This window comes from Bythopirellula polymerisocia (assembly GCF_007860015.1).
Lineage (GTDB): Bacteria > Planctomycetota > Planctomycetia > Pirellulales > Lacipirellulaceae > Bythopirellula > Bythopirellula polymerisocia.
This window is the reverse complement of the sequence record NZ_SJPS01000007.1, coordinates 115,344-173,014: the sequence shown is the minus strand read 5'-3', so window position 1 is coordinate 173,014 and position 57,671 is coordinate 115,344. Positions and strand designations below refer to the sequence as shown.

Annotated in this window: 44 protein-coding genes (2 of these 44 cut by a window edge); 15 read left to right on the top strand and 29 right to left on the bottom strand. The window is 54.5% G+C overall.

Annotation, left to right across the window (positions count from 1 at the left end):
* The 4 genes from Pla144_RS19835 to Pla144_RS19820 all read right to left on the bottom strand — a co-directional run.
* A protein-coding gene (locus tag Pla144_RS19835; RefSeq protein ID WP_146452453.1) for a DUF4340 domain-containing protein crosses the window boundary here: on the bottom strand, positions 1-1,709 show its 5' portion. Its footprint begins 73 nt before the window's first position; 1,709 of the gene's 1,782 nt are visible here — the first part of the coding sequence; the start codon lies at positions 1,707-1,709; its stop codon lies off the left edge, out of view.
* A gap of 225 nt (positions 1,710-1,934) precedes the next feature.
* On the bottom strand, positions 1,935-4,718 hold the full coding sequence (locus tag Pla144_RS19830; protein WP_146452452.1) for a Gldg family protein: 2,784 nt from the start codon (positions 4,716-4,718) through the stop codon (positions 1,935-1,937).
* Positions 4,719-4,776: 58 nt separating this feature from the next.
* The gene (locus Pla144_RS19825) at positions 4,777-5,487 is read right to left on the bottom strand and encodes an ABC transporter ATP-binding protein (RefSeq protein WP_146452594.1); all 711 of its coding nucleotides are present in this window, start codon (positions 5,485-5,487) and stop codon (positions 4,777-4,779) included.
* Positions 5,488-5,857: 370 nt separating this feature from the next.
* Positions 5,858-7,105 (bottom strand): glycosyltransferase, encoded by a 1,248-nt coding sequence (locus Pla144_RS19820; protein WP_146452451.1) that lies wholly within the window; start codon positions 7,103-7,105, stop codon positions 5,858-5,860.
* A 169-nt stretch (positions 7,106-7,274) separates the two neighbouring features.
* Here Pla144_RS19820 and Pla144_RS19815 point away from each other — a divergent pair, with 169 nt between their 5' ends.
* Positions 7,275-8,021, top strand: coding sequence for a hypothetical protein (locus Pla144_RS19815; protein ID WP_146452450.1), 747 nt, complete (start codon positions 7,275-7,277; stop codon positions 8,019-8,021).
* On the opposite strand, the gene Pla144_RS19810 is transcribed toward Pla144_RS19815, so the two are convergent.
* The 6 genes from Pla144_RS19810 to Pla144_RS19785 form a co-directional block, all read right to left on the bottom strand.
* On the bottom strand, positions 7,971-9,773 hold the full coding sequence (locus Pla144_RS19810; protein WP_197530843.1) for a DUF885 domain-containing protein: 1,803 nt from the start codon (positions 9,771-9,773) through the stop codon (positions 7,971-7,973). The genes Pla144_RS19815 and Pla144_RS19810 overlap by 51 nt on opposite strands.
* A 104-nt stretch (positions 9,774-9,877) precedes the next feature.
* Positions 9,878-10,309, bottom strand: coding sequence for a TadE/TadG family type IV pilus assembly protein (locus Pla144_RS19805; protein WP_146452448.1), 432 nt, complete (start codon positions 10,307-10,309; stop codon positions 9,878-9,880).
* Positions 10,310-10,345: 36 nt separating this feature from the next.
* Complete coding sequence (locus Pla144_RS19800) at positions 10,346-11,500, bottom strand: vWA domain-containing protein (RefSeq protein WP_146452447.1); 1,155 nt, start codon at positions 11,498-11,500, stop codon at positions 10,346-10,348.
* A gap of 38 nt (positions 11,501-11,538) precedes the next feature.
* Positions 11,539-11,961 carry a TadE/TadG family type IV pilus assembly protein gene (locus Pla144_RS19795; protein ID WP_146452446.1) on the bottom strand — a complete coding sequence of 141 codons (423 nt, stop codon included), beginning with the start codon at positions 11,959-11,961 and terminating at the stop codon, positions 11,539-11,541.
* 605 nt (positions 11,962-12,566) lie between these two features.
* Complete coding sequence (locus tag Pla144_RS19790) at positions 12,567-12,893, bottom strand: hypothetical protein (protein WP_146452445.1); 327 nt, start codon at positions 12,891-12,893, stop codon at positions 12,567-12,569.
* Entirely contained in the window at positions 12,881-13,081 is a 201-nt protein-coding gene (locus Pla144_RS19785; protein WP_146452444.1) for a hypothetical protein, read from the bottom strand. Before Pla144_RS19785 ends, Pla144_RS19790 begins: the two co-directional genes overlap by 13 nt.
* 1,090 nt (positions 13,082-14,171) lie before the next feature.
* On the opposite strand from Pla144_RS19785, the gene Pla144_RS19780 reads away from it, so the two are divergent.
* The 5 genes from Pla144_RS19780 to Pla144_RS19760 all read left to right on the top strand — a co-directional run bounded on the left by Pla144_RS19780 (position 14,172) and on the right by Pla144_RS19760 (position 19,086).
* Entirely contained in the window at positions 14,172-15,404 is a 1,233-nt protein-coding gene (locus Pla144_RS19780; RefSeq protein WP_146452443.1) for a CARDB domain-containing protein, read from the top strand.
* 240 nt (positions 15,405-15,644) lie between these two features.
* Positions 15,645-15,824 (top strand): hypothetical protein, encoded by a 180-nt coding sequence (locus Pla144_RS19775; protein WP_146452442.1) that lies wholly within the window; start codon positions 15,645-15,647, stop codon positions 15,822-15,824.
* A 209-nt stretch (positions 15,825-16,033) separates the two neighbouring features.
* A complete protein-coding gene (locus Pla144_RS19770; RefSeq protein WP_146452441.1) occupies positions 16,034-17,308 on the top strand; it encodes a hypothetical protein in 1,275 nt (424 codons plus the stop codon).
* Between the two features lie 585 nt (positions 17,309-17,893).
* Entirely contained in the window at positions 17,894-18,301 is a 408-nt protein-coding gene (locus tag Pla144_RS25615; protein ID WP_146452593.1) for a putative signal transducing protein, read from the top strand.
* 443 nt (positions 18,302-18,744) lie between these two features.
* Positions 18,745-19,086, top strand: coding sequence for a PilZ domain-containing protein (locus tag Pla144_RS19760; protein WP_146452440.1), 342 nt, complete (start codon positions 18,745-18,747; stop codon positions 19,084-19,086).
* 85 nt (positions 19,087-19,171) lie between these two features.
* On the opposite strand, the gene Pla144_RS19755 is transcribed toward Pla144_RS19760, so the two are convergent.
* From Pla144_RS19755 to metF, 3 genes are all read right to left on the bottom strand, one after another.
* A complete protein-coding gene (locus Pla144_RS19755) occupies positions 19,172-20,512 on the bottom strand; it encodes an MFS transporter (protein WP_146452439.1) in 1,341 nt (446 codons plus the stop codon).
* 158 nt (positions 20,513-20,670) lie between these two features.
* Positions 20,671-22,173 carry a serine/threonine-protein kinase gene (locus tag Pla144_RS19750; protein WP_146452438.1) on the bottom strand — a complete coding sequence of 501 codons (1,503 nt, stop codon included), beginning with the start codon at positions 22,171-22,173 and terminating at the stop codon, positions 20,671-20,673.
* Between the two features lie 4 nt (positions 22,174-22,177).
* On the bottom strand, positions 22,178-23,053 hold the full coding sequence (metF, locus tag Pla144_RS19745; RefSeq protein ID WP_231936455.1) for a methylenetetrahydrofolate reductase [NAD(P)H]: 876 nt from the start codon (positions 23,051-23,053) through the stop codon (positions 22,178-22,180).
* A 271-nt stretch (positions 23,054-23,324) separates the two neighbouring features.
* On the opposite strand from metF, the gene glgP reads away from it, so the two are divergent.
* Entirely contained in the window at positions 23,325-25,529 is a 2,205-nt protein-coding gene (gene glgP, locus Pla144_RS19740) for an alpha-glucan family phosphorylase (RefSeq protein ID WP_146452437.1), read from the top strand.
* On the opposite strand, the gene Pla144_RS19735 is transcribed toward glgP, so the two are convergent.
* Both Pla144_RS19735 and Pla144_RS19730 read right to left on the bottom strand, forming a co-directional pair.
* Positions 25,526-26,077, bottom strand: a complete 552-nt coding sequence (locus Pla144_RS19735) for a hydrolase (RefSeq protein WP_146452436.1) — start codon at positions 26,075-26,077, stop codon at positions 25,526-25,528. The genes glgP and Pla144_RS19735 overlap by 4 nt on opposite strands.
* A 20-nt stretch (positions 26,078-26,097) precedes the next feature.
* Positions 26,098-27,111 carry a prealbumin-like fold domain-containing protein gene (locus Pla144_RS19730; RefSeq protein ID WP_146452435.1) on the bottom strand — a complete coding sequence of 338 codons (1,014 nt, stop codon included), beginning with the start codon at positions 27,109-27,111 and terminating at the stop codon, positions 26,098-26,100.
* Between the two features lie 306 nt (positions 27,112-27,417).
* Here Pla144_RS19730 and Pla144_RS19725 point away from each other — a divergent pair, with 306 nt between their 5' ends.
* The 3 genes from Pla144_RS19725 (at position 27,418) to Pla144_RS19715 (ending at position 29,665) form a co-directional block, all read left to right on the top strand.
* Positions 27,418-28,509: an acyl-CoA dehydrogenase family protein gene (locus tag Pla144_RS19725; protein ID WP_146452434.1), complete on the top strand. Its 1,092-nt coding sequence runs from the start codon at positions 27,418-27,420 to the stop codon at positions 28,507-28,509.
* 24 nt (positions 28,510-28,533) lie between these two features.
* Positions 28,534-29,193: an adenylyl-sulfate kinase gene (gene cysC / locus Pla144_RS19720; protein WP_146452433.1), complete on the top strand. Its 660-nt coding sequence runs from the start codon at positions 28,534-28,536 to the stop codon at positions 29,191-29,193.
* 124 nt (positions 29,194-29,317) lie between these two features.
* The gene (locus tag Pla144_RS19715; protein ID WP_146452432.1) at positions 29,318-29,665 is read left to right on the top strand and encodes a hypothetical protein; all 348 of its coding nucleotides are present in this window, start codon (positions 29,318-29,320) and stop codon (positions 29,663-29,665) included.
* Between the two features lie 61 nt (positions 29,666-29,726).
* On the opposite strand, the gene Pla144_RS19710 is transcribed toward Pla144_RS19715, so the two are convergent.
* From Pla144_RS19710 to xdh, 7 genes are all read right to left on the bottom strand, one after another.
* Positions 29,727-31,241: a mercuric reductase gene (locus Pla144_RS19710; protein ID WP_146452431.1), complete on the bottom strand. Its 1,515-nt coding sequence runs from the start codon at positions 31,239-31,241 to the stop codon at positions 29,727-29,729.
* An 18-nt stretch (positions 31,242-31,259) separates the two neighbouring features.
* Positions 31,260-32,006 (bottom strand): TVP38/TMEM64 family protein, encoded by a 747-nt coding sequence (locus tag Pla144_RS19705; RefSeq protein ID WP_146452430.1) that lies wholly within the window; start codon positions 32,004-32,006, stop codon positions 31,260-31,262.
* 23 nt (positions 32,007-32,029) lie between these two features.
* Entirely contained in the window at positions 32,030-32,860 is an 831-nt protein-coding gene (locus tag Pla144_RS19700) for a DUF547 domain-containing protein (protein ID WP_146452429.1), read from the bottom strand.
* A 115-nt stretch (positions 32,861-32,975) separates the two neighbouring features.
* Positions 32,976-33,809, bottom strand: a complete 834-nt coding sequence (locus Pla144_RS19695; RefSeq protein WP_146452428.1) for a sterol desaturase family protein — start codon at positions 33,807-33,809, stop codon at positions 32,976-32,978.
* Between the two features lie 256 nt (positions 33,810-34,065).
* Positions 34,066-35,556, bottom strand: coding sequence for a hypothetical protein (locus Pla144_RS19690; RefSeq protein WP_146452427.1), 1,491 nt, complete (start codon positions 35,554-35,556; stop codon positions 34,066-34,068).
* Between the two features lie 418 nt (positions 35,557-35,974).
* The gene (locus tag Pla144_RS19685) at positions 35,975-36,574 is read right to left on the bottom strand and encodes a nucleotidyltransferase family protein (protein ID WP_146452426.1); all 600 of its coding nucleotides are present in this window, start codon (positions 36,572-36,574) and stop codon (positions 35,975-35,977) included.
* The gene (gene xdh, locus Pla144_RS19680) at positions 36,558-39,263 is read right to left on the bottom strand and encodes a selenium-dependent xanthine dehydrogenase (RefSeq protein WP_197530842.1); all 2,706 of its coding nucleotides are present in this window, start codon (positions 39,261-39,263) and stop codon (positions 36,558-36,560) included. The genes Pla144_RS19685 and xdh overlap by 17 nt, the downstream gene beginning before the upstream one ends.
* 232 nt (positions 39,264-39,495) lie before the next feature.
* Here xdh and Pla144_RS19675 point away from each other — a divergent pair, with 232 nt between their 5' ends.
* The 3 genes from Pla144_RS19675 to Pla144_RS19665 are packed head-to-tail and all read left to right on the top strand — an operon-like array spanning position 39,496 to position 42,814.
* The gene (locus Pla144_RS19675; RefSeq protein ID WP_146452425.1) at positions 39,496-40,761 is read left to right on the top strand and encodes a YgeY family selenium metabolism-linked hydrolase; all 1,266 of its coding nucleotides are present in this window, start codon (positions 39,496-39,498) and stop codon (positions 40,759-40,761) included.
* A 20-nt stretch (positions 40,762-40,781) separates the two neighbouring features.
* Positions 40,782-41,816, top strand: a complete 1,035-nt coding sequence (locus Pla144_RS19670) for an ornithine carbamoyltransferase (protein WP_146452424.1) — start codon at positions 40,782-40,784, stop codon at positions 41,814-41,816.
* 35 nt (positions 41,817-41,851) lie between these two features.
* Positions 41,852-42,814 carry a carbamate kinase gene (locus tag Pla144_RS19665; protein ID WP_146452423.1) on the top strand — a complete coding sequence of 321 codons (963 nt, stop codon included), beginning with the start codon at positions 41,852-41,854 and terminating at the stop codon, positions 42,812-42,814.
* Here Pla144_RS19665 and Pla144_RS19660 read toward each other — a convergent pair.
* The 3 genes from Pla144_RS19660 to thrC all read right to left on the bottom strand — a co-directional run bounded on the left by Pla144_RS19660 (position 42,811) and on the right by thrC (position 46,986).
* On the bottom strand, positions 42,811-44,121 hold the full coding sequence (locus Pla144_RS19660; protein WP_146452422.1) for an amidohydrolase family protein: 1,311 nt from the start codon (positions 44,119-44,121) through the stop codon (positions 42,811-42,813). The two genes, Pla144_RS19665 and Pla144_RS19660, sit on opposite strands and share 4 nt — an antisense overlap.
* The gene (locus tag Pla144_RS19655) at positions 44,121-45,572 is read right to left on the bottom strand and encodes a pyridoxal-phosphate dependent enzyme (protein WP_146452421.1); all 1,452 of its coding nucleotides are present in this window, start codon (positions 45,570-45,572) and stop codon (positions 44,121-44,123) included. The genes Pla144_RS19660 and Pla144_RS19655 overlap by 1 nt, the downstream gene beginning before the upstream one ends.
* A gap of 163 nt (positions 45,573-45,735) precedes the next feature.
* Entirely contained in the window at positions 45,736-46,986 is a 1,251-nt protein-coding gene (gene thrC / locus Pla144_RS19650) for a threonine synthase (RefSeq protein ID WP_146452420.1), read from the bottom strand.
* Between the two features lie 150 nt (positions 46,987-47,136).
* Here thrC and Pla144_RS19645 point away from each other — a divergent pair, with 150 nt between their 5' ends.
* On the top strand, positions 47,137-49,146 hold the full coding sequence (locus tag Pla144_RS19645; RefSeq protein ID WP_146452419.1) for a glutamate synthase: 2,010 nt from the start codon (positions 47,137-47,139) through the stop codon (positions 49,144-49,146).
* 51 nt (positions 49,147-49,197) lie between these two features.
* On the opposite strand, the gene xdhC is transcribed toward Pla144_RS19645, so the two are convergent.
* The 4 genes from xdhC to Pla144_RS19625 form a co-directional block, all read right to left on the bottom strand.
* Positions 49,198-50,001 carry a xanthine dehydrogenase accessory protein XdhC gene (xdhC, locus tag Pla144_RS19640; protein WP_146452418.1) on the bottom strand — a complete coding sequence of 268 codons (804 nt, stop codon included), beginning with the start codon at positions 49,999-50,001 and terminating at the stop codon, positions 49,198-49,200.
* Positions 50,002-50,041: 40 nt separating this feature from the next.
* A complete protein-coding gene (gene xdhB / locus Pla144_RS19635) occupies positions 50,042-52,396 on the bottom strand; it encodes a xanthine dehydrogenase molybdopterin binding subunit (RefSeq protein WP_146452417.1) in 2,355 nt (784 codons plus the stop codon).
* 67 nt (positions 52,397-52,463) lie between these two features.
* On the bottom strand, positions 52,464-53,906 hold the full coding sequence (locus Pla144_RS19630) for a xanthine dehydrogenase small subunit (RefSeq protein WP_146452416.1): 1,443 nt from the start codon (positions 53,904-53,906) through the stop codon (positions 52,464-52,466).
* A gap of 307 nt (positions 53,907-54,213) precedes the next feature.
* Positions 54,214-56,652, bottom strand: coding sequence for a glycosyltransferase (locus Pla144_RS19625; protein WP_146452415.1), 2,439 nt, complete (start codon positions 56,650-56,652; stop codon positions 54,214-54,216).
* A gap of 289 nt (positions 56,653-56,941) precedes the next feature.
* Here Pla144_RS19625 and Pla144_RS19620 point away from each other — a divergent pair, with 289 nt between their 5' ends.
* Positions 56,942-57,671: the 5' portion of an OPT family oligopeptide transporter gene (locus tag Pla144_RS19620; protein ID WP_197530841.1), read on the top strand. Its footprint extends 1,049 nt past the window's final position; the window shows 730 of its 1,779 coding nt (coding positions 1-730); the start codon lies at positions 56,942-56,944; the stop codon falls past the right edge of the window.

Below are 57,671 nucleotides of genomic sequence, written 5' to 3'. Positions count from 1 at the left end.
GCTGCTGAAGCAGCCTCGCCGTCGGCATCTTTTTTCTTGATGAGTTTGTCGAGGCCGACGTGGATTTGCTCGTAGACGTCGTTGGAGATCACGTAGTACCAATCGCCGAATCGCTTATTTAGTTCTGCCACGCGCTCCTGGCCTTTCTTGACCTTCTCCTGGTACTCGTCGAGACGACGCTGGTTCTCCGCCTCGATTTCCTTGCGGGCGGCGATGATGTCGGCGAGTTCGTCCGCTTTGGCTTTTTCGTCGGTGGCTTCGTCGGATTCTGATTCGGCTTTTGAATCGTCGGCTGCTGAAGCAGCCTCGCCAGGGGAATCGTCCTTTTCTGATTCGGGGGCGGGTTCGTCGGCTGCTGAAGCAGCCTCGCCAGTGTCCTCGGCTTCATCGTTGGAAGGGTCCTCTATTGTTTCGTCGGCCTCCGAAGAAACTTCGTCAGAGTCCGCTTCAGTCGACTCCTTGGATTCATTGGCGTCTTTGGGGAGGGCGGGCAACTCCTCCAGTTCTGGCATCTCGATCATGTCCTCATTGAACCTAGCCATGACAAATAGATAGCGGTTGATACTGTCACCCGTGGCTGCGTCTTCACCTTCAGCGGGCTTGGCTTCCCCAGTTTCGGCATCCATTTGCAGGTTGCCGAAACGGAGCACGTACTCGACGCCATCCTGCAAGGAAGTGACAATTTCGCCTTCTGTGGAAAGGATTTCAGACTGTTTGTTCGGACCGATGGCAACGGGCGCAAACCCGCGCATCATCAAGCTGCGGATGCCTGCCTCATCTTTCAGGAAATCTTCTCCTGCCTTGAGGTCGTCGCTCAACCCGGCCGGCTTGCGCTCGACATCGACAAGCAAGAGATCGTCCAACCCATCGGCAAGCGCCTTCAGGGCGTCTTGATTCAGCTCTTCGTCCTCGGCTATTTCATAGGTAGCAAATTTCTTGCCTCCTTTATCGAACTTCCGAATCGACTCGGCCTGCCACTTTGAGTTATCGCTATCATAGGTGAGTGTCATTTCGGCTCGACGGTCCCAATCCATCTGGATGCCAGACAGGGAAAGCATCATTTCCGCAGAGTAATCCTTGATTGCCAACTTTCGAATATCAAAGGAATTGATCTTCAACAAGTCATCTTCGATCCAGTCATCGAACTTGGTGGTGAGTTTTTCGGGGTCGAGTTTCACTACATACACAACGTCCTGATTGGTGCGGCGGACATAGTATTGCCCTTCAGCGTCCTTAACAGGCTTACCAACGATCATGTCCGTGAGTACATCATTGTTGTTGTCGGACAAAACGACGCGGATCCCCACCCCTTCGGCTTGAGAATCGAGATTCGATGAAGTCGGGTCGATAACTCCCAATTCGGCATGCTGACTGGCACTCGAAGCGGCAACGCGGAGCACTTCGCGATCGATCAGGCAGGTGGCGGCTTCGGCCATCTGACGGGTCGCGTCTGCTGGGTAGTCCTGCTTAGAGGGAATTGACCATAGGCCATTGTCTTCGGCGACTTCAAACTCGTTCGTCGAGGCAGTTTCGGGGTCGAACTTGATGATCTTGAGGCGCTTGGACGCATCGATATCGAATTCATTGAGTCTCTGGCCGACGAGAGACTCCACATCGAAGGAATTTTCACGGGGTGCCACCACAAAGGCAGCCAATAGCGCCAGTCCTGCTGCGACTACAAAGGCCAGTGTTTTTGTCATTTCACTCATAGTTAACTCAGTCTCACCTATTTTTGACAGCAGGCGGAAGGCCTGCGGATATTATGGTACTCAAAGTAAAATCAATTGAACCACAGAGGGCACGGAGAAATGTGCCTTAAAGCGGCCTCACCTGGATGGGCGATTTTTCCTTCGATTTTTCGTAATTCCTCAGATTTCTCTTTGTCCTCTGTGGTAAATACCTTGTTTCTTCTCAGATTGAATTAAGGTATTTGCTTATCGCAATCTTGTCTTGGCGATGCCTTCTTGCTCAGCACCCCGACGGCGGAAAAATACGTAGAGTGCCACCAAGAGCGGTGGAATCGGTGGGATCAGGATCGCGTATAGTTTGTAGCGATCTTGTACCCCACGAACTTCTTGCTCCGTGGCGTAGCTGATCTGCTTTATCTTCCGACTGCGGCGAGATTCAATCGATTGCATCTGCTTCTCTAGTCGCTCTTGCTCGCGCAAGCGGACTGCTTCGAGTCGTTGTTGCCGCGCGATGTCACTGAGCCCCTCCATCTTCTCGACGGCGGCAACGTTTTCTTCAAATCTCTTCTGGGCCTCTTCGATTTCGGTTTGGATCTCTTTGACAAAATCTTCCTGCTCTTTGAGCGATTCGTCGCGATATTTCTGGGTCGCTTCGTCCACCTTGGCCAAGGTACGATGCTCGCGCGTTTTCTTGCGAATACCTATGAACCGGTCATCACCAGCCAAGGCGTCGATGATGTTCAGGATGAAAGTCACGTTTTGCGTAGCTGGCAAGATCTCGGCCCCGCCGCTTTGGCGAATGAAGAAGAAGTCGGGAATCATCCAGTCAATGTCCGTAACGACGACTGAGTTGATTGTGCGCTCTTTGACTTCGGTGGTGTCGATGTCGTCTTTAGGGTTATCTTCGACGGCTGCTGAAGCGGCCTCGCCGTCGGGGGACTCGTCGGCTTTGGGGTCTTCTTTCGGGGCGGCGATGCCGGCTAATTCCAGGTCGTCGTCGGTGAGTTTGCCGGAGATGTGTGCCGCCATGATGTAGGAGTTCTTGGTGAGTTGGCGACTGAAGACTTGCGAATTCTGTCCTTGCCGTCGGACGGCTAACGCGTCCACCGTACCAGCGTTGCCACTGCCGGTCACGGCGAGTTGTTCAAAATTAAGTTTCGAGCCTTCTGCCTTCGTGATATGCCCCGGGTAGATCAGCAGCAACTGATTGAGACCTGAGGAAATAATGTTTTCAGGATTGAAGGGTTCCTGGGCTCCATTTCCCATATCAATGAAGATCCATTGAGGATCGGCGTAGGCCCTCACAGTTTGGTCGGGGGCGTAGTCTTGCCACACAACTTCCATCGGTTCGACATTCACGCCGAGAATACGCCACAGTTGCTCGATGTCTCCCTTGGGAATGGGGCCTCCGCCGCCGCCGAACATCGCCATGCCGGGCTGTTGGCGCGGCTCAGCCGTCCCCGCGATATCCTGGGGAAAGAAATGGGGGTGCGGATCTTCGAGAATCGCAGTGGGGATTCCGCTGCGGACGGCATCGACTAAGTGGTCCATTTCTTCGGGACCCAGCATCGAGGGCTGGATCACCAACAGCACGTCGTAGTTGCCTTTGAGGGGCTGCGCGAGATCGATAGCACGATCATCAACGTCGTATTGCTTGCGGAGTTCGGTAATCAGCGGCCATTCCCGTTGGCGATCTGCACCCGGATTCAGGAACGGTATTCCCGTATCGACGATACCTACTTTGAGTGTCTTTTCTTGTGTCACGGTGGCAATCGACCGCACCAACTCATACTCCACAGGAATGCCCTTGTCGATGAAGGGGATCACTACCTTGCCAAGACCGGAGGTGACTGCCGCTCCAAGAAAGAAGGATTCTTGCGACCGCTCTCGGCCACTGGTGATGACCACATCGTGGGGAGTGATGCCATAAGTCTGCTCGGCCAGGACGGCCTCAGGACCATAGTTTTCGATTTCGTGGATGTTAACCTGCACCTTGTCGCCGCTCAGAGCTTCAAGTTCTGCCAATGTGGTTAAGAAGTTCAGCTTGGTGGAAGTGTATTCCGCAGGAACTTGGGGACTTACATAGGCATCGATGTGAATAGTGTTTGCGGAGGAATCGTTCTTGATCCGCTTCAAAAGTTCGATCGTGTCGGGTGAGAGCGAACTGAGCTGTGCGCTACTGATGTCGGCCCGGAGAAAATTCCGATTATTGGCCAATTGGGTCACTCCAATCGCAATTGCCAAGAGTGCGATTGCCCGTATCGCATAATGGCCAATGAGTGAGTTTCCGTCCTCCTGGGAACTCCAATGGCGGCGGCCGATCAATACCATGCTGATGTAGATCATCACGACAGCCAGCATGACAAAGTAGGTAGCTCCACCGAAGCTAATCACGCCGCGCTCGAAATCTTTGAAACGCTCCAACGCGCCCCATTGGCGAACCGTTTGAGCTACGGCTGGGTCCTTGATAAACCAGTCTGCGACACCAAACAGTGCCAGCGGCATATTGAACAGCGTGCCGAGAATGAATCCCACGGTAAGGTTTTGGGTCAAAAAAGAGGCGACCATTCCGATGGCGATCATCGCCAGGCCAATGAACCAGTAGCCAACGTAGGTGCTGATAAAGAGTCCCCCGTCGGGGTCCCCCAGTCCCCATTTGAAGACTAGGAAAATCGAAAACGCGGAAAAAAGCAGCGAAACAGTGAAAATCGCCACTCCGGCAAGGTACTTGCCTAGCACGACATCGAAATCGCTCGCTGGCGAGGTCAGCAGCAATTCATCAGTTCCCTGCCGCCGTTCTTCCGCCCAGATGCTCATCGTGATCGCAGGAATAAAGACCAGCATGATGAAGGGCAACCAGCGGCTAAGCTGATCGAGATTCGCCAGATTGCTGGAGAAAAACTCTGGAGGCCAAAAGGTAGCTAAGGAACTCAACACCACAAACACACAAATAAATGCGTAACCCGTGGGATTGGAAAAGTAGCTCACGAAATCGCGTTTGAAAATCGATTTCATTACATTGAAGTTCATAGCGATCAGATCCTGTACGGTCGGTCTCGGCGGGAAATTGGAGGGGAATACTGTCGTACTATCCAGCGACGGTTAATGCTTGGAAGCGGTTGTCGAGGTTATGGTCTTCAAGGGCAAGTTCTTGAGGTGTGCCGTCAAACACAAGGCGGCCTTCGTTGATGAACACAACTCGATTACACATTGCCTCAACTTCCTGGAGGATGTGCGTCGAGAGCAGAATGGTTTTTGTTTCGCCTAGTTCGCGAATCATCTTACGAACTTCACGAATCTGGTTCGGGTCGAGTCCTGCAGTCGGTTCGTCGAGAATCAACACATCTGGGTTATGCAGCAAGGCTTGGGCCATGCCGACACGCTGACGATAACCCTTGGAAAGCTTCCCGATTGGCTTGCCAATTACGGCCTCAAGATTACAAGTCTTGATGACTGCCGCGATTCTCTCATCGAGCTTGGCTTGCGTCATACCACGAAGGTTGCCAAAGAAAGTCAGCAGGCTTCGTGGGGTCATGTCGGGGTAGAGGGGGCCATTCTCAGGCAGATACCCCAGACTGTCGGCCCCCTTCAATCGTTCTGTGGCCATATTGTATCCGGCGACTCGGGCGTAGCCTTCCGAGGGAGCCAGATAACCGGTTAAGAGTTTCATGGTGGTACTCTTGCCAGCCCCGTTGGGACCCAGAAAGGCCGCAACTTCTCCTTTGTTGATCGCAAAGGAAACATCTCGGGCCGCCGCAAAGCTGCCGTAGAATTTTGACAGCCCAATGGCTTCAATCATCGGTTCGGAAGCGCCGGTATTCGCTATGGATTGGTTTTGCACAGTTTGACTCATCAAGTTTTCACTCTCGGAGAGTGGGTCAGAAAACACGTATAATTCGATCTACAGCATGACGGGGACCTCATCCGCCGGACAAATTCTCAGGCGACTAAGGTAGCGGAGGTGGGATTCGACCACACGCTTGGCGACAGGTGGCCACCAACGAGAACCCCTGTAGCAGTCGAATCTGCCACCTGAGGTCCGCTAGAGATTAACCCTATCAACGGGGATTTGTCTAGTCCGCACCTCCCCAACAGAGCGCTACGATCCAAGGTTCCAGGGGGTTCGCCTAAAGGGGAGAAAAATCTGAAAAAATCGGGCATTCCCACTTCTAAGCTCCACCGAGGCTCTCCAGCTCAGTGCACGAGGCATTCATCGCAGCGGGGAGATCAAATTGCTGGGCCCAATGTTGGCACTGCTTAGTTACGTAGGAATTGCCCAGTAAGCGGTCCAAACCTGCCGCTAGATTAGCCCCCGTGAATCGTTTGGGGCGGAGAATCTCTGCCACGTCAAGATTCTTGAGCCTGGTGGCATTGTCGAGCTGATCATAAGCCATGGGCATCACGATCTGGGGCAATCCGGCAGCAAGACCTTGGGCACTCGTGCCGATCCCGCCATGTTGCACGAGCGCTGCGCACCGGGGGAGAAGTCTGCTCATCGGCACAAAATGGCAATGCTTGATCGACTCTGGAAGCGTAGCGGGGAGTTGCTCGGGATACCTGGTCAAAAGAATTCCTCGGCGATCCAAACGCTGACAGGCATCCACGGCGGCTGCAAATATTTTCTCCCCCCTCGTCATCGCCGAACCGGGGGCGAACACGATTGGGGGACTACCACTTTGCAAGAATTCTTCGACATCTGGCTGAAGATTTTCCTGAACCGATTGGTCCCACAGAGGAAATCCTGTGAGTCGCGTTTGCGGAGGCCAATCCGGTTGTGGCGGTGCGAACCAAGCGGGAAACATTCCCAGGACTAATTGCGGGGAGAAATACCACTCGTGCATCACTCGCCGGACGGGAGGAAGTCCCAATTTGCCACGCAATGCATTCACTTCTCCAGCCACCAGGTGGTCGACCATCTTGTCAGCCAGCCAAAACTGAAATTTTCGCAATGTGGAAGGCACCCAACTTTGCATGAGCATGCCAAACATTTGCGGAGATTGATGAAAGCTGCGCAGCGCCACGGGGGCAAAGTGGACGCTAGCCAAGGGAGTACCGAACTTGTCGTGGTGAATGCGACTAGCCAGGTCCAGACAGTGGGCAACTAGAATTGTTTCGCCTTGGGTTACGTTAGCTGAGACGATGTCATAGAGTTCTCGCAGGCCGTTCTTGAAGCTCTTTCGTAGAACCATGATAGGTCCCCGCATCGGATGCCACAGGTCCGGATGATGGGCCAACTCGTCATACTCTTCGGCCGTGCCTAGGGGCAGGAATTCGATACCAGCTGCTTCGACGATCGCTTGAAAATGAGGATTCGTAACAAGAACCACCTGATGGCCGCGGCCGCAAAGCGCGGCACCGAGGCCCACCATCGGAAAAACGTCTCCGTAACTCCCCAGGGCCGTGATCAAGAATTTCATTTGCCGGATTTCCTAGGCCTTTGCCTACTCTGACGATTATGGGTGAAACCGCATCGTCGCAATGAGTTGCTCCAGTGGCAAGGGGAGCGGTGTTGCGATGCCAGCCCCGGCGAACAACAATGGAAAGCTGGCTTTGCTCATTCTTAGTCCCTCCTGAAAAAGACTTCCGATGCCAGACCCAATCACACCTGAAGATAGTGATGACGAATTCGAACTCGAAGCCGTCGACCCGGAGATTCTGGAACATGGCCGCCGGCGCGCTGCCAGGCAAATCCGCGAAACGGAGACGCGTGCCGCCCAGCAGGAACTTTACGAACAGCCCGAAGCGAGCGAGCCGTTTACGCTCGACGATTTCAAGGGAATTCGCTTTACGACGAAGCATCTGCTAATTGCTACGGCAGTGCTATCGATAGTGATGAGCGTAATCAAAATCGGCAAATGCAATGGGGTCTTTTTTACTGGACTGGCGGCACTCGCAGGAGGTTGGTGGTGGGTCTTACGCAAAGAACGCATTGCAGCGGCGGAAAAGCGGCAGCGTCTCGAAGAAGTCGCTGCCCGCCTGGCCGCGCATACCAACGACGACGGCGAACCGATTGTCGCACCAAAACGGCCTGCAACGACCATTCCCAAACCAGAGGAAGTTCTCCCGGAAAAACCTGCGCTGAGTTTTTCGTTCTCAATCAAGCAAATCATGGGCGCCATGGCCGTGGCCGCGGTGATGCTGACGCTGGCTAGAATCATGGAGCCGGAAGGGGCCGCCCTCTTGTTGGGACTCATCGCGGTGATCGGTCTTGTGTTTCAAATCATGGGGGTCGAGCTGCCAGGAATCGTGGTCTTCGGGTGGTGGATTCTATTGGTGCTCTATTTAGTGATGAGCGTGTGGGCGATTTTCTTCGCGACTCCCGGTGGCGCGTAGCGATTCAACCAACCACGCTTTCACGTTCGTTTCAAGAACATCCAGCGGCACGCCACCCGCGCAAAGCACTACGTCGTGGAAATCTCGCAAATCGAAATTTTCCCCAAGTTGCTCCTCAGCCATTTTGCGCAACTCGCGGATTTTTAGCTCGCCTACTTTGTATGCCAGTGCCTGTCCCGGCCAGCTGATGTAACGGTCCACTTCGGCTTGAATGTCGTGCATCGCCAAGGCAGTGTTCTCAGCAAGAAATTGGATTGCCTGTTCACGGGACCAGCCGAAGTAGTGCATTCCCGAATCAACGACCAGACGACAGGCGCGCCACATCTCCATCGTGAGCCGACCGAAGTTGCTATACGGATCCTGATAGAAACCTGCTTCAAGTCCCAACCGTTCGGAATAGAGGGCCCAGCCTTCGACGAAGGCGGTGAAGTCGGTGTATCGGCGAAATACGGGCAACCCATCCATTTCCTGCTGCAGCGCCAACTGTAGGTGATGCCCCGGGACGGCTTCGTGCAACGAAAGTGCCTCGATATTGAACAGGGGCCGGCTCTTGAGGTCATAGGTGTTCACATAATAGAAACCAGCCTTCGTGCCATCGCCGGTCGGTTGTTGGTAATATGCCGCGGTCGTGCGGGGGGCAACATAGTCGGGGACCGGGCGAATTCCATACGACATCCGAGGCAACTTGCCAAAGAGCGAAGGGAGCTGGCCGTCCATCGTCTTGAGTACCAGCGCGACCTCTTGCATCAACTGTTTTTCGGAGGTCGCGTAGAACTGAGGATCGGTTCTTAGAAAATCAAGGAATGCCGCAAAGTCCCCCTCGAACTCAACCTCCTGAATAATCGCCTCCATCTCGCTGCGAATCCGCTTCACCTCGGCGAGTCCCAATTGGTGAACTTCGTCGGGAGTCATGTCAGTGGTCGTAAAACTCTGTACGCGATGGCGATAGAACTCGCGACCGTTGGGCAGCGCTGATACGGCAATTGTATCCCTCGCACGAGGGACATACTCCTCGGCCATGAACGTGCGCAGCTTCTCGTAACTGGGGACGACAGCCTTAGAGATGGCGTCGCGACAAGCTTGGCGTAGGCGATCGTAATCTTCCTCTGGAATCGCGGCGGGAAATTCTTTGAAAGGTTCGTAGAGCGTGCTGTGCTCGGGGTCTGACAGGATCTGGGCATCGATGGCTGTTTCCCATCCTTCCAGAACGACAGCAGGCAGCACATGCCCCGACGCGACTCCGGCCCGCAGCAATTCAAGGTGACCGTCCGTATATGCCGGAAATGCCCGAAGCCTTGCAAGGTAGTTCTCGTAGTCGGCAAGCGTCTCCAGAGGCACATCGCGGTAGAGTTGAGGAAACTCGATGTGGAAACCATTCCGCTGCGTAATTGGCATGAGATGGCTGCCAAACTCAAACTCTGCCAAGTCATCCCTCAACACTCGACTGAGAATGGCATGGTTGACTTGATCGGTTGCCGAGAGTTGCGTTACTTCGATGGCCTCCAGTTGCTTGAGGAAATCTTGCTTGGCTTTGTTGCGACGCGTGGAATCTGCCAGCGAAACCTTGTCCAACTGATCGTTGAAACGGTGGTCACCCACCGAAGTAGCAAAGAGTGGCGACTCTCGCAGCCGGAATTGCCAGAAGTCTTCGACTAGCTCGTTGAATGCCGACTGATTTGTTTGCTCAGCATACGAGAAAGGCAACACAGGCAACCAGCCGAGGCAAATGAGTAGTATTGGGTAGCGAATCATAATGGGCATCTTATACGATAGCCCAATGACAACAAGCAGAAAGCAAAGGACGATATTCTCTGCTGCGAGAGGCGGTCAGCCCCCAAAGAGTCCGATTAGTAGCCTCAGTCAATGTTGCTACTGAGTCCGCGTTCCCGGCGCATTGTCAAATCGCTGCTGATTTGCGTGTCGGTGAAAAAGAAAGGAGCCACCCAGGAATTTGCATTGGTAGGTACCACGACCGAGACACTCACGTTCGTGGTGTCCTCAGTGATCACGCTCGGAGTTACGGTAACCTGGGCACCTGAAATCAATGTAGCGTCCAATACGAAACGTGCGGCAGCTTCCACATTTGCGGCAGTGGCACCGGGGACGATGCCTCGCCGACAACCTTCGTAGACTGAATTTTCCACGGTTTGCCGAATCATGTTAACCCGCGAGAATTCCAGCGCGGCGAAGGTAAACAAGAAGAGTACGGGACAGCAGATCGCAAACTCTACTACTGTAGCTCCGAGACGGCTCTTCGCTTGTTCGTTGTATCGTCTGCGTTTTCGCATGGTTACTCTCCCTGTCTTCTCGGTTCGGAGCGTTGCTTAATCAGTAAACATGACTGGCAGGGTCAATGCGATCTCTTCAAAGATGTCTTGCAAGGCAGCCGCGTCGGGGGCGATGTAGTGGTTGCCACCCGTGGCATCGGCTATCGCTTGCATTTCAGTCGGATTGGCTTCGCCGAAAGTTATCGTGTGGATGACGATGTCCTCGGCGGCTGCCTGGGGAGCTACTGTGCTGGGCTGCACACCTTGTGTGTAAGCTCCGTCACTCATCAGCACCATCGTTTTCGCGGCATAGGGTCGCGCTTGAGCGGACGTCAACACCTCAATTCCCTTAAGAATGCCTGCCGAAATATCGGTCATGCCGTTGAACTTTGTGTTCGATAGAGCTTGCATTGCGTTTGTTGCATCTGTGTAGTTTTCGCTTAGAGCCTGGTTGATTGTTGCGGCATAGTTGGTGTGGCTACAACTTGAGTAGTTGCTTCCATAGGATACTAATGCCAAATGCTCCGTCTGTGGGGTTGTGAGTAAGGCATTCTTGAAACGGGTCACTGCCACGGACAACGCGCCCCACCGGCTCAACGACATATTCGGTGGCTGACAGAATCGTGAATCGCCCGTTGACATCACAGGTGCTGTATCGGTGAGGTAGAGTTTCATCGAACTAGAACGGTCCACTACCAGGCAAATATCTCGGTCTAAACGCACAACGGTGGCAAGCTGGGTTGGCTCGAAATCGAACACACTAAAGACCCTGCCGAACAACGTAGGTATGCTCCCCGAGGGGGCTGTCCGTGTACGTCGGCCGTTGACCCGGACCGCGTTGATTGGCTCCTCACCCGCCACGAAGTCCCAAGCGCCACCTTGCTGTTGTTCGGAATTTCCGAAGACAATGTCGCTGTCATCTAAGACCAACGGTGTGCCCGCAACCAGGTTGGCTTGGGCTAGGTTCTTGGCAGCCAGACGTGAGGCATCAATGTCTTGCTGCCGGGAGAGCGATTCTCCAGCGGCCCGCGCGGCTGCGTCAGTAGCCGAGCGAAGCCGCGTGCGACATAGCTGCATATAAGCCACGTCAACAGACAGAACAACGCTCGCCAAAAAGACGATCATCAAAAAACAGGCCAGGATGGAGATAGCACCACTACGGCAGTTTTCGGATTTGTTTTCACGGCGAGTTGAAGGATGGGAGAATAACATGGCTGAGGGCCTCTAGAGAAAAAGATATTAAGTGAATTTCATTCCTTGACCATCGTTGTCGTGACCGACAACGTTCTTCCTCCGAAAAACCAAGGGGGTATCAGTGCGTTTGAATCGCAGGGTGCGGTTGCGGTCAACGAAATCTGTGTCCCACGGGGCGTCGTGGCGACGTTCGCTGGCGATATCGAAAGGGCCGCACCAGAAACGTTCCGAGCTGCAATCAGCGTATCGAACCGCTGCTCTACAGCGGTATTTGTAGAATCGAAGTTGATCGCAACTCGCACGGCTTCGTAGCTGGCGATCGAGAGACTGTGGTTTAGAAAAACCATGTTGCAGGCCTCGATCGAGGCCATCACGAGCATTACGAACAGTGGCAGGACTAGCGCCAACTCCGTGGCAGCTACTCCACGGTGCGATTGAGGAAATCCTGCCTGTCTTGCTCGGCGACGATGAATAAACATGCCGGTACTTTCAACAGAGATTGATCTATCTTAAGTAAAGCGTGTGTTGCTTGCCAAACGATAAGTTGCAGGCAAACGAGTTGTGGAAAGAATAAGGTGGGGATAATTGCAATGAGGAGAAGGCTCCACTGTAAACCTATGTCAAACATCAGCCTCGGGTGGAAAAGCCCAGAAAATTTTCTCGGTCGGAGTCGCTAAACGATTGACCCTGTTCCGACTGTATCGAATATGTGGAGATACAGTCCATTTTCGAATCCGTCGAATTGCAAAGTCGAAAATTTAGCCACTAAAGAATGGCCACAGATATCCCAGCGCTACCTGTTGCCGCAACCAAAAGATTTTTCTCGCAGAGACGCGGAGACACAGAGGGAAACGATTTTATTCACTGCTGTCTATGCGTCTCTGCGAGAGACTATCTTCTTTCCAGACAACGAGTTGGGATATTGTGATATATTGTGTGTAAAAAGTTTGTCAGGAATCAAATATTCCGAACGTTAGTAACACAGAACACAGAAAAAGAAGGAACTCTGTGCTCTCTGTGGCTATGCTATCTTTGGGTTTTCTGACCTTGCAGTTTTTCTGCCTTTTCGAATCAGTGGGCTCAACTAGGCAACTCGAGGTTTATGAATCGCACGGTGGCAGGAGTGTTGTGGCTCATCGCGTTGTTGCCTCACACGGTATTGGCGAGCACGACACAATAAGCACGGCATGTAAACCATTGCACCGCAGCCTCGGCAGCGCTGCGCAACCAATTCTGGACTATCGTAGGAATAGTTTGTCGTCGTTTCACGACCATGGAGTCCGCGACGGCCGCTGGCGATCGAATTGACGATGCCTCGACTAACCCCCAGCTGGAGGGCGATCTTGCGATGGGAGAGGTGGCCCTCAACGAGTAGGCGACGGACTTCCATCACGGTTTCTAATGCCAACATATCTGGGGCTCCTTTCGCCGCCGTTGACAGAGTCCCAGATCCGCTTCGCCATCTTCGTCCCTGGTCCAGAAGTCTCCGTATTCGGGAAGTGGATCGCACTGGTCTTCGTCGGGGATGAACACATCCCAGGGCTCGTCGTCCCAGGGGTGGATCTCTCTCTCAGAAGGAGGCGGATCAGTGCGTGACAAGAATTGCTCTTCCACAGAGTTGGCCCTCCAAAATGCAGTAGATGCTCAAGAACTGGCATTGCAGGAAGTGCTGCCAGACAAGCAAGAAACTAGCAGAACCGGTGGCCAAATACTATACGCTTGTACAGTATTTTTCTGCGGGGTTTTTGTGGGCTATTTCGCGGGGGAAATGTAGTATGCGAACGCAATCACTGCAAATTGTGGAAATGCAAGAACTTAGGGTGAGTATTCAAATGTGTCGCAATTCACCTTTCTCAGTTTATGTTGGCTTGGACAGAATCCATCGCGAGGGCCACCACTTCAAGCTCAGCGGATTGGCTCGCCAATGCGACTTCGCACTTTGCAGCTAAAATCGACGGTCAGTTTCATCTTCGCGCGTTAGCGAGCACGGCAAGTCGCAGCGCCTGGTCCAACCGAGACGACTTGACGACTGACCATACTTGAAGCGGCGTGGGGAACTCCGCGGGGACCTCCGCAGCGTCAAACGCGATCTGAGGGCACTTGCTCCAGTGGATGGAGGAGAGCTGGCCGAAGCGCGCTGGGGGTGAGAAGTTTGCCCCTTGGGAAGTACCCCGCACTTTTGAGCCGTGACGTGAATGCTGGCGGAATAAAGAATCAGTCCCACCTGGGCGGCGTTGCGCGTTTCGTCGTTACTCTGTTGCAGATCCTCTACCTTCGTTCTCAAGGCATTGCCAAATAACGCCTGTCATCTGGTCTCCTCATTACTTGTTGGTGGCTTAAAGACAGACCGGAGCTTATCCTTCAGGGCATCTAGTATCACCGCAATTACCTTCTGACCTCCGCGGACGGCATACGCCTTGAGCTGGTCTTAAAGTTCATCGGGAATCTCGACCGTAATTTTTTATACTCAATAAATAAGGACTCAGAGATTTGCGTGCAACACTATTGCAGCAATCCCCTCAATAACTGACCCTGCACACAAAACGAACGTTTTATTTCAGAAATTGTCGGTAACATACTCCCCTCGATTTTCGCTTAACCTTCTATCCAAATTGTTGATTCGCCAGATGCCGTCTTGCCTGCTAGGCGGTTGGCCAGGAACTCGCTTCAGCGGGTAGAAGGAATTGAGATGAAGATTATTGAAACCACCATTTTATTGGCTGCCGTCGCCTTGTTGTTCGACAGCACCGCCCAGGCCCAGTCGCGGCTGCAGAAGCTGCGCGATCGTTTCGGCGACGCGCAGCAAACAAGCGAACAGACCAAGAACACGACTCGCGAGAATCCAATCCAAAAGCGGCTCCGCGACCGGCAATCACGCGGCACCAAAGGCAGCACTGTGTCCAACACGAACACCGCTAAAAACGTCGCGACCAAACAAGCTACCAACCGCGACTTGCCGAAATACGATTTTGCCATCACCGGCATCCGCGGCAGCGACGACGCCCTGATGGTCACGGTTCAGAATCAGGGCTTTATTGCTACGCCTGCCAACCAGGTACAGGTGACAATCAAGGACCGCGTTACCGGCCAGGTCCGCACGAGCCGAACGGTCCGCGTTGCCCCGATGGAACCCAACAAAGTGGTCCGTGTGCGTATGGCTTCGTTGCCGCTGGGGAATTCAGTCGTGCACGCCGTGATCGATCCCTACAGCCAGGTTTCCGAAGCCAACGAGCAGAACAACCTCCAGACCGCCACGTTCGACGCGCCATCGGTACCCCAAGATCCCAACCAACGTGCCGACCTCACGATCTCGCGAATCCGAGTTCAGGGCAACATGCTCTCGGTGTTAGTTTTCAACCAGGGTGCAACTGAGAGTCTTGCTGCACCCGTTAATGTGGAACTCCGCTCACCCAATGGTCAGCTCAAGGGGACAGGACAAGAACGAGTCGGTGCCCTGAAACGCGGCGAAAGCCGCCAGGTGTTTTTCCGCAACCTCGTGCTCGACGACGTTACCGCGACGGCCGAGGTCGACCCGCACAACCGTGTGCCGGAATTGAACGAGAAAAACAACATTCTCAGTACCACCATCGCAAACCAAACCCAGTATGCCCCGGACTTGATGATCACGGGTATCCAGTTCAGGCGTCAGCAGAAGGAAGTCGTGTTCACTGTCCGCAATGTGGGACCGGTGGCTCAGAACGAAGATGTCACACTCACCGTGAAGTCTTACTTCGGCCCGGGAAACCTCGCCGAGCGCTACGCCATGCGGGTCAGCCGACTCAATACCGGTCAGTCGATGACCTACACCTGGAAGGTCGAGCAAATGAACACCGGCATGCAGTTCGAGGGTGTGCTCGACATCTCCAACCGCCTGCCGGAGCAAAATGAAAACAACAACCGTCGCGTGGCGACGTTTAATTAGACAACTGGAAAGAAATGAATCCAATCGCCAGAAGCCTCCGCGAACCTCGCGGAGGCTTCTCTGCATTGGGACACCGGCCCATTACCCGCTGCGAAAAAGGTAGCCAGATCACGAGCACCTGCGAATTAGCAAGGATTAGCAAAGTTTCGCAACGAAACATTTAGCAGTGACACAGATTAGCAGTAACGCCGACGTTCACGCGCAAGTTGGCCATCGCGAATGGGGTCGCTCTACTCCAGCATGTGTATTCCATCCCGATTCTGCCGCCTGCCATGGATGACTTTCGTTTCTGCCCATGCCTGCTTGGTTCTGCTGGCGTCCGCGGCGCTCTCCGCACCTGGCACCGAGACCTCGCCGTACATCGTGCTGATCGTCGCCGACGATCTCGAAGATGAAGAAGGAAATCGCTGTCATGGCTAGATAACTGCATCGAGCCAAGTTCCCAGGGTTCATCGGCCCCCGCTACCAACGGCAGCTCCCGCCAAGTTCCGAGGTTTGGCACTCCGCCGCAAGTGGCCCCGGTCGAAAAACAGTGCTTTTGCCTTCGTGAATCAGTACTGGTACAATCAGTTCAGGTGGCAAGTGTCACCATTAACTCTTGCTGTGCGAACATATCGAAAGTGTGCCTTATGTGGTTGCGTGCTTCCGCGATACTCTTGGCTTTTATTTGCATCTCTCCGTCATTTGCAGACGACCTTCAATTGACCTTGGACTTGCTCAACAACATCTCCAACGATGCGACCAGCGGGGGTACGTGGCAACTCTTTGCCCGTAAACTAGAAACCAGCAGCGGGGCTGAAGGGGATTTTGGTGTTGCGGCCACCCGTGCTTTGCTTAATAACGTCGATATCAATACGATTACTTTTAGATCCGGCATTGGCCAACCTACCACCGGCGGTCCTTACATTCAAACACTGTCCAACGGCACGGTGGAGATCAACTATCAACAAGACCTTGGTGGGCCGGTAGTGACAGGGGTCGGTGTTTTTCCCTCATTCCGCCCATTTCAAGATCAGCTCATCGCTTCGGGAACCTGGCCCAGTGGTCCCCGGCCTGCTTTTGGTCTCGATCCGGATAGCTTCTCCTCGTCAGGTAGTTTTTTGTCGAGTGCATCTGCCCCCTTTGCGGCAATCTCTCCTGACAACACGTTTTCAGATGTTGTAACCCTAGGAGATTTTAACGATTCCGATACGATCACACTTCTTGATATTAGTCCCCATTTATTGACGCAGGCGGGTAATGAACCCCGCTATCATCCAGCCGCCGATTTCAATCAGTCGGGAACAGTCTCATCTTCGGACAGAGCTCAGTTCATTGCTGCTTTGTCCAACAGAAAGCCTTCTCCGCTTACTCCAGCTCCGGAACCGTCCGGTAGTGAGGCAGGCTCGGTCTTCTTTAGTGGGGATGTTGGTCCCGCTGCATTAGGAGAGAGCGGCACCATTGAGATTCGTATGGAACTTAATGGTACTTATGATAGTTTTCAGAATGGTGGGGTCGATCTGGGGATTCATCTCGGCACGCCTGGAGTGGTGAGATTCACATCTGCCGAGTTACTTAACACAGCTGGCCGGTGGACTAGTACAAGTGAAGCCTTCGACGACAACTCGGTTCGACTGTTTGCTGTCTCGTATTTAGCCCCAGGAATGCTCATAAGTGTCCCAGGGGTACTCTTCGCCACCATTGAATACGAACGAATTGGTCCTGGTTGGACCCCTCTGATTTTTGAGATTGGTCCCGAGACTCTAGTTGATGGCCGCTCTCTCCTCGGCAGTTTCGATGTAACCCAGAATTACGCGTTTCTTGCGAGTAGTATCGGTGTGCCGGAGCCGAATTCACTGTTGCTTGGCTTTGGTACGTGCGTGTTATTGTTTGCAAAGCGTCAGCGATACAGACTTCATCCATAACCTGCTCATAAAGCTAGCGGCCAAGTTTAGCGAAACTCTCTTTTTGTTGAGCTAGCGATACCTGCCAGCGGTCACTCTGTGGTCACAACTACTGGCATAATAATGACCACTTGCTAACCAATCGTAACCAGTGGCGGCGAGCACATCTGCTGACTAAAACAGGCTTCCGCTAAGTACAGCGGCGGCTTTATCGACCGCCGCTAGAAACCGCAACTCCGGCTAAGTTCCGAGGTTTTTGGCACGCCGACGCTAGGAAAGATACACGGGATCGCAAGATAGAGGCAAAATATGTAGAGTTGATTAGTCGATCATTTTCTGTCTGGAATCACTATGCATCTCATTTAGTTTGCACTCGGCATTATCTCGTTAATATTTGCATTACCTCTCGCCGCTCTTGGCTTAGGGTTGTTATTCATTGGCCCTCACGGGTCGGGGAATAGCTTCACGTGTTTTCGCTCTGTTTTTCTTTGATTTGGGTTTGGAGTGGAGCTTTGCTAAAGGAATGGCTCCGTGGTGGAAGTATTTCCCTGAGACCGACTCGCAAAAAGCTATTGCGACGATTTAGGCGTCAAATACTCCAGGAACATCTTTAGAGGTGAGCTGTCGAATCTTGTCTCCAGGGCTAAGTACCGTGGCCATATACCAAAGGGCTCGATAGCAGATTCCAGACTCTGCGAAGTTTATTCAGCCGCCACTATTCAAGAAGCCCTCTCGATCAAAACTGTTTTGGAAAATGCAGGGATCGACTCACTTATCTTGGGGGATCACCTCCAAAACGCGGTCGGAGACCTGCCTGCTGTTGCCATCGCACCCGAGGTTTGGGTTCGCACTGAGTACTCAGAAGTAGCTCGCGATATTATTGCGAAATTTAAAGGTGAACTTCGGGAATCTAAAGAGGCAACTGCGTTGGTATGGGAGTGCGATGAGTGCGGAGAAAGTAACGAATCTAACTTTGATATCTGTTGGAACTGCCAAGCTGCTCATGATTCATAACTGGCTTCTGATTAACGCAAGTGACCTTTGTTCAGCAAGCGTGAGGCACAGTAGATTCATCAATTCGCTATCCAACGGAGGAGCGCTCCACCTCCAAACACGCTGGATGTTGCCAAGTTCACAAGAAAGGGTTCCTGCCAACCTTCTTTTCTTCTTTCTGATTCAAGTTTGCAGGCCATTCATGCTCAGTTTGACGGGCGACTTGGCAGATGGACGTGATTGGTGTACCAGCCTCGCACCAGAAGGTCTGCACCTCAAAGCCCACCCAGACCTATTAGCATGGTCTTGTTTCCTTGGAGGAGTTATTAGGATTATTGGGCTTTATTTTTCAGGCTCAATGTTTTTCGGCTACCCCAGGAGAGGGGGTATTTTACCCTCATTGGGAGCTACGCTTGAGGTAAGCGCTGCCCCTTTGGTGACGCAGAAACACAAGGAGAAAACCGATGGCATCGAATACGACCAAGAGTTCGAAGTCCGATCAGATCCTAAGTGAATTACTACAAATCGCGTTGAAGGACTCTGACAACAATCGCCGATCAGAGAAGCGGTTTCCATTCTTTCGTCCAATCTCCGTTCAGATTGACAATCACAGCTTTTCGGCATTCACACGGGAAGTCAGCATTTCAGGAATAGGTCTGTTGCACAGCATGGAGTTACCGTTAAAAGAGGTCTCGATAACGCTTGCCGAACAGCCCAAGCCGCTGCACGTACTCATCGAGCGTTGTGAATCAATCGGTGAAGGCTGGTACATAAGCGGCGGGAAGCTTGTCGACCGCAGCTGCTGAGATGAATCGTGTTGAAGAAGTTTGACAGTACTTACTTGGGCCTGTGAGGGAAGGGTCGGGAGTTTTCTCCCGCTGACCTTTTGGGTCACCCTTCCACTTCACATCCCAACATTGGCTGGCCGACGTCGACAGTCGCCTCCGCCGCGGCGACTAGGCTGATCTCTTCCGCCGAGACAGCCTGGGTTGCTAGAGACGATGGGACGCCGGCGTCTACGATGCGAATCCGTCCAGCAAGCCACAAGCTTAAGAGGGTCGAAATCGCCGCGATCCAGCCAACCGTGCCAAAATGTAGTATTTTTCCATCCGGGCCCGCAGCAACAATGGCTCCCCCCAGATACGCACCCAAGCCGCTGGCCATGTGTTGCACCGAAGAGTTCGCGCTCAAGAATGCTCCACGGCGGCGCGGCTCCACGCTGCTGGTGACCATCGCCATGGCGGGGATCATGCGGCCAACGTTGCACAACATCAATCCGCCGAATACCGCAATCGCCAGCGCTGTAGGCACGGGGGGCAGATGCGTGATCAACAACATCATCACGGCCGAACCTGGAGCCACGAGGCGATACACATTCAACTTCCCGTATCGGTCAGCCAATCGGCCAATGATCGGCGACGCGATAAGCGTGAGCACACCCCCGGCGATGTAGACGAGTGGCAGTTGCTGTTCGGTCATCCCCACATTCGAGACCAGATAAGCACTCAAAAAAGGAAACACTGTGAAGCTGCCGATCATCAGCGTCACGATCAGCGCGAACGCTTTCAAGTGATTTGTGTGAGTAAACGTCTCGCTCAAGGACCTCAGTGGATGGCCGTGGTCCTTACCGACGTGTGTGTCCAGCGGCGGTAGAGCGAACGGAGTGAGCATTAGTGCCGGTATGCCAAAGACTGCGAGCACAACAAACGGCACGTGCCAACCGTAATTGGTTCCCAAATAGAGACCGAACGGCACGCCAAGCACCGATGCGAGCGCAAAGCCCGTCATCAGCGATCCCGTGGCTCGGCCGCGGCGCTCTTCGGGAAAAACGTCACCAATGATCGCCAGCGTCATCCCGCCCAAGATTCCGCCGAAGGCACCGGTAAATACCCGCGCAGCAATCAAAGCGTGATAATTGGGTGCGATCGCGCAGGCCAAGGTGCCAAGCAGAAACCCTGCATTGAGTGTCATGAATGTCGCTCGCCGAGCAAATCGGTCGACGATACTTGAGGCAACCAATCCTGCCGCTCCAGCGGCAAACGTGTACGATGAAACGATCATCCCAAACTGGGCGGGACTGATTGCCAGGGTCCTCATCAACTGCGGCGCCAGAGGCATGACGATCATAAAGTCGACAATGGTGGTAAACTGCACTGCAGCCAAGATAAGCAAAATAATCCGCTCACGCGTCCGCAGGTCATCTTCCACCTCCATGTGTTGATGCTTCGCCATGTCAGTCTGCCCCTTTTGCCATCCTAGGAATGTTGCGCCATCCCCAGAAATTGTCTCTACGTCCAGTTCCTAGCTGGCCATTATCGCCATTAATTGAAAGATAGACAGGGCCAATGTTGAAGTGGTTCACCGAGGGCTACTACTCTAGTGAACGGACTTTATTCGCCCAACCTACTCAGCGAGCCTTGCATTGACACATAAAGTTGATTCTCGAACCGATTGAGTTGGTCCTTCATCGAAGGGGTGATCTGCGAGTAGATCTCGCGTGCTTCGCGCTGGCGGCCGAGTTGTTCCAGGCTTACGAACCGGGCAGCTAGGGCGAAGGCGCGAAGCGGATCATCCGTCTGTCCTTCCTCTGCGAGTTTGGTAGCTAAGGAGAGTGCCTGGTCATATTGCGGAGAGTCGAACAAGAAATGGCGCACGAGTCCCTGCTCGGCGAGTTGTTTGTAGTAGGCGTCGGCATCGGGAAAGTTTTCCCACACTGCCCGCCATGCGGCTTCGCTCTCGGTCATTTTGGCATGGAACAACTGAGCGGCGGGGGAATCGCGTTTGGGGATCGTCGTCGCGCTGGTTCCTTCGAGGACGAAACGGGGCCGGACTGCGAAAGCGATTGCCCCACCGGCCAACAGGGCAATCGCAACAAGACCCGCGACTCGTTGCCAATTCCAGCCAACCGATTCCAACTTGGTTTGCTCGCGCATTAGCTGGCCCAACTGGGCGTTAGCTGCTGTGCGAGAACCGTCGGCGGAGATCCATTCCAAGAGTGACCACTCCTCCGAGCCCGCAGCCCAACCATCCTGGGCTGCCGAGGTGGCCAAGACCTTCAGATCTCGCATGAGATCACTGGGACCATCGTAGCGATCTGCAGGTTGCTTGGCGATCATGCGATGGACTACCGCGACGAACTCCTCGGGCAAACCGGCTTGCACATTACCGAGCGGGGTTGGCTCTCGGTTAAGGTGTTGCATGGCGATCGCCAGGGCCGTCTCTCCTGCGTGGGGTGGCACACCAGAAAGCAGGTGGTAGCAGGTGACACCCAAGGAATAGATATCACTGCGGGCATCGACCGGCCGGCCTTCGATTTGCTCGGGACTCATGTAGAGCGGTGTGCCCAATGCGACGCCGACTTCCGTGAGCGTTTTGCTGTCGACGCTCAACATCCGCGCCAGCCCAAAGTCGGCAACTTTGACAACACCCGTGGGACTGAGCAGGATGTTAGCGGGCTTGATGTCGCGGTGTACGATCCCCACTTCGGCCGCTTGGCACAGCGCCGAAACCACCTGCCGGAGAATATCCAGCACGGTCCCTGGCTCGAGGGTACCTTGCCGCTGGAGGATTTGATCGAGATTCTTTCCGGCGACAAATTCCTGGGCGATGAAGTGCTGGCCCGCCGACTCGCCTACTTCGTAGATTTGCACAATGTTGGGATGCACCAGCGCGGCCGCGGCGCGTGCTTCGTTGTTAAACCGTTGCACATAGCTTGGATTCTCAGCAAGTCGCGAGTGGAGCACTTTGAGCGCGATTTGCCTGCCGAGAGATTGCTGCTCTGCAAGATAGACGTCGGCCATTCCCCCAGAACCAATTTTGCGAAGCACGGCATACCCACCAAGAGGGCGACCGGCGAGGTCGGAATTGGAATTGAGTGGCGACGGATCGCTCATCGAATTACCTGGGGAGCTGGACGTCGCTGAGCACTCTTTCGGTAGCCTCGGATTTATTGAGCACGTAGAAGTGGATCCCTGGCACTCCTTCGGCGATCAACTCGGCGGTCTGACGGGTAGCGAACTCGACCCCCACTTCGAACTGCCCTGCTGATCCGTCTTCATGCTTGCTAAGAGCCGCGAGAAAATCCGGCGGAAGCTTGGCACCACAGAGCGAAGAGATGCGTTGAATCTGGGCCGCATTAGTCACAGGCAACAAGCCTGGTATGAGCGGGACATTGATACCGGCCGCCTGGCACTTGTCGCGAAAGGCAAAGAAGTCCACATTGTCGTAGAATAATTGGGTGATAATGATGTCTGCGCCGGCGTCAACCTTGCGTTTGAGATTGGCAAGATCCGCCTCGGGACTGACAGCTTCTTGATGAGTCTCCGGATAGCCCGCCACGGCAATACCCATGTTCTTGAATTCGTCTCGGATGAATTGGACCAACTCACTGGCGTAAGAAAATCCCCCCTCGACACTTTGGAAGGCCGTTTCGCCACGCGGCGGATCGCCGCGTAGGGCCACCACGTTGTCGACCTCTAATTCGAGCGCCCGGTGGAGATATGCGCGCAATTGGTCGGCCGTGTTTCCGACACAGGTGAGGTGTGTTGCCACAGGCAATTCGAATTTGCTGCGAACGTGGGCAACTACTTCGAGGGTGCGATCTTGGGTGGCTCCCCCTGCTCCATAAGTACAGGTGATATAGCTGGGCTGGAACTGGACCAACCGGTCGACATGGAACCAAAGATTCTCAATGCCAGCATCGGTCTTAGGTGGAAAAAGCTCGAATGACAGGCCAAAACGTTCGGGGCCATAGGCTTGGGCAAGGGTCGTCAACAGGAATTTCTCCAAAGGATTGTTCTGAGTTCGGCGGGTCGAACTATCAATTTTCGATAAACTAGGCTAAATACGATGAAGTTTGCATTCTGTTCCATTCTATCTTCGGTCTGCAAGTCTAGCCATGACCGACTCAGAGAGTGAATTTCCGACAGTTCTAATTCAACTTCATGTAGTGAGCAGTTTTCTTATCCCCATGGGACAGCAATTCGCTATAATCTGCGAGTTGTAGGCGAAGACGCCCCGTTACCAACCAGCCAGGTGAGTTAGTATGAGCCAGACAGAAATTCCTCGAAGTACCTCCAAACCTGCCCGTGACATTTGGACCGAAGTCACTCCCCAAGCCATGTACGACAAGCTCGTGGCGGTTTCCAGAAATCTGTGGTGGAGCTGGCATCCTGAGGTGGTGAGTTTGTTTCGCGATCTAGATCCCGTGCGTTGGCGACAATTGGACCACAATCCGGTGGCACTGTTGGCGGAAATGACCCCTGACCAGGTCGCTCAGCGGGCGTCCGAGATGGTGCTTTTTACACGAATCAATCAGGCCCACCGTCGACTGCGCGACTATATGATGAACACCCACAGCACTTGGGGTGCCCGCGAAGGGGGGGTGCTAGGCTCGATGCCCGTTGCCTATTTTTCTGCCGAATTCGGCATTCACGAATCTGTGCCGATATATTCGGGTGGCCTGGGTGTGCTTTCAGGGGATCACATCAAAAGTGCTAGTGGCCTGGGTGTTCCCCTTGTGGCCATCGGGCTTTTCTACGATCAGGGCTATTTCAAGCAACATCTCGACCGAGATGGCTTTCAGAACGAAGAATATCTCGATACGAAAGTCGAGAATCTGGCGATGGAGCCTGCCCACGACAAAAACGGCAAGCCAATTACCATCTCCATCGAAACACTGGACGGCGAGTTGAAGGCCAAGGTGTGGCTAATGCGAGTTGGGCGGGTGCCCCTCTATCTTCTAGACTGCGATGTCGAAGGAAATCGCCCCGAAGATCGCGAGCTGACCAGTCGGCTCTATGGTGGTGATGTCCGCACACGGATTCGCCAGGAATTGGTACTCGGTGTTGGCGGTGTGAAAGCTTTGCGGGCCTTGGACATCCACCCCGGCGTTTATCATCTCAATGAGGGACACAGTGGCTTTGCCCCGTTGGAAGTGATTCGTGAACGCATGAGCGAAGATGGGATGTCTTTCGACGACGCTTTGCGCGACGTAGCCCAGCACACTGTCTTCACCACGCACACTCCTGTCCCTGCTGGACACGACCGGTTTGAGGGCAAGCTCATCGAAGAGCATTTGGGACCACTGCGACAGAAGCTTGGAATTTCCTACGACCAGTTGATGGGGCTCGGGCGAGTCGAACCTCAAAACGAACAAGAGACGTTCTGCATGACAGTTATCGGCCTCAAGCTTTCGCGCCGAGCCAATGCAGTAAGCTCGCTGCATGGTTATGTATCGCGACGCATGTGGTCGAATCTCTGGCCGTGGCGCGTGGAAGAAGAGGTTCCCATCGGCCACATCACCAATGGTGTCCATGTGCCTAGTTGGCTAGCGCACCCGATGCAGTTGCTCTACGACCGCTATCTCGGCCCCGATTGGCTGGGAAATGTGGGTGATTCGGAAACCTGGCAAAAAGTCTACGAAATCGATCCGGGCGAATTGTGGGAGACTCACAATGCACTCAAAAGCCGTTTACTTGAGTTTGTGCGGCGGAGGGTCAGTCGGCAGTGTCGTCGTCGTAATGAAGATGAGGCCGCCGTGGAAGCCGCCCGCACTGTGCTCGATCCGAGTGCTTTGACGATAGGCTTCGCCAGGCGATTTGCTACCTATAAGCGGGCCGATCTGTTTCTGAAGAATCTCGATCAATTTGCCGAAATGATCGATGACGTGAACCATCCAGTCCAGTTCGTGTTTGCCGGCAAGGCCCATCCCGCCGACGAACCGGGCAAGAAACTTATCCAGAGCATTGCCAACTTGCGCAAGGACCCACGGCTCGCAGGTAAGATCGTGTTCGTCGAGGATTACGACATCAACGTAGGACGCCATCTCACTCAAGGCGTCGATGTTTGGCTGAACAACCCTCGCCGACCGCTAGAGGCCTCCGGCACAAGCGGCCAAAAGGTCGTCCTCAACGGCGGGCTCAATTGCTCGGTACTCGACGGCTGGTGGGCAGAAGCCTACAACGGCAAGAACGGTTTTGCGATCGGCATCGGTAAGCAACACGTCGACACTGCCGTCGGCGATCAGCGCGATGCCGACGATCTAATGCGAGTCTTGCGGGATGAAGTAATCCCATTGTTTTACGACCGCGACGTAGACGGACTGCCAAAGCAATGGATCGGGAGAATGACCAACTCGATCGCTTCCCTGGCAGCCCGCTTCAGTGCCCACCGCATGGTGATGGACTACGTGAAGGAAGCCTACCTGGTCGCCGCGGGCGGCTTGAGTTCCGATATGCACATGCCTTAACCGCTTGCGACGAAAAAGCGATCCCTCAGCCGGACTGCCACGCAATCCGGGTGGTGCTTGCGTGGCTCAAGTTTGCACTTGCGCCAGAAGGACAACGTAATTCTTACCATACATTTTTGCGCACTTTGGGCAGGTTGTGTAGTAGCAATACAGTTTTGCAAATTCTTCCCTTGGCCTTCGACAAGGGTTTTCATCTCTCCAATCCAGTTTCGCACGTTCCGGTAGGGTCCTTCAAACACCTTGGATAGAAATGTTCCCGAAATGGCAGCCATCTTTGCACCTGGGACATCTTTCGTTACCTCGATATAGACATCTGCACCCCACAATGAATTCTCGTCCGCCAAGACTACCAAGTTCTCGGGGCGCGCGTTCGCAGCCTCGATCTGGCTAACGTTGCGTTTCATGACCGAGCCGAAATTGAGTGGGACATGAAGAAAACTAGTGACTCTGTCTTTCACGAAACGCTTGTTCTCCCAGGTAAACGTTTTGTCATCCCACGGATCAGGATTGAAACGAGGACAGCATTCGTCGGACTCGTTCTCGCTCATCAGAATACCTCCTTCTATGATTAGTCTTTCATCTGCCGATACCACTCGACTGCGAGGATATCTCCCACACGAGCGGATTTGCCTTCAGCTAGTTCAATCTTACTCGATAGCTGTTGCGATAGTTCCTCCAGTCGAGTGCTATACTCCTCAGAAGTCGCGTTACTGAGTTTGGGGATGCTGAGCAGTTGGCGCGGAGTAAGAGCATGTGCCTCCAAGAATTCTGAGAGTTCTGCCAACTCAGGAGGCGGAGTCTTGCGGCCATCCGACCACCCGGCAACAAATGGTTCTGGGGGCACGCGTGATAGTCCTGTTCTCGATGCAGGAACCTTGACGGATGCGAACCCTGGTGAATTGTCGGGAGCAAAGAAGAAAGCATATACCGGTTGATCGGGCACTCCAACCACGGTCGTCTTCCCAAGCGGCATCCTGTTGACGCCAATTAGCTGGTTAAGAAATGACGGTCCCATTGCCTGGAGCCCCAGGATAGGATCGAACTCCGGTGGTGCCGTACTGAGGAACATGAAAGTTTCGTTGTTACCGACATCTTGATCAAATTGAATGATGCCCTTGCCGGGCGGCCTCAACGCTACTAGCGCTTCGTAATAATCAGTAGGACGGGGAACGACGATATCTCCCGCGACGCCCAACAACTGAATAACAGTGCCGTGTACCTCAAAGACTCCCTTGTAGGGTCCAATCCATTTCTGGGCTATCAGGCGATACTTTCCTTCAGGGACGTTTTCGAATTGAAACCTGCCTTTGTCGTCAGTAATGACAATCGCCAGTTCATTTGCAGTCTCTTCCAACTGGTTTTGAGCCCAATCAATTGGTTGATAGCTTTTCTTCGCGAGTGGCATACCCGTTGCTGCGTCGCACAAACAGACGGGGACATTCGGCGTGCCTGATCGGAGTTCCATTACGATCCCAACAATCGCATGTGCCTTGCCTGTCTCCGTCTCGGCATAACAAACCTGCGAAGAGAGCACAGAAAAGGCGACCACTCCAATGATGAGTAAGAAGTTGGAATGGGCCATGATGGCGTCTTTCCGTTAGAACGACAAAGAGAGACCAGCGAACTGCGAAATTTGAATGAACTGTATCCGGGCGACTCAATGAATATATCAAACTAGGAGTACTGGTGGCAGCTGGAGATGCTGTTCAATGTGAGAAGACCCTCCTAGATTTCCTTCATCATGGGAAGGACATGCCGCATCCTGCCATTAAATAAAGACACACAACAGTTCAAGGGGCGTTGGCGACACGAGTAGATCGGGAGTACAATTGGACAGGTAGTTACGGCGGTCCGTTGGGCTCAAGAACATTCACCATCCAATTCTCCCATGCCAAATATCATTACCTCTCCCGACGACTCCGCTTTAAAGTCGCTGTGCGAACAGCTTCATCAGCTCGCAGATGAAACCGATCTCACTGGCCAGTGGCCGGCCGAGCAGTTGCGGTTGTGTGGCGAGTACGGTGTTTTCGAGTGGTTCATTGAGCCAGAGTGGGGAGGGCAGGCTTGGGATTTAGAGTCAATCGTAAGGGGGTATCTGTCCCTCAGCCAGGCGTGTCTCACCACCACATTTATCATTACCCAGCGGTCAGGGGCCTGCCGAAGGATTGCGACCTGTGAGAATGAAGAACTCAAAACACTGTTGCTGCCAGAGCTCTCCACGGGGAAGAGTTTTGCCACGGTAGGAATCTCGCATCTCACTACCAGCCGCCGCCATCTCGCCACACCGGTGTTGAGAGCCGAGCGCGTCAATGGCGGGTTTGTGCTTGATGGATTCAGTCCCTGGGTGACTGGTGCGGATAATGCACAGCATGTCGTCACTGGGGCAACGCTCATGGAAAATGGCAACCCTACCGAGGAGCAGTTGCTCGTCGCGCTGCCGATGGATTTGCCTGGCGTCTCGGCGGTGGACCCTGCCCAGTTGGTCGGTCTGTCGGCAAGCCACACAGGACAAGTGGTTTGCGAACGAGCGTTCGTCGATGAGCGGTGGTTGCTGGCCGGGCCGGTAGAGAACGTGATGTCCTTGGGTTCTGGTGCAGGCACGGGAGGGCATCAGACTTCAACCCTGGCCGTGGGACTAGCTAAGGCTGCGATCGATTTCATTGAAGCGGAAGCTGTTAAGCGCGCTGAACTTAGTGTACCGCTCGATGCTTTGCGCCATGACTACGAAGATGTTCATGACATACTTTTTTCCGTGGTCAGAGGTGAACCATCTTGCTCGACCGAGATACTGCGTCAACGAGCCAACAGCCTCGTGCTGCGGGCGACCCAAGCTGCGTTGGTCACCGCCAAGGGTGCTGGCTACGTACAAGGCCACCCTGTCGGCCGCTGGTGCCGCGAAGCGTTGTTCTTTTTGGTGTGGAGTTGTCCCCAACCCGTTGTGGATGCCAACTTGTGTGAGCTCGCCGGTATTGCTGACTAAGGATTTACTTGTAGGCCGCAAGATATGACCGATAAAGAAAAACCAATCGTCGTGTGGCACGAACATGCCGTGGCACGGGCTGACCGCGAAAAGTTAAACGGCCACCGTGGGTGTGTGGTCTGGTTCACTGGCCTAAGCGGTTGCGGCAAGAGCACAATTGCCAATATGGTGGATCAAATGCTCCACCGGCGCGGGGTCCGCAGTTACTTGCTCGATGGCGACAACGTGCGACACGGCCTGAACGCCACGCCGGAAATCTTGAATGCCCGCTTTGGCGAGGAATTCGCGAAACGTTTTGGCCTCGGATTTTCGCAGCAAGACCGTGAAGAAAACATTCGCCGGGTGGGGGCGGTAGCAGGGCTGATGAGTGATGCTGGGTTAGTGACCCTCACGGCCTTCGTGAGCCCGTTTCGTGCCGATCGCGATGCAGTGCGAGTTGGTCTGCCAGAGGGTGATTTTGTCGAAGTCTTTGTCGATGCTTCGCTAGAGACTTGCGAATCGCGTGACCCGAAAGGGTTATACAAAAAGGCCCGGGCTGGCGAGATCAGCGATTTTACTGGAATTAGCTCCCCCTACGAGGCCCCCAAAAAAGCCGAACTGATACTCGACTCAAATCACCTTACCCCCGCAAAACTCGCCGAACAGGTGATCCAACACCTAGAAAAAGCGGGGAAACTCCTATAGTCAAGCTAAATGATAGCGGTATTTGGTCGATATTGCTTTCGACATTGACCGCCGAGAGTTGATGGGACTAGATTAAATGTTGTGTGGAGTATCTGCTCCTCTCCAACCACACGGAGGTTTGATCATGGGTACACTATTCTCTCAAGTTCCTACAAATGATGCTGTAGACGGTCACACCGCGCGCGAATATGAAGCCAGTTTTGTGTCGGGCGTCGCAACCTTGGAGAATCCCCATCGCCAGCTCCGTACGGGTCTCGTTGGAGAAGAAGTGGCGCAACTTGTCAGGGAGCAACTCAATGTTCACCTCCCCGGTCGCATCGGCCAACTCAAGGTGAGTGTGGCAGAAAACTCTATCGTGCTCACGGGTTCTTGCAGTTCCTACTACACGAAGCAACTCGCCCAGCACGTGGCTATGGAAGTCCTCACATCTGAGCGACTAGTGAATCAGTTGGCAGTGCTGAAGGCGAAGTAACTAAGGATCGAGTGGAGAGTCTAGAGCCAGAATGTGTGGTATTAAAACCAGCTTTCCCTGCTCACCGCGTCCAGGTTAGCCACTTTTCCATCAATTTCTTCACCAGCGGAGTCAAGCGGGTCTTGTTGTATTGATCTCCCAATTTGCGGATCGCCTCGGCCTGCGTGGGATAGGGGTGGATCGTGCTGCCAATTTTTTTAAGTCCGACTCCGGCGGTTATAGCCAGGGTGATTTCCGAAATCAGCTCCCCGGCGTGTTGTGCGACGATTGTGGCACCTAGGATTTGATCTGTACCTCGTTTGAGATGCACTTTGGCAAACCCAGCCTCTTCTCCCTCAAGAATTGCGCGGTCTACATCCTGCAAGGGTTGCACGAACGTATCAACCTCCATTCCCTTTTCCTTGGCATCTTTTTCGTACATGCCCACATGGGCCACCTCGGGAGAGGTGTAGGTACACCAGGGGATTGTCAGCTTCGACTGCTTCGCCCGACCCATAAACAGCGCATTCTGAATGACAATACGGGCCATGAAGTCAGCAGTGTGTGTGAATTGATACGGCGAGCAAATGTCGCCCGCTGCGTAGATCCGCGGGTTGGTCGTCTGGAGAAAATCGTTGACCTGCACTCCCTTCTGATCATGCTCCACACCCACGATCTCCAGATTGAGGTCTTCCACATTCGGCTCGCGTCCCACCGCTACAAGCAATTGGTCGAGCGCTTCGTGATACGCCTGACCATGAGACTCGACAGTGAGTCGCGGCTTGCCTTTCTCTGATTTGATCTGGAGCTGCTTGCCACAACACAGCAGTATCACGCTATCATTTGCAAGCGCCCGCTGGACGATCTCTGCCGCTTCGCGGTCTTCGCGGGGGAGAATGCCATGCTCGGTCTCAACTAGAAATACCTGCGAACCCAATCGAGCGAAGGCCTGAGCCATCTCACAACCAATTGGCCCGGCCCCGATGATTCCCAAGCGTTGCGGAAGTTCTGTGAGTGAGAACAGTGACTCATTTGTGAGATAGTCGACGCTATCTAGCCCTGGTATGGGTGGTGCCGCTGCGCGGGCACCGGTGGCAATGACAGCCCGCTTGAATGAGAGTTTTTGGCCGTCGACATCCAGTGTTTTGGAATCCACAAACTGTCCCTGCCCAAAAAAAACGTCGACCCCCAGTTCCTGAAACCGCCGAGCCGAATCGTTGGGACTGATCTTCGCCCGGAGTCGTCGCATCCGCTCCATCACTGCGGTGAAATCGATGGCATCCGTGCTAGCCTGGACACCGAACTCAGCGGCAGTTCGCACCGATGCCGCGGCTCGGGCAGCGGCAATGATTGCCTTGGAGGGGACACAGCCGACATTCAGACAGTCTCCCCCCATCAGGCCGCGTTCCACCAACGCGACCTTGGCACCGAGTCCTGCTGCCCCCGCGGCAGTCACCAGCCCCGCTGTTCCCGCACCTATAACAACCAGATTGTAACGGCTCTTCGGAGTTGGATTCTGCCACTGCCGAGGATGGACATTGGCCTCCAATTCTTCGTTGAATGGGCCATGAGGTTGCAGGATGGATAAATAAGACATGAAAAAGCGATCCCGTTTCTATTTTGTTTCGACAGGCTCAGCAGGCGTTTCCTTACCGAAGTACCGCATGATCCACCGAACCGCTAGCGGAAAAATTCCTAATAGTACAAACGCCGTGCCCAGACGCGCTAGTTGTGTGCCTGAGAAAACCGCTCCGATACCTTCCTCGGCCAGGATTTGCAGCGAAGGCACACTGGACCCAGCATACACATAGACACATGTGCCTGCGAACATCCCCAATTGACTCACCCACCAGAAAGTCAGCGTCTTAACCGGCGTCAATCCCATGACTACGTTGATAACGAAGAACGGAACTGCCGGAATTAGGCGCAGCGTAAACAGATAATAAGGTCCATCTCGCTCGAGCATCTCGTTGAACTTGGCCAATCGCTCGCCAAAGTGATTCTGTACGACTTCACGAAACAGATAGCGGCTCAGCAAAAAAGCAATTGTGGCCCCCGTGGTCGAAGCGAAACTCACGAGTAGCACCCCGCGAATCAAGCCAAAAAACCACCCAACCACCAGCGTCAATACTGTCGCCCCAGGGAGCGAAATTCCCGTAATTGCGGCGTAGGCGACAAAAACCACTAAATAGGCGAGGGAGGGATTGCGCTTTTGAAACTCCCGCAGACGTGCCTCTTGTTCCGCCAACGCCTCCAGGGTCAACACATCTCGCAGCAGAAAGTACCCAATACCCATCACACTAGCCAGCACGATCAAGAGAACGAGCTTTATAACGCTGCTTTGCTGACTCTTGACGGGCATTTTTTTCCTACAGATAGCAGATGCTACTTTTTGGCTTGATCATTCAGGTCCCAATCATAGTCAAGATAACTCACCCGTGCCTGGCCGCCGCCGGCTAGGTCATGCGCCTCCTTGGGAACGAACGGAGCGATCCGCTGCATCTGCTCCGCCGTCGTGGGGCCAAAGTCCTCGCTAAACCAATCAAGAATCGGAGACACCGCGATCGTTTTCATTGTTTTATCGTAATTGAATTTGGTCGGATCGGCAAAGAATGCCTTGGCATTAGAGGTCAATTGCTGGTCGATCTTGGACGGCACATAGGCTTCATTCAACAGCCGAGGGCAGCCAATCGAAGCACAGACAATTGCAAAATGAATTCGAGGCTCTTGCATCTTGCGCAACACCTCGTGCTCCATCTGATTGAGTGAATAGGACTTACCATCCACAATAAGTTGCAAGTCGTCCCAGATATTGTAGCCGAAAAACTTCGCAGTGTGATTGCGGATGCTCGTCGTGGGATACTCGCGCAATATGCCTTTCACTGTGACCGCATTATAGGCATTGATCCAAAATGCCAGTTGATCAGCCTTCTTGGCATCCGCTGCGATAATTACTTCGGAAAGATGATCGAGGTACCGATCCAGCTTTTGCATATCAGACGAATTCTTTTGCCACCGCTCGTAGTCAACCATCCCTTTAGAATTGACATATTTTTTTACGAGGGTATCCCATTGTACATGGTCGATCCTTGCGATGGGTATTCGCTCGGAGGCGGTTAAATTTTTGCCAAGCGTCACCGGGGAGGCAGCAAAAGTTGAAGTTGTTTCAGCCGCAATCAGGAATGCCAAGGTAATGATTCTTCCCAGCGTGCTCATTAGATTACTCCCACGGAATGTATCGTTCTGGCCAACAGGCGGTGAACATCGCGATCAGACAATTCTTCTATCCTGAAGCTGCCGGGCCTGTAATACCGACTACACTCCCAAACCTCTAATCCTCTTTACGCTCCGTAGCATTGGTCGACTTAGATACAAACGGCAGCGCCAGCATCCAGTGGAGTCTTTCGGCCCGTTGTTCATCGCGGATCTGCTTGAGTCCTATCGTCATCCCCAAATGACCGTCTTGCGGTTGATCGCGATAGGTGCGAAATAGCCGATCCCACCAGGGGAGGTTAAACCCATAGTTGCTGTTCGTCTCGCGCTTGTGCCAGGAATGATGGACGCGGTGCATATCGGGAGTAACGACTAGCCAGCGCAAGACAGCGTCGATGCCCAGTGGCAGTTGAATATTGCTGTGATTGAACATTGCGGTCGAATTTAGGAGAACCTCAAACGTAACGACTGCTACGGGGGGAACCCCCAGCAACACAATCGCAGCCGCTTTGATCCCTAATGAAATCAGGATCTCAATTGTGTGGAACCGCAAGCCAGTCGTGACATCGATATCTAGGTCAGCATGATGAACCAGATGAAACCGCCACAAGAGCGGCACCAAGTGAAACGTCACATGCTGTAAATAGATAACCAAGTCCAGTAAGATGACCGAAAAAAGAACCTCCAGCCAGTAGGGTGCTTCAACCGCATTAAAGAGTCCCCAACCGCTCGCTTGGGCCACATAGGCAACACCGACCATGCCAAGCGGGACGATCAATCGCAACATCACATTATTGAGAACTACGAGCCCTAGATTGCTGCCCCAACGAGGGGCCTTTGAGGAACTCAACGGGCGGCGCGGGGCAAGGAATTCCCAAAGTGCCATCACCGCAAACACGGCTATGAATATGATCAGACGAATGCTTTCAACGGATTCGATCTGAGTAGCCATAGGATGATCTTACTATGCTTGTTCACTTCGAGGAAGCCGATTTGTGAAGGCAATCCGCTGCAAGGCCGGGTCCTCTTAGGCACACTCCGGCGAACTTGGGATCATCATACTCCCGTCCATGTATTTAACCGTAACTTCGGGAGTTCTCATCATACAGCGGCTCGAACACGAAAACGAAAAGCGTGGCATCCTTTTGAACTAGCTGCAGGCGGCGAACTTTATACATGGTCAGCCATTCGCTCATAGGCTCGCTCAGCTACCTCTGGCGGCGAAACAGCGTCACTAAGCCACAACTCCATAGTAGCACCCATGTCGCTGGTTCTGGCACCACGGTAATCACCACTTCGAACACGCGATTCGATGCCGCTGACATAGCGCCTGCGACTCCTCGTACATGAGGAGCATTCGATACGATACCGCCGAAGACGTGGCCAATCACGGTTGTGCCGTGCAATTGGTCGAGGTCGATAACGCCATTGTCGAAGGTGGCAATTCCCCGTGCTAGAAAGAACTCTGCGTTCGCACCAAAGTTCAGTGCGTTGTTCTCGCCGTCGAATAAGTCCGGAAAGGCTTCGAGAAGATGCTGCGAATAATTGCCGTTGCTATCGACCACCACCGCCGTCGATTGGCTCGTGAAGGGCATGTTGTTGTCCTGCACAAACATTCCCGTTCCGAAATCGTAGGTCATGAGCGAAATTCCTCCCAACAGTAATTCATGCATAGTCCCTTCAGCGGCCGAGTAGAGCCCCACCTTGGCGGAGTGGTATTGATTCATTGCCTGCTTAAAGGTCCCAGGCGCTGTGGGATCTGCCATCGTGGGTTGACCGGTATAGTCAATCTCTACTGGCACAGTCCACACCCCATTGTCAGGGGTAAAGACGCCTGCCAACACGGTGATCCCTTCCTCTAAGGTCCCGCTATTGCCAGGCTTCAAAACGGGAAACACGTTCAGGTCGCGGCGACGATACGCATCGATTTGCGGGGTCATGGACGGATTGGCAATCGAAAGTGTTGTGCCATCATCCATGATGTCGAACGAGCGAATCTGATTCGAGTAGCCCCCGTTCTTGCCGGGCGTGTACCCCCCTACGAAATCCTGACCGAAAATCAGGTGAGTTCGCCCGTCAATTTCATACATCGCTCCACCGGTAATCTTAAACAACGGATCGTTGATCTGTCGGATATGGTCCACAGCCTGCCCCGTGCCGTTGACCACCCAATCAACGATGCCATCTAGATTGATCGCCGAAAGCGTATCGAAAGTGGTGAACCCTGCCCCGGAACCCGGAATGCCATAGCCGCCTGTGATGTAGAGTCGATCTCCAATGTGTGTGAACTGCTGATTTGTCGGAGTGAGCGAAGCGATCTGGTTCGCACTTAGTCCCGACGACCCATCCTCCAACGAACGACTCCACGATTGGTGCGTCGCCGGGTCGATCACCCACACGTCGTGGTTCTGAAACTGTGCCGGAAAATTAAGCGACCCAGAATTCGTAAAATCATGCAGGCCATTCGTACGACCGGCAATCAAAACCCACTTGCCGTCATGGACGGCGGCAGAATAGGAGTGCAATGTCGGCAACGATGCTGAACCAAAGGAGGTCTCCCGCAACGCCACTTGATAAGGAAGCGGAGAATTCACCTGCACCGGCGAGAAGTCTGGCGTCTGATTCTGGGCTGCACAGAAGAAGATCCCTGTGTGGCCAACAATTAGCCCAACTACTATGGTAAACAACTTCTTATGCACTCAGGTTCCTCTTCAATTTCGTGATACAGATGTTTCCCTTGGTGGATTTCTTAGTTTCGGATTCATGGAGCACCGACGCAGGCGTATCTTCATTCTCGTCGAAAGGAGCTTGCTTAAATGCCGGTAGCCAAAGAAAGCTAGAAAGAATCTGTGCGTCTATAAAACTGTCAGACGCGCATTACGGCATAAGAACGATTACCAACATTTAATGTGTGAGATCGAGCGAAACTCGTTGTTTTTTTGCAACCACAAGTCAGCAAATCAATAAATCCGAGTACGCCACACCTACCATTTATAATACCGAAGACATACGAGGGTGTCAAAGTTGTTGGAATCGGATTACTGTCCCATGATACAGAAACGCGAGAATTCGTCGAATGCACTGCCCTGCCGCTACGAGGCATGCTGTCGTCGAGAGCTACTCAATCACGTCTATATCTCGCACCACTGCAGCATCCTCAACGGCCACGCGAAAACAACTTTCAGGGTGATTGTTCCAAAACTCTCGCAAGCCGTCGGGGCAATCAGCATCGAGCAGGTTCTGAATAAGTGACACGGGTAAGAATACGGGATGCCCCCCCTGCCCTTGATACTCAGGCATGACGGCTCTTGTGGAATTCGCACTGGCCGCGGTCAGGATGTGCTGCAATGTTTCTGGCAAAACTTGAGGATGATCCCCAAGTTGTAGTAGCACATCGACCCCCGCGTCGATGGCTTGAGCCGCGCGGAGACCGACTTTCACGGAGTCAAACATTGCCGCGTCCGCATCAGCGGTCACGCTGGAAAACTCCCGATCCCCTAGGGCCGCGATCACTTCCTTGGCACGATGCCCCACGACGACGATCATCGATTGACACTCGCTTGCAATGGAATCGAATGCCGCTGCCACGAGGGGCTTTTCTCCCTCTGCGGTCGGAACAAGGTGAAATTGCTTGCGGCCCCCCATGCGCCGACCACGTCCCGCCGCGAGCAGCACACCTACTGGTTGATCGCGCGCCACTTCACTTCGGTAGGCCATTGCGGGCAACTTGTGGTTTAGTAATGGCCAGTGCTGCAGGGGAATCGCTCATTGGCAGACTTCGCCGCACGATGCCATCGTACTTGTACAACGCCCCAGCGATCGCTGGGGCTGTGGGGACTAAGCCGATCTCTCCCACCCCACGGGCACCGAACGGGCACTCGGGATCAGGCTCTTCAACGTACATCAACTCCATCTCAGGCATCTGGTGGCTACGCAAGACGCCGCAATCGTTCATCTTCTTGGCCTGAATGACGCCCCCCTCGCTCTGAAAATCTTCGGTAAGTGCGTAACCGATTCCCATATGCAGCGAACCGTACATTTGCCCATCGAGCTGCACCGGATTTAGCACCCGACCTACGTCATGAGCAGCGACCATCTTCGTCAGCCGGCCCTCGTCGTCGAGTATCGCCACCTGTGTGGCGAATCCGTAAGTGAGATGCGTCTTTGGGCCGCCTGGCTTGTCGACGTCGTAGCCAAGCTTGCTTGTGTAGTCGCAAATCCACTCACCCTGAAACACCTGACCGACAAGCTGCGAGAGTGTCTTGCCACTATCCAGGACGTTTTTCAGCGACGCACCTGCGGCGGCTATCGAATTGCCGGCAAGTACCGTGGCGCGACTTGCGGTCGTCTGGCCGCAGTTGAGTTTCAGAGTCGTGTCGGTCGATACGGTGAAATATTCTGGCGGCAAACCCGTTGCCTCGACTGCAAATTGAATGCAAAGGGTAAAGAGCCCCTGCCCCATTTCGGTGAAGCCGGTGCGAATATGGATCGTTCCCTCATCTTCAACAGTAAGTGCAGCACGACCAATGTCTGGCATGCCGTTCCCAATGCCTACGTTCTTGATCCCACAAGCGATCCCCGCATACGGGGCGCTCTTGTAAATCTCGCGAACCGCTTCGAGTGTTTTTCGCAGTCCAAATGGCTTGTCGAGAATTTGCCCTGTGGCAAAAGCCTCGCCCGGCTCGAGGATGTTACGATCCCGCATGTCGTAGGCGTCGATGCCAACCTTCTCGGCCAGCCGATCAAGCAAGCCTTCGATGGCGAATGCCGCTTGATTAGCACCAAACCCCCGCATTGCGCCGCAGGGAGGATTGTTCGTGTAGACCGCCAGCGATTCCATGTCGATTGCCGGTACTCGGTAGGGTCCCGTGCAATGTCCGCCGGCACGTTCGAGCACCTTGGCACCGACTGAGGCGTATGCTCCCTTGTCGCCAATGATCCGTGCCTTCACGGCTAAGATGTGTCCCTCAGAGTCGCAGCCGATCTTATAGTCCAACTCGATCGGATGCCGCTTGGGATGAATCCGAAAACTCTCGGGCCGTGTGAGCGTCATTTTCACGGGGCGACCTACCAACCACGCCATCAGCGCGGTCTGGGCCTGGATCGACATATCTTCTTTGCCCCCAAACGCCCCGCCGTTGCTCACCAGTTCGACCTGGACTCGCTCGGGGTCGATCCCCAACACAGATGCGATCTGGCGTTGATCGTCGTAGACTCCCTGGCCTTGTGTGTAGACGAACAATCCTTTTTCGACTGGCCTCTGATTCGACCAGTCCGGGGGGGTGTTCTCATCGAGTGGTATCACGAGACAGGCTTCGGGTTCGAGAAACAGATGCTCGATCCGCTGCGTGATATAGGAGTCTTCAATCACAAACGCCGATTCGCGGAATCGTTCTTCGACATCTCCACGCTTGAGCGAAGATTTGCTGAGCAGATTCGACTCCAAATGCGGATGCACCCGCGGGGCGTCCGGCTCTAAGGCGGCGCGAGGACTGGTTACTGGCTCGAGAACTTCATACTGAATATCGATTAACTCCGCTGCTCGGCGTGCGAGGCGTTGATTGTCGGCCACCACGCCGGCGATCACATCCCCCGTGCAACGGGTCACGTCGTCGATTCCCACGAACACGGGCCAATCCTTCGCGATGAGTCCTACCAGGGGATCGCCCGGCACATCGGCGGCCGTCACCACGCGATGTACTCCTGGAAGCGCGAGCGCGCAGCTGGCATCGATCGAGAGTACCTTGGCTCGCGGGTGATCGGTCAGCCGAACGGCACCGTAGAGCATGTCCGGCACGGTCATGTCGTCAATAAATTTGCGATCTCCCAACACGGCGTCGTGCCCAGTGTATCGGGGGAGATTGGTCCCCACCTTGCCGGACAACTCTTCGGCCGTAGGGTCGGGGAGCGATTCCCCGCGGCGAAGCTTGGCATATTGCTCAATGCTATCAACGATCTGCGCATAACCAGTGCAGCGGCAAAGGTGCGGCTTGAGCGCGGTGGCGATTTCTTCGCGCGAGGGCTCGGGGTTCTTGTCACATAGTCCGACGCCCCGCATTGCCATGCCAGGAATGCAGAAGCCACACTGCACACCGCCACAGCGCACAAATGAATCGGCAATCTGCTGGCGATGCTCTTCGTCGAGCCCTTCGAGTGTGGTGATCGTTTTACCGGCGGCCTTGGCGGGCTTGATGGCACATGAGAGCACCGGCTTGTCGTCCATGAGAATCGTACAGCAACCGCACTGAGCCTGGGGCTGGCACCCATTCTTGGGAGACGTGATCCCGAGGTAGTCTCGCAGCACATCGAGCAGGGTCAACTCATCATCCGCAGGGAATTGGACCTCGACATCGGCACCATTAATTTGGCAAACGAGCGTCTGAGAATTTTCGGTGACAGTAGCCACGAGTGTTGGCCTCCCTAAAAGTGTGTACGGCAGCTCGAAAATCTGGAAACCCGCTTTGCAGTCTTCCGCCTTCAGCCAACCAAGTCTGGGATCGCAGTGGCCAACTCTTGCCCGGCGTCGGCCGGACTATCCTTCCACCGACTCTAGTTTGCCATAGAACTGGTCTCCATACAAGCAGAATATGCTTGCTCCGCATGGACATGCCGCTGCATTCTGGTAGATTGCTCCGATTATGAAAAATAGCAACCCATTCCACGCTGCCGCGAAAAAGTACGAAAAAAAGATGGTCCGCTTCTTGCGAGATCTGATTGCTATCCCCAGCGAGTCGGCCGAAGAAGGACCTGTGATTGACCGCATCCGCGAGGAGATGGAAGCCACCGGGGCTTTCGACAAGATTTGGACCGACAAGCTCGGCAACCTGCTGGCCCAAGTCGGAAAACCAGGGCCTGGCAAAAAGCTCATCGCTATTGATGCCCACGTCGATACCGTCGGTGTGGGCAATCGTGGTGAATGGCAGCACGATCCCTACAAGGGCAAGGTCGCCGACGGAAAAGTCTGGGGACGCGGCGCCGGAGACCAGGAGGGGGCCATCCCGGCGATGGTCTACGCCGCCAAGATCATGCGCGATCTCAAGGTCGATCTTACTGAGTACTACTTGCTGCTGACCTGCACGGTGATGGAAGAAGACTGCGACGGACTCTGTTGGCAGTACATCGTCCAGGAAGACAAGATTCGCCCCGATGTGGTGGTGGTCACAGACTCCACCAATTGCACCATCCTCCGCGGCCAGCGCGGTCGCATGGAAATCGGCGTCACCTGCGACGGCAAATCGTGCCATGGTTCGATGCCCGAGAAGGGAGACAATGCGGTCTACAAAATTGCCAAGGTGGTCCGTGAGATCGAGGCACTCAACGAACGCCTTCCCCGTGACGAGTTTCTTGGCAAGGCAACGATCACTGTGAGCTATATCGACTGCAAGACCCCTAGCCTATGTGCAGTTCCTGGCCAAGCCTACATCCATCTCGACCGGCGACTCACAGTCGGCGATACCAAACAGTCGGCGGTCGCCGAGGTGAAAGACGCGGTCAAACGCGCTGGAGTGAAAGCGAAGGTCGAAGTGCTAAGCTACGCTCGACCCAGCTATACGGGCCTGGAATATGAAACGGAGAAATACTTTCCCACCTGGTGCTTCGATGAAGACTCCCCTCAGGTGCAAGCGGCAATCAAAACCCATCGCGACGTGTTGGGCAAGCCGCCGGTTGTGCATCGCTGGACCTTCAGTACGAACGCTGTCTCAATTGCCGGCATGTACGACATTCCCTGCGTCGGGTTTGGTCCTGCCCCTGAGAATGTGGCGCATACTGTGAATGACTCCGTGCCGATCGAGCATCTGGTCGATTGCGCCGCTTTCTACGCCGCCTTCGGACAGAGTTATTGCGACCTTGCCGCCGGACGACCCAACGAAACAAATATGACGTTCAAAAGAAAAAAGTCATAATCAATAAAGAAAGTGAACCCATGGCAGACCTCAAAGGCCGCGACTATATCGAAACCAATGACCTCACCCAAGATGAACTCGATCTGCTGTTGGACACTACGACGGAACTCAAAGAAAAATTCCATCGGGGTGAACCGACGCAGCTTTTGCCGCATCAAACAGCGTTTCTGTTGTTCTTCGACAAGTCAACCCGGACCCGCAACGCTTTTGAAGCAGGCATGACCCAACTCGGGGGACACGCTCATTTCCTCGATGCCGACGTGACCCAAATTAGCCACGGCGAGACCCCTGCCGACACGGGTAAAATTCTGGCCTCGATGGGCCACGGAATCTGCATCCGCCACGACCTGATCCTTGACCAGGGCAACCGCTACATGCGCGAAATGGCCCAGGCCTCCGATGTGCCGATCATCAACATGCAGTGCGACGTGGATCATCCCACGCAAACACTAGCGGACCTGCAAACCATGCGCGAACTTTTTGGCACCGACTTGGCCGGGAAGAAAATCGCCGTGAGTTGGGCTTTTGCTCCCTCGTATGCCAAGCCTTTGAGCGTGCCACAGGGACTTATCACGTTAATGACCCGGTTCGGCATGCATGTAACGTTAGCTCATCCACCAGGCTACAACCTGGTGGGTCGTACCCTCGAAGCGGCTAAAATGAATGCCTCGGCCTCGGGGGGGAAATTCGAGATCGTCGATGATATGGACGCCGCATTTGAGAATGCTGACGTCGTGTATCCCAAGAGTTGGGGCGTGTACGACCTGATGCTCGCCCGACAGAATGCCACAACTAAAGAAGAAATCGGTGAGAACCAACAAGCGTGTCTCTCCATGAACGCGAAATACAAAGATTGGATTTGCGACGACCGCCGTATGAAACTCGCCAAGAAGTCGGCCGTCTACATGCACTGCCTCCCCGCGGATCGTGGTTCGGAAGTAACGGACTCTGTTATCGACGGTCCTCAGTCGGTTGTGTTCCCGGAAGCCGAGAATCGCCTGCATACCGCCAAGGCGATTATGGCCTGCACGATGCGCGAGCGCCCTTTTTCATGACCATCCGGCTCGCTAACTAGAACTATCAATCCTCGATGCCGTCCGTCACGCCTCAAAAGCTGGTCATCGCACTCGGTGGAAACGCTATTAGCGTTCCAGGTGAACAAGGCAACATCGATGAGCAATTCGCCCATACTCGCCAAACGGCTCGCATCTTAGTCGATGCCTTTCTCGCTGGGTATCAGCCGATACTCACCCATGGCAATGGGCCTCAAGTGGGCAACATTCTGCGGCGAGTAGAACTAGCCCGACACGAGCTTTACACAATCCCGCTGGAACTCTGCGTCGCCGATACTCAGGCCGGCATGGGTTATATGATCGCCCAATGCCTGATGAACGAACTGGCGGAACGCGGTCAGCCTCGTCAGGTGACCACTTTGGTTACGTCCGTGTTGGTCGATGGCCAGGACCCCGCCTTCGAGAATCCCACCAAACCAATCGGCCCGAAACTGGTCCGTGCGGTGGCCGAAGCACATCGCGAAATTGACGGTTGGAAAGTGCGGGAACTGGAAGACGGTAGCTTTCGCCGCATTGTTTCCTCGCCTCGCCCGCTTGAGATTCTCGAACTCCCCACCATTCGCCAGTTGGTCGAAGCTGATGAGTTGGTGATTTGCTGCGGTGGCGGAGGCATTCCCATCTGCCGCGATGCCAGAGGTCAGTTAAGTGGAGCTGCCGCGGTGATCGACAAAGACCTTACCTCATCTCTCTTGGCCCGCGAGCTCGGTGTGGGTGCTTTGGTGATTCTCACTGGTGTGGAACACGTTAGCCTCAACTTCGGCAAGCCCAATGAGAAGCCACTTCGCGAAATCACTATTTCCGACGCAAATGAATATCTCAACGCGGGGCACTTTGGTTCAGGATCGATGCGACCTAAGGTCGAGGCCGCCATTGATTTCGTTACGCATGCCACTCAGGCAAACCCCGTTGCAGTTATAGGCCATCTCGACTGCCTCACCGATCTACTAGCGGGCAGAAGCGGCACACGGATCACGGCTTAAACCATCCGCGACCAGAGTTCGCGTGCTTGGGTGACTGCCTCGGACCGGAGAGCAACCTCGTCGCACGAAACCACCTCGCCCCCGCGCAGGCACCAACGGCCGTCGATCATCACGTCGCGGACAAACTCGGGACCCATCGCAAACAAGAAATGCCCTGCCAGATTGTCGCTCGTAAGCGGCGTGGCTGGCCGATAATTGGTAATTACCAGATCGGCGGCGGCACCCACCTCCAAACTTCCGACGGTGATCCCCAACGCCCGCGAGGCCAACCTTGCCGACTCGGCCAGAAAGCTGAGCGATTTGCCAAATGGCAACGCAGTCTGCGCATCGTGGCTCTTGAACTCAGCCACGCGTGCCTCGCGCCACATATCCGCCCCGATCCCATCCGTCCCCAGCACAACCGGAGTGGTCGCTTTAGCAACAGGTGTATATCCGACCCCATTGTTCATATTCGAACTAGGATTGTGCGCTAAATGCAGTTGCCCCGCATAATCTCCTAGCCGTGCAAAATCGTCCGCTGATAAATGGGTCCCGTGTCCAAAGATGCTCCCCGACACCTGAAGGAGTCCCACCCGTTCGAACCGCTCCATAAGCCCGCAGCCAAAATTTTCGCGAGTGATTCGTTCATCGCACGGATCCTCGGCCACATGGATATGGACGCCCAGATCCAAGTCCCGAGCCAGTTCAACACAGCCGACTAGCGACTTCTCCGCTAGCGTAAAACTCGCATGTGCACCGACCATCGCCGCAAAGCGGTGATCTTTTTTTCCACTTAGTTCTGTTGCATAGAGAGCTGTCTCAAACAATCCCGCACTAGCTTCACCCACACAATTTCGGTCGGTGACTTCGTAACACAACACTCCTCGGCAACCTACCTTTGCAATCCCCGTTTCAAGTGCCGTCAAACTGCCGGAGATGCTGTTGGGCGAGGCATGATGATCGATGAGTGTCGTTGTACCGCAACGTAGCGCGGCCAGCGCCCCAATCGCTCCGCTGGCGGTGACGCTTGCCAGATTGTGTGCGCGATCAAGCCGCCACCAGATAAGTTCCAGAATCTCCTGAAAATTTTTCGGCTGTCGGGGCGGGGCGGGCATCCCAGCGGCCAGCGCCGAGTAGAGATGCGTGTGGCCATTCACCAAACCCGGCATCAGCACGGCGCCGCCGCAGTCGACAACTTCATCGTCGGATTCTAAGGTGAGATTCCGCCCCACCGACGTGATCCGACCATCGGCCTGGCGGAGATCACCTTGTCTCACCGAGGGAGGGTCTAGTTCGACCAACGTTGCATCGCGAAATAGAGTCGACATCAGAGCAGTTCCAAAACACCAGTTTGCTGATTGAAATCTTCAATCTGGTGATCCCACTCTGTGGCCTGGGCGAAGGTTTCCAGCCAAAAGTCTGGATCCCACAGTTGCCGTAGTTCTTCCGCACTGCGGCCCTGCTGTTCGACCCAGGTGAAATACTTGAAGTTGTGCAGCGCCTTGCGATCCTGGTATGTCAATTCGCGGACATAGTCCGTGGCAATCCCCTCCAAGTAGCGTTCCCGATCCAACGCCGCACGTTCTTGCGTATACGCACCGTTCTCGGCATTTAGTTCTTCCAAGCGACTCGAATACAGTCCGGCCGAGTCCGTCAGACAGGTGAAGACTACGTCCTTACCGGTCATGTCAAAATGCTTGGCAGTCTTGATCGCGGCCACTAGATTGCATATTCCCGAGATGCCGACTTGCGGCAGTTGTGCGATAAAATCCGCAGGCAAATCTTTCTGCAAGACTTCCTTTCCCGCATTTTCGTTGAACAGCCGCAACAGCGACATGCACTGCTCGTCGTCAATCGCGGCGATCATGTCGGTGTTGCGGACATTGTGTATCCAGGGCACGTGCTTGTCGCCGATCCCTTCGATGCGATGCCCACCAAAACCAAACTGGTAGAGTGTCGGGCATTGCTGGGCTTCGGTCGCCACCACCCGTAGGTCCGGGTGCAACGTGCGGAGCCGATCCCCGGCGGCTATGGTCCCCGCGCTTCCCGTGGCAGAGACGTATCCCGCCAGCCTTCCCCCGTTGGCAACCCGCTCAAACACTTCCTGAATCGCCGCGGCCGTCACATGGTAATGCCAACAGGCGTTGCCGAACTCCTCGAACTGATTGAAGATCACACAGTCGGGTCGCGTGCGGCGAATCTCCCAACACATGTCATAGATTTCCTTGACGTTCGACTCGCAACCCGGTGTCGCGATCACCTCGGCGCCGATCTCTTTGAGCCACTCGAACCTTTCGCGGCTCATTTCTTCAGGAAGAATCGCCACAGCCGTGCAGCCCAAGAGCGCGGAATCAAATGCACCACCGCGGCAATAGTTCCCCGTGCTGGGCCAAACTGCCTTTTGCCGTGTGGGATCAAACTCGCCACTCACCACGCGAGGTATTAAACAACCGTAGGCCGCTCCCACTTTGTGCGCCCCCGTGGGAAAATACTTACCTACGAGACCGATGATTCGTGTATCGACCCCAGTCAATACAGATGGAAACTCGATCCAGTTCCCGTCGTTGAACAGGCCTCCCTTATCGACCGGTTCGTTCTTCCACGTGATTCGAAACAGGTTCGCAGGGTCCACGTCCCACAATCCCACATCGCGGAGCCGACTAGTGATCTTCTCAGGAATCGTCGTCGGATCTCGCATTTGGGCAAACGTGGGAAGCAGTATCTTCCGCTCCCTAAATCGCTTGATCGTTCGTTCTAGAACTTCTTTGTTGACTTGCATTTTTGCTCCAAAATTGAACCGTGTCATCCCTAAAGGAGTAACACGACCTGAGGGATCTGGGTGGCACGGCCTGTATGCCTTGAGAATAAGACATGTTCTACCCAGATTACTTTAGTCGTGAAACTTACTTCGGAATGACAAATCGGCATTTATGCCACGCTATCTACGACGAATTCTCAACCGCCATCTCGACCGACGCCAGGTCGGGCTTGATACTCAGCGGTTTACCTCCCGCGCGGATCGAGCTGCGAATGTCTTTCAGTCCGCTGCCGGTAATCATCACCAACACCGACTCATGCGGCTCAATGATTCTCGAATCGACGGCCACTACCACTCCCGCCAACGCCGCGGCAGCGGCCGGTTCGGCGAATACGCCATGCCGACCGGAGAGCCGAATGGCCGCCAATATCTGTTCGTCACTCACACAAACTACTCGCCCATTGGCGGCACTGAGTGCATTCACTGCCTTGCGCCAATTGCGCGGCACCTGCACGTCGATGCTATCTGCCATAGTTGAGCCGCTGCCAGGCTCAGGTAGTTTACCATGCGAGAGCGCATAGGGAATCGGTGCGACTCCTTCTGCCTGAACTCCCAGCAATCTTGGCAGTCGATCGATTACCCCTAACGCGTGCATCTCGGCGAGCCCTTTCCAGATGCCCGCTATCGTACAACCATCGCCGATGCTCACCGCCACCCAATCGGGCACACCACCATACGCAGCCACTTGTTCGGCGACTTCCAACCCGGCGGTTTTTTTCCCTTCCACCAACACCGGATTGATCGCACAATTGCGATTGTACCAACCAAAATGATTGCAAGCCTCCGAGCAAAGTTGATATGCTTGATCGTAAGATCCCTCGACGGCAAATACTCGTGCCCCGAAAACCAAGAGCTGTGCAAGCTTTGGCTCAGGGGCAGTGTGTGGAACAAAAATGTTTGCCTCGATCCCGGCCAGTGCGGAATGACAAGCCAGACTCGTGGCCGCGTTGCCAGTCGACGCGCAGGCGATCGTGTTCGCCCCAACTTCCAGCGCATGAGCTACACCGACCGAACTCGCTCGATCCTTGAACGACGCCGACGGATTGCGTCCTTCGTCTTTCAGTAGCACTCGCTCCAGGCCAAGTTCCATGGCCAGTCGTTCGGCGTCAATGATCGGCGTCCAGCCCACCTGCCAATCGTTCCGTAGCGAAGATTCTTTGAGTGGCAATAGTTCGGCATAACGCCAATGGCTTCGCTCACGCTTAGCGAGGGGGCTATCCAACCAGCTTTCACTCACTGCATCAAGATCGTAGTGAAAATCAAGAATCCCTTCCGCTGGTCCGCAAGTAGTGCAGGTCATCCAGACCACCGGCGCATCCGCAGAATGCGGCGAGTATTCGGCGCCGCAATTTACGCAAACCAACTTTTCAATCATCGCAGTCCTTCCCGCCCTTACTCTCTGACAACACAGCAACTTTGCACTCTAACTCACCAACAATCGAGAAGCTAGTACCGTGATGGTTTCTGAGTTAGAATCGAAATAAGTACTTCTGCGGGTTCTACCTATTTTTCACACGCAAATTACATGGTCGATCTCTACTGCACACCGTTCGTCGAACTCGTCGACCGCATCCGGCTTGAGTATGCGAACCGGGAGTCGATGTTTGATCTGCCTCGCCGCAAATGGTACGTGCCCGATGCGAATGACAGCACCGATCTCACGGTCCGCTTCCATGGCCAATTGGCAGGCAACCCGCTAGGTCCCGCCTCGGGTCCGCAAACCCAGATGGCGCAGAACCTGGTGCTCTCGTGGCTCGCCGGGTCGCGGATCATGGAACTAAAGACCGTGCAGATCAACGACGCGCTAGAAATTGCCCGACCCTGCATCGATGCCACCAACGTTGGCTACAACATCGAATGGTCGCAGGAACTCAAGGTCCATGAGTCACTCGATCAATATGTTCAAGGGGCCATGCTGATCCATATGCTGCGAAATGCGCCTCAGGAATTCGGCAATCCCTGCGGTGAGACCGACATGGCCGGTACTTTGGGCGAGACCGTCTTCGACATGTCGGTCGGCTACGACCTGGCAGGCATTCAGACCGACAAGGTAGTCGGATTCATCCGCGGCATGATGGATGCCACCGAGAGTGTCAACCGCCTCCGGGATCAATTGCCGCATCGGCTGCGCGCTCTGCGAGACCTCGACTATCCCACCGCCTTGAGCCGCAGCATCACACTTTCTACTTTCCATGGCTGCCCCGCTGACGAGATCGAACGCATCTGCGAGTTTCTTCTCACTGAGATCGGCACCGATGTGATCGTAAAAATGAACCCGCCGATGCTGGGGAAAGGACGGCTCGAAGCGTTACTCTATGACGTGATGGGTTACACAGAAATCACCGTCAACCCGCACGCCTACTCCAGCGGTTTGATGTTTGACGAATCGATCGCTATGTGTGGTCGACTGGCGAAACTTGCGACGGAGCGCAACATGGGTTTCGGTGCCAAGTTTTCCAACACTCTCGAGGTCAACAACCACCGCGAATTCTTCCCCGAGAAGGAGAAGGTGATGTATCTCTCGGGCCTGCCGTTGCATGTGATCACGCTCACGCTGGCTCACGAATTTCGTAAGCAGGTGGGCCACGTGATGCCGATCTCCTTCTCAGCAGGCATCGACCGCAAGAACGCGGCCAACGCAATCGCCTGCGGGTTTGTCCCCGTCACCACCTGCACCGATTTATTGAGGGTCGGTGGCTACGGACGATTGCCGGCGTATTTCCAGGATCTCCGCAAGGCGATGGATGCGTGTGGTGCTACGACCATTGATGACTATCTCTTGGATTGTTGCGGCAATCGGGCTGCCGCGGGAGGTGATCCACTCCATGCTGGTTTTTTGAATATGGAAACGATTGTCGCGAAGACGCAAGCAGATAATCGGTATTATGCTGAGCATAATCGATCGATACCCAAGAAGATCGATTCGCACCTGACCACGTTCGACTGCATTACCTGCGACAAGTGCATCCCTGTCTGCCCCAACGATGCTAACTTTACTTATGCTGTCGAGGCTGTCGACATTAGTTACCGCGATCTGGAGGTACAGCCGGACGGCACACTCGTCGAAGTCGGCGATGAGAAACCCTTCCGTGTTGAGAAGGCAGAGCAAATTGCCAACTTTGCCGATTATTGCAACCACTGCGGCAACTGCGACACCTTCTGCCCCGAGTACGACGGCCCCTATTTGATGAAACCCAGCTTCTTCGGCAGCCGCGAAGCATTTGAAGCGGGTTCTCCGCATGATGGTTTTCAACTAGAAAACGAAAACGGGGAGATATGTCTTAATGCACGCATTGCCGGGGATTTGTGTCATCTCTCACTATCCGCCAAAGGCGAATACTGCTTCCACGATGGCACGATCACCCTTGCGTCTTCGCGTGCCAATTTCACCCTCGCTGAGAATAGTCTCCACCCAAGCGAATCCCACACCATCGACATGGGCCGCTTCCACGCGTTGGTAACCCTTCTCAAGGGCATTACCTCCGACGCAAGAATCCACGCGGTGAATACACCGCTGGTAGCCGAGCAAGTGTGAGACTACCTCCATCAAATCCGAGGGATTGCAATCCCCCGGCTTTCACCCCATCTAAACCCCACCCCGCCACTTATCTCGCTCCTGAATCAACTCCGCCACCACGCTGATCGCAATTTCGCCAGGCTCGTTCGATCCCAATGGCAACCCAATTGGGCAGTGGAATGCCTCGGCTCGTTCGCGTGGGATGCCATCGGCGATTAGTTCGCGCACCAGCACGCCGCGCTTGGCGCGGCTGCCGATGACGCCCAGGTAGGGGAACTTGCGGCCCTGGCGGAAAATCTCGGCCAGTACTGGGCGGTCGGTGCCGTGGCCCATCGTGATCGAGAGGACGAAGGCGTCGTTCGGCAGGGAAGCGACCTGGGCCGGAAGGTCGTCGGCGTGAACCTTGGTGAGCCGCTGGCGGTCGGCGATCTTGTCTAGCCATTCACTGCGGGAATCGATGCAGCGGGTGTGGCAATTGATTTGCCCCAGGCAATTCGCGACGGCACCAGCGACGTGGCCGGCGCCGAAGATTACCACCTGCCAATCGCTGTGGTTGTAGGTTTCGAAAAAAAGCTTTACCACCCCGCCGCAGGTCATCCCCACGTCGCGCTGCAGGTTCCACTCCACGAGTTCATGCACAGGTGCCTGGCCGGACGAGTCGGCAAGCATCGCCTGAGCATGCTGGATCGCCTTATGCTCGACCTTGCCACCGCCGACGGTCCCCGACGACAGCCCTTCGGTGGTAACCAGCAACTTGCTGCCAGTGTCCTGTGGGGTGCTGCCAATGGCTTCGACCATGGTTACGCTGACAAAAGGAGCTTCGGCGCGAGCAAGTTCCGCAAGTCGTTCGACAAATCCTTGAGGGGAAGACATATTTTGAATGCAGAGTGCGGAACTCGGAATGTTATTGGGGCTAACGCCCAGGGATTACAATCCCTGGAAGCTGAGTTGGTTCTGTATCTTGTTGGAGTGCTGTTATCACGCGGAGGATTTCTTCTCCTGTGGCGGGCGACTTCAAATCAATCTCGGCCCCCGGTTTCACGTAGGAAATCGCATTGCGGGCCGCTGCCCACACACTCAATGCCAACATCAGTGGTGGTTCGCCGACGGCCTTGCTGCTGCCAATGTTTTGGGTGTTGTCATGGTTGGGGAACATCCGCACGTTGAACTCAGGGGGGATGTCGGTCACAGCAGGGATCTTGTAAGTCGTCGGCGAGTGCGAAAGCAATTCACCTTTGTCATTATAAGTGAGACATTCGTTGGTGACCCAGCCCATTCCCTGCACGAAGCCGCCGATGATCTGACCTCGATCCACACCCGGGTTGATGGACTTGCCGATGTCGATCAGCAGGTCAACGCGTAGCACGCGCATCTCGCCGGTGAAGCGATCGATGACCACCTCGGCTACGGCGGCCCCTTGGGTGAAATAGAAAAACGGTGTGCCGCGCCCCGTCTCGCGGTTGAAGTCGATTCCCGGTGTGGCAAAGAACCCGCGAGAACCGAGATCGACCCGATCCCGCCGGGCATCTTCGCACAGTTGCTCGAACGGAATCCGAACCTGCGGGCGCCGGTCGTCATGCACAGTCCCTTCGGCAAAGCAGATGTGCTCCGGCGAAGCGACCAACCCCGACTCGCTGTCGGCCAGATGCTCGGCGGCAAATGACCGCAATCGCGTCTTGATTTCCTGACAGGCCACCACGGCGGCGGCCCCGTTGAGGTCGGTGCCGGCCGAGGCGGCAGTGGGCGAAGTATTGTTGTTCTTCTCAGTGCTGGTGGCCATCATCAAGACGCGACGGGGATCGATCGCGAACTCGTCGGCCACCAGTTGTCGAATCTTTACGTTGACCCCCTGCCCCATCTCGGTCGCCCCAGTCGAGACCTGGATCGTGCCGTCTGTGTATACATTCACAAGCGCGTTTCCCTGATTTAGGAACTTGGTTGTGAACGAGATGCCAAACTTCATCCCAGTCAGTGCGAGTCCACGCACCTGCAAACGTGACTTGGCATTGAACTGAGCAATCTCTTCTCGCCGCCGCTCGTAATCCGAATCAGCGGCCAGCGTTTCAAAAATTTCGGGCAAATGGTTTTTGTCGACCACCTGACCGTAGGGAGTCACATTGCGGGTGCCGACGCCGTAGACATTGGCCCTGCGAACTTGCAAAGCATCGAGCCCCAGCTTCTCGGCAATCGTCTCCAACACATTCTCGATGACAAGCATCCCCTGCGGACCGCCAAAACCGCGAAATGCGGTATTGGGCGGCAGGTTCGTAAAACAGACCTTACCCGTGAACTCCACATGCGGCAGGAAGTAGGCGTTGTCGCCGTGTAGCAGAGTGCGTTCCATCACCGAGGGAGAAAGATCGGTCGTAGCCCCACCATTGGAAAAATACTCACATCGCAGTGCCAACAAATGCCCTGCATTGTCGAATCCACAATCCCAACGCGTAAAGTATTCGTGCCGCTTGCCGGTGACACACATGTCGTCGTCTTTGTTGTAGATCACGCGAGCCGCGCGGCCTGTTTTCGACGCGACTAACGCCGCCATGATCGCGGGAATCGCTGCCTGGGTTTCCTTGCCACCAAATGCACCCCCCATCCGTTTGCAGATGCAAATCACCTCGTGCTGCCCCAGGCCTAAAACTTCGGCGACAACCGCTTGAATCTCTGTCGTATTCTGTGTGGAAGAATGCACGACGATCTGCCCCTGCTCCCCCGGATAAGCGAGGGCGGCTTGGGATTCAAGGTAAAACTGCTCCTGCCCGCCGCTTTTGAATGTCCCCGCAATTCGATGAGGCGCGGAGGCGAGATTCTCATCGACTCGGCCGCGTGCGATTTTTCGCACGGGACCCAGATAGCGATTCGCTTGAATCGCCTGTTCGATGGTTAGCACAGGCGTTTGCTCACGGCATTCAATCACCACCGCCCGACGACCAAGCTCCAATGCCTTTGGGTTCTCGGCAGCCACCACCACTACCGGTTGCCCGACGTACATCACTTCCTCTTGGGCCAAGAACGGATCATCGGCCACGATCAGGCCAAAAACATTGTGCCCCGCCACGTCTTCAGCTGTGTAACAAGCCACCACGCCAGGCGTTTTCAACGCGGCTTCCACATCGATTCGCATGATCTCACCACAGGCAACCGGACTACCGACGAATCCGACGTGCAATTCCCCGACCTGGGCAGGCATATCATCGATAAACAAGGCGCTACCGGTGACGTGCCCTCGAGCCGAATCATGGGGCAATGGTTTTCCGACGGAAGTCATGACTGATAGTCCTATTTAGCTGAGAATCCAGAGCCAAGAGTCAAAATCTGGTTTCTGGCTCTAGACTCTACACCAACACCGCATCCGGTTGATGCTCCAGGTAAAACTTAACAAACACATTACGCGTAAGCTGCAATCGATAGTCCTCGCTACCTCGCACGTCACTGATCGGTGTTACTTCCGCTACGGCCAATTCGCCCGCCGCGAGCATCGTAGCCTCTGTTAATTCACGGCCCACAAGATAGGCTTCGGTATTGCGAGCCCGCAGGACGGTCGGACCAACCGCCCCGAAAGCCAGAGCCGCCTCGGTGATCGTGTCACCATCGAGTCGCATTCGAATTGCCGCGGTGAATGACGAAATATCCAGATCCAACCGTCGTGAGACTTTGAATAGTCGCAGCAGTTCCCTCTCTTTCGGCAGCGGCACCGTCACTCTCGTAAGCAGCTCGCCTTGTCGAAGATCAAACTTCTTGTATCCCTGGTAAAAATCATTGATGCTCACCTTGCGGCTGCCGCTGGATGATTGCAATTCCAACTCAGCATCCATAACAAAATAAAACGGCAACGAGTCGGCAATCGGTGAAGCGTTGATCACGTTGCCTCCCACGGTGCCCATGTTGCGAATCTGCGGCGCACCGAAAACCTTCAGCACGCGATAGAATTCTGGAATCGATGCGCGACTAAGCGACTCTACGGAAGTCCAAGAAACTCGCGCCCCCATCACAAGCTTTCCGGCAACTAATTCTGCTTGTTCCAATTCCTTGACACGATTCAAATCCAGAATCGTCTCTGGCAGAGTCTGCCCTTTATTCACGCGGACGCCAATATCTGTGGCCCCGGCCACAATCATCGCCTGGGGCCAATCTTGCAGCACTTCCAATGCACTCCTCAATGTTGCGGGGCAATAGGTGCGAGAAGCTGATTCCTCGTTGTCCTCCACCAACGCCATATTATCGTCCGCGTGCGTTGCAAAATCCTGCAACATCGTATCCGGCGGATACATCGAGTCCATCCGCTCCCCTTCGGCAATCTCCGTCGTAAGCCCCGCTTCGAGAATCGACACATACCCTGTGCAGCGACACAGGTTGCCAGTGAGTCCGGCCCTTAGTTCATCAACAACTTTGCCACAGCCATTTTCCTGCATGGCAGTCATTGCCATGGCAAAACCCGGCGTACAGAAGCCACACTGTGAACCATGGCAATCGATGAGCGCTTGCTGCACACCGTTGGTTTGCCCGGCTTTGGAAATTCCTTCAACCGTAACAATGTGTGTCGAGTCGAGCTGAAACAGAAATGCGATACAAGAATCAATCGCCTGATAACGGATACCGTCCTCACAAGCCCGGCCTACCAGGACTGAGCATGCCCCGCAGTCTCCTTCGCTGCAAACGATCTTCGTGCCAATCTGCCCCAGCTCGCGACGTATGAAGTTGGAGAGTGAAAGCCGCGCCTGCTGGCCACGGATCTGGTGACGGACACCATTGATATAAATCAGAACATAATCGCGCATAGTTGAGCCAAGACTTATAAGCGAGTGGTGTAGAGTATTCGCCTATTATTCAACTTAGTTCTGCGCGACGAGGCTGGCCAGCCCTTTCTCGCTTGAAATCCGGCTCTCGGCCATGAAAATGGGCAACAGTTAGACTGGCTCGTCAACCTAAGAGACTGGGCGTAGAAAGTGGCGAGTCGAGATTGTCCATTAAATTGTGGATATGTCCGAACCACACAATTAATCTTTTACTGGGCAAATGATCCATTTCGATTACAAGAAATCAATAACAGGACATACGTCTGCAAGTGACCTAGTAAGGCTACCATTACTCCCGACGTGCTGCGTCACGTTTCGGCCGCGCTGCCAGGGCCTCGTTACCCCGTTTCGCCACGAACACCCGACCTCGTGCCTGGGGTCCTGCGAGGTCGATCTCACCGGAACAGACATCCTTGAGGACTCCCAATGCCGAGCGATTGGCCACTACTACTGCCTCTCGATGTTCGGAGACGAACTTTTTGAATTCTTTCGACTGGTCTGGCGAGAACTTTATGACTTCAGAGTTGATTGCAAACGAAGTCGCTTCCGGAGGTCGGCCGAAGAACACGATCGGGGTCGATCCACCAAGCTCTGCTTGTAGTCTGGCGGCGGATCGCGATACCGACCGCCAGTTGGCAAACTCAGGGACAACCCGACCGAACCCAAACAGCGTAACAATCAAGCACATCCCCACAGAAGCAGACAGCAAACGGTGGTGTGATTGGAGTTGCCTGCTCAACAACAGCGCACTTCCAGCGATTGGGACGAATCCAAACAAGATTGCCAGCCAAATTGCCGACGGCGTAATCACTAGATGGGCGATCAGCAATGCGAATGCCATGATCGTTGAGCCTGCAACGACTTGCCAGGCAGCTCGCGTCGAATAAAACTCGACCAACGCATTCACTTGCCCTGGAATCGTGGACCACCTGCAATCCCCTAGCATTTTCCCCAAGGCCAACGCCAACAAGGGAATCGCCGGCAGGATGTAGGTCGGAAGCTTGCAGCTGGAGAGCGAGAAGAATCCCACTATCCAGGCACTCGAGAGCAGCAGCGCGCCCAGTTCTTGCGTCCGCTTCTGACAGGCATCATCACTCTTGCGTCCCAGATAGACTGCCATCGCCGGGGCAAGAAACGTCCCTGGGAGCATCCCCAGCGCCATCACGGGAAGATAAAACCACCAGGGCTGCACGTGATTCAAGCCATGGACGAAACGCTGAAAGTTGTGTTTCCAAAAAAAATAGCCGACAAATTCCGACTGGCTCTCCGCCACCTGCCAAAACCAAGGAGCGGCGATCAGCACCGTAGGCACCAACACGGCAAGTACATTTCGTAAGCGAAATGCTGCATAGTTCTTAGTAAGCCAGGCCAGCATGACAATTGGCGGAAAACACAGCACCGGGGCAACGGGGCCCTTGGTCATTACGCCTAACCCGCAGGCGACGCCGGTCGCCAGCCACCACGCAAATGCGCGGCGGGGATTGCTGATAGCCAGTAGCGCACATAGCAACCCCACAGTCGTGAACAACGAAAGGACGCTATCCATGAGCAGAAACCGCCCGGCAAGTATAAAACCCCCGGTCAGGCTGAGCAAAAGAGCACCAATCCAGGCTGCACGATCTCCAACGAGCCGTCGGCCGAGTAAGAAGCTCGCAAACACTGTCAGTAGGGCAGATAAAGTGCACGGCAAGCGCGCACTCATTTGATTCTCACCGAAAAGCGTATAACTCGCGGCGGTGAGCCAATACAAGAGTGGCGGCTTATCCAGGTACGGCTCGCCCTGAAGTCGAGGTACGAGCCAATCCCCAGTATGCACCATCTCCAAAGCAATCTGGGCATAACGAGTCTCGTCGGGTTCGATGAGCGCGTAGCGCAGGTTCGTGAGCAAGAGGATCGCGGCGATTGCTGTCAGGAGGAGTGTCATCGCTGCAATCTTGCGCGGCGACCAGGTCATTAATTCGCTTGATCGATCACCAGCAATCACGGGGAACATCACTTTGTTCCACCAATGCCGTGTGAGTGAGGCAAGCACGACTGGTATCTCGAAAACCGAGACCTTGCTTTCTCCTCCTGCACGAGGTCGATGCGATACTCCGACTTCTACAATCGACAGACTAAGTTGCCGCGCCCGAGAGAGCATCTCACCGTTAATCAAAAAACCGTCGGTGGTGATCGGGAGTTTGGCGAGTATCTCGCGATGAAATAATTTGAGGGCGCAGTCGCAATCACGGACGCGCGTTCCCAGCAGATTTCGGACCAGTACGTTGTAGCCAGCTGAATACATTCGCCTCAGCCAAGGGTCCTGCCGGTCGATACGATAGCCAGTCACGATCTGGTAATCCCGAGAGAGCATCACCAGGCGATTGAGCTCTGTTAAGTCGAACTGGCAATCTGCGTCAGTGAATCCGACCAGATTTTTGGAAGCCTCACTGAAACCACGGCGCAAAGCCGCGCCATATCCCAGATTTCTCGGCTGCTTGAGCAAACGAATCTGTGGCGACTTTTCAGCCGCTTGTTTTACGAGTTCTGCCGTGACATCGGTGCTCCCGTCGTCGACGACCAGCACTTCAAAATTGTCGGTCAGCTCCGAGAGAGCGGCGACTGCTTCGCTCATCGCCTGCTGGATCGTGTCGGCTTCATTATACGCCGGCAGTACGAGCGAAATGCTCGGGCGATACGCAGTAGCTGTGCGTGAAATCGGATTGCGATCCGTCGCAGTGGCATCCATGCCTGTCCTGCCTGGTTAATTGATTTTGAAGGAAAAGACGAATCGCAAGAGTCGTCATATGGACTCACGAAGTCGCAGTGGTTTTATGACTGCTGGCAAAGCATGTTAAATATCTGCTTCCCTCAGCAGGGTCAAGTGCAGCAGGTTCCTAGATTCGTCTCGCTTGCATTGTCCAGGCAGGGTAAATTGTGCTGGCACAGAATACGCCCTGCTAGCATATTCCTAGCAGTAATCCCTCAGCCGATTCGCGTTAGCGTCCGGTTATTCTCAAACCTCAATGCCAGACATCATGTCAGAAATCGAAAACACCTCCCCACCAGAAAGCGACGTCAAATACACTCCCCAACCGGGCGAACGCCAGCTCACGGTTCGAGCTCTCATTGCTGGCTGCCTCGTGGGAAGTGTCGTCTCCTGCACGAACATTTACATTGGGCTGAAAATCGGCTGGACTTTTGGGGCGTCAATTATCGCGGCCGTCTTGAGCTATTCCGCCTTTGCGATGTTCAATCGCCACCTCTCCGTAATGGAAACCAACATTGCGCAAACGGCTGGCTCGGCCGCAGGTTATATGTCCAGCGCAGCGGGACTGGTTTCCGCTATCCCGGCTTTAATGTTATTAGGTGTCGAAGTTCCCCAAGGGATGCTCATCCTGTGGGCCCTGGGCGTGGCTTTCTTAGGTGTGTTCTTCGCCGTTCCCCTGCGCCGTCAATACGTTGAAGTAGAGCGGTTACGATTCCCAACGGGCACTGCCGCGGCGGAAACCATCCTTGCTATGTACAGCGAGGCCGGCGATGCCGTCATGAAAGCGCGAGTGCTGTTGTTTTCCGCGCTAGCTGCGGCGATTTTTACCTTGGCATACTATTTTATTCCTCAACTAGAGAATCCTCCGCTGGACGAGTGGTTTAGTTGGAGCTTCTTGGCGCTGGCTGCCACCTGGGGGTTTCATATTTCGATCAGTCCATCGCTCCTAGGTGCCGGCTTGTTAATCGGACCGCGCGTTGTTTGGTCATTGGTCGCCG

Excerpts from the sequence above, each read along its gene's own strand:
- Pla144_RS19830 (WP_146452452.1), bottom strand. The coding sequence starts at position 4,718 with ATGAACTTCAATGTAATGAAATCGATTTTCAAACGCGATTTCGTGAGC.
- Pla144_RS19825 (WP_146452594.1), bottom strand. The coding sequence starts at position 5,487 with ATGATTGAAGCCATTGGGCTGTCAAAATTCTACGGCAGCTTTGCGGCG.
- Pla144_RS19820 (WP_146452451.1), bottom strand. The coding sequence starts at position 7,105 with ATGAAATTCTTGATCACGGCCCTGGGGAGTTACGGAGACGTTTTTCCG.
- Pla144_RS19815 (WP_146452450.1), top strand. The coding sequence starts at position 7,275 with ATGCCAGACCCAATCACACCTGAAGATAGTGATGACGAATTCGAACTC.
- Pla144_RS19810 (WP_197530843.1), bottom strand. The coding sequence starts at position 9,773 with ATGATTCGCTACCCAATACTACTCATTTGCCTCGGCTGGTTGCCTGTG.
- Pla144_RS19805 (WP_146452448.1), bottom strand. The coding sequence starts at position 10,309 with ATGCGAAAACGCAGACGATACAACGAACAAGCGAAGAGCCGTCTCGGA.
- Pla144_RS19800 (WP_146452447.1), bottom strand. The coding sequence starts at position 11,500 with ATGTTATTCTCCCATCCTTCAACTCGCCGTGAAAACAAATCCGAAAAC.
- Pla144_RS19795 (WP_146452446.1), bottom strand. The coding sequence starts at position 11,961 with ATGTTTATTCATCGTCGCCGAGCAAGACAGGCAGGATTTCCTCAATCG.
- Pla144_RS19790 (WP_146452445.1), bottom strand. The coding sequence starts at position 12,893 with ATGTTGGCATTAGAAACCGTGATGGAAGTCCGTCGCCTACTCGTTGAG.
- Pla144_RS19780 (WP_146452443.1), top strand. The coding sequence starts at position 14,172 with ATGAAGATTATTGAAACCACCATTTTATTGGCTGCCGTCGCCTTGTTG.
- Pla144_RS19775 (WP_146452442.1), top strand. The coding sequence starts at position 15,645 with ATGTGTATTCCATCCCGATTCTGCCGCCTGCCATGGATGACTTTCGTT.
- Pla144_RS19770 (WP_146452441.1), top strand. The coding sequence starts at position 16,034 with ATGTGGTTGCGTGCTTCCGCGATACTCTTGGCTTTTATTTGCATCTCT.
- Pla144_RS19760 (WP_146452440.1), top strand. The coding sequence starts at position 18,745 with ATGGCATCGAATACGACCAAGAGTTCGAAGTCCGATCAGATCCTAAGT.
- Pla144_RS19755 (WP_146452439.1), bottom strand. The coding sequence starts at position 20,512 with ATGGCGAAGCATCAACACATGGAGGTGGAAGATGACCTGCGGACGCGT.
- Pla144_RS19750 (WP_146452438.1), bottom strand. The coding sequence starts at position 22,173 with ATGAGCGATCCGTCGCCACTCAATTCCAATTCCGACCTCGCCGGTCGC.
- glgP (WP_146452437.1), top strand. The coding sequence starts at position 23,325 with ATGAGCCAGACAGAAATTCCTCGAAGTACCTCCAAACCTGCCCGTGAC.
- Pla144_RS19735 (WP_146452436.1), bottom strand. The coding sequence starts at position 26,077 with ATGAGCGAGAACGAGTCCGACGAATGCTGTCCTCGTTTCAATCCTGAT.
- Pla144_RS19730 (WP_146452435.1), bottom strand. The coding sequence starts at position 27,111 with ATGGCCCATTCCAACTTCTTACTCATCATTGGAGTGGTCGCCTTTTCT.
- Pla144_RS19725 (WP_146452434.1), top strand. The coding sequence starts at position 27,418 with ATGCCAAATATCATTACCTCTCCCGACGACTCCGCTTTAAAGTCGCTG.
- cysC (WP_146452433.1), top strand. The coding sequence starts at position 28,534 with ATGACCGATAAAGAAAAACCAATCGTCGTGTGGCACGAACATGCCGTG.
- Pla144_RS19715 (WP_146452432.1), top strand. The coding sequence starts at position 29,318 with ATGGGTACACTATTCTCTCAAGTTCCTACAAATGATGCTGTAGACGGT.
- Pla144_RS19710 (WP_146452431.1), bottom strand. The coding sequence starts at position 31,241 with ATGTCTTATTTATCCATCCTGCAACCTCATGGCCCATTCAACGAAGAA.
- Pla144_RS19705 (WP_146452430.1), bottom strand. The coding sequence starts at position 32,006 with ATGCCCGTCAAGAGTCAGCAAAGCAGCGTTATAAAGCTCGTTCTCTTG.
- Pla144_RS19700 (WP_146452429.1), bottom strand. The coding sequence starts at position 32,860 with ATGAGCACGCTGGGAAGAATCATTACCTTGGCATTCCTGATTGCGGCT.
- Pla144_RS19695 (WP_146452428.1), bottom strand. The coding sequence starts at position 33,809 with ATGGCTACTCAGATCGAATCCGTTGAAAGCATTCGTCTGATCATATTC.
- Pla144_RS19685 (WP_146452426.1), bottom strand. The coding sequence starts at position 36,574 with ATGGCCTACCGAAGTGAAGTGGCGCGCGATCAACCAGTAGGTGTGCTG.
- Pla144_RS19675 (WP_146452425.1), top strand. The coding sequence starts at position 39,496 with ATGAAAAATAGCAACCCATTCCACGCTGCCGCGAAAAAGTACGAAAAA.
- Pla144_RS19670 (WP_146452424.1), top strand. The coding sequence starts at position 40,782 with ATGGCAGACCTCAAAGGCCGCGACTATATCGAAACCAATGACCTCACC.
- Pla144_RS19665 (WP_146452423.1), top strand. The coding sequence starts at position 41,852 with ATGCCGTCCGTCACGCCTCAAAAGCTGGTCATCGCACTCGGTGGAAAC.
- Pla144_RS19660 (WP_146452422.1), bottom strand. The coding sequence starts at position 44,121 with ATGTCGACTCTATTTCGCGATGCAACGTTGGTCGAACTAGACCCTCCC.
- Pla144_RS19655 (WP_146452421.1), bottom strand. The coding sequence starts at position 45,572 with ATGCAAGTCAACAAAGAAGTTCTAGAACGAACGATCAAGCGATTTAGG.
- thrC (WP_146452420.1), bottom strand. The coding sequence starts at position 46,986 with ATGATTGAAAAGTTGGTTTGCGTAAATTGCGGCGCCGAATACTCGCCG.
- Pla144_RS19645 (WP_146452419.1), top strand. The coding sequence starts at position 47,137 with ATGGTCGATCTCTACTGCACACCGTTCGTCGAACTCGTCGACCGCATC.
- xdhC (WP_146452418.1), bottom strand. The coding sequence starts at position 50,001 with ATGTCTTCCCCTCAAGGATTTGTCGAACGACTTGCGGAACTTGCTCGC.
- xdhB (WP_146452417.1), bottom strand. The coding sequence starts at position 52,396 with ATGACTTCCGTCGGAAAACCATTGCCCCATGATTCGGCTCGAGGGCAC.
- Pla144_RS19630 (WP_146452416.1), bottom strand. The coding sequence starts at position 53,906 with ATGCGCGATTATGTTCTGATTTATATCAATGGTGTCCGTCACCAGATC.
- Pla144_RS19625 (WP_146452415.1), bottom strand. The coding sequence starts at position 56,652 with ATGGATGCCACTGCGACGGATCGCAATCCGATTTCACGCACAGCTACT.